Below are 56,044 nucleotides of genomic sequence, written 5' to 3'. Positions count from 1 at the left end.
GCGGTCAATGGCGCCGATATGGTCTTCATGCGCATGGGTGACGATCAGGCCCAGCAGCCGGTCACGGATGGGGGCCAGGAAGGTGGGGTCGGGAACGATGGCGTCCACGCCCTCATGCCCTTCATCGGGGAAGCTGATGCCGGCATCCACCAGCAGCCAGGCCCCATCATGGCCATAAAGGGTCCAGTTCATGCCGATGCGGCCCAAACCACCCAGGGGCACAACCAGCACTTCGCCACGGCCGGGAACCGGCCAGCGCGAACCGAAATCAGTATATCGGTTTAAGGGAATAACCTTGGACGTGGTGGTCCCAACATCTTCCCGATGGTCCGCCACGGACCCGACGGGGGCGTTGGCGGTTTGGTCCGCATATGCGGAGCCTAGCAAATCTTTATTCATAGGTGGCTTAGGTATGCGGGACCGTCGGCGAACTGTCAATCAACCAAACGGTCCCGCATCCCTGCCCCGCCATGGGGGCGGGTATGATATCAATCTCCATCAGGTGCCGGGCGGGCGCATCCGCGCCCTTGGCTTACGCCGCACGTGCGGCGGGCCGGCAGTCGCCGGCCTCCAACCCGCCTGAAGCGAAACATTCAGGCGGGTTGGCATCACGCCGCGGAGGAGGCGACCGACCAGCTGACACCGAACGGGTCGCGCAGTTGGCCATACCGGTCACCCCAGAACTGCCGTTCCAGCGGCATGGCCACTTCTGCGCCCGCCGCCACCGCCCGGTTCCACCAGCCATCCACATCCTCGGCGACATGGATATGCAGGGTGAAGCTCTGCGGCGGCTGCAATGGATGGCCATATTCGGGGAAGGCATCGCACAACAATAAAGAGCCGCCATTGATGTAGAGATGGCAATGCATCAAGCGCTTGCCATCCTGGGCCGGCATCCGCGCCACCTCTTCGGCCGCGAAGGCCTGCTTGTAGAAATCGGCCGCCGCGCTGGCATCACTGACCACGATATGCGGCACCACGCCCCCATATACGGGCGGGTTCTGCGGGGTTTTATCCTGCTCGCTCATCGATCCATCCTCCGGCTACGCCCCCTTCCCTTCGGGAGGCGTTCCAAGGACGGCAGACATCCTATCGGGCCGACAGGGTGCCGCAAATATTTTCAGGAAGTCGCCAACTGATCCAGATATTGCCGAATTTGCGCCGCCTCTGCCGGGGTACGGGCGCGGGCGATGGCGCGGTCGAAGGCGGTCCGCGCCTCCCCCCGCCGTTCAAGCTGCATCAGAAAGGCGCCCCGCACCCCGTGATAATGGAAATAACTGTCCAGCCTTTCAGCCAGCGGGTCGATCAGGTCCAAAGCCGCCGCCGGCCCCGCCACCTTGGACAGGGCCACCGCCCGGTTCAGCGTCACCACCGGCGACGGCTGGATCTGTTCCAGCCCGCGGTACAGCAATTCGATCTGCGGCCAGTCGGTTTCCGGCGGGCTGGCGGCACTGGCATGAAGGGCGGCGATGGCCGCCTGAAACTGATAGGGGCCGCGCCGGCGATGGCGCACCGCCTTGTCGATCAGGGCCGTTCCCTCGGTGATCATGGTGCGGTTCCATAAAAACCTGTCCTGTGCCTCCAGCAGGATGATACCGCCATCGGCATCGAACCGCGCCTTCTGGCGGGCATGTTGCAGCAGCATCAGCGACAGCAGCCCCATGATCTCCGGCTCGGCCGGGAACAGGCGCAGCAGCAGCCGGGTCAGGCGGATGGCCTCAGCACATAGCGGCGCCCGGTCGCGCAGTTGCTCCCCGCTGGCCGAATAGCCCTCGTTGAACAGCAGGTAGAGCATGGCGGCCACACTCTCCAACCGCTCCGCCCGTTCCAGCGGCCCCGGCGTCTCAAAGGGAGCATCGCCGGCGCCGATGCGCCCCTTGGCGCGGGTGATGCGCTGTTCCATGGCGCTGTCACTCACCAAGAAGGCACGGGCGATCTGGCTGACCGACAGGCCGCAGACAATGCGCAGCGCCAAGGCAATCTGCTGCGTGGCCGGCAAATCCGGGTGGCAGCAGATGAACAGCAGGCGCAGCACATCATCCCGGTAATCGGCATTGTCCAGCCGGTCGGCCAGCGGCGTTTCCGCATCCTCCAACTCGGACAGCAGTGCTTCATCCGGCAAAGGCTGCTGGCGGGCCTGGCGCCGCACATGATCCAGCGTGACATTGCGGCCCACCATGATCAGCCAGGCCACCGGGTCGCGCGGCGGGCCGTTACGCGGCCAGTGCCCCAATGCCCGCAGGCACGCCTCCTGAAACGCTTCCTCCGCCTTTTCCAGATCGCGGAAATAGCGCAGCAGGGCGCCCACCACCTGCGGCCGGGCACAGACCAGGGTGCGGTCGATCCAGGCGGGATCGGGTGGTTCGGCATTCATGACCCGGCAACCGCCCCCGGCATGAACAGCGACAGCGGCCGCAGCTCATAGCAACCGTTGGTGCCGCTGGCGCGGGCCAGTTCCTGGGCGGTTTCCACCGCCTCTTCCAGCCCCTCACAATCGACAATATAGACGCCCAGCAACTGTTCCTTGGTCTCCGCGAACGGACCGTCCAGCACCAGCGCCTCCCGGCCCTTGCGCACCGTGGTGGCCGCCGTGGTCGGCAGCAAGCGGAAGACGGGGCCCAGCCGCCCGGCCTGGGCCAGTTTCTCCGTCACCACGGAGAGCTTGCCGATGACGGCATCGTCCTCCTCTTTGCTCCAGGAGCCGACCACATCCTCATTATCGTAGCAAAGAATGGCGTACAGCACGGCGCAGCCTCCCTCGTTCTTGTCGCTTCCAAGGACGCTGGATTATGCCGGATGCCGACAGCAGGTTGCGGGATTTTTTACGGCGCCCCTCGCGATGGATAGGCTCATGAATTGCGCAGTCGTGAAGCAGAATTTGAGTGGCGGGAGAATTCCAACGTGATGCCGTATGTAAACAGCCCCTAGGTAGATCGGAAACGTCATGATAAAAAGATGCCAGACCAATTCCAATGGGTCTGGTGTCTTGAACGATTGGGTAAGGCCAGGTTGGAGAGCCTTATGAGTGATGCTGTGGCGGATCGCCCTTCGCGCCCCGACATGCCGTCGGGTGACCGGCTTTATCAGGATCTGGCGCGCCGCCTGATCACGGAATTGGCCTCTGGTCGTTATACCGTGGGCAGCCGGCTGCCGGCAGAACGCGAACTGTCCTTGCAGTACAATGTCTCCCGCCCCACGGTGCGCGAAGCGATGATCGCCCTGGAAGTGCAGGGCTTTGTTGAGGTGCGTGTCGGCTCCGGCGCCTATGTCAGACGCCTGCCCGGCAAAAACGATATGACCGGCTTCAACATCAGCGCCTTCGAATTGTCGGAGGCGCGGCTGCTGTTCGAAGGCGAGGCGGCGGCCCTTGCCGCCACGCAGATCCGCGATGATGAACTGGCCGACCTCGCCCATCTGATTGGGGAAATTCAGCGAGAAAACAACAATCCCTCCGGCACGGAGAAGGCGGATCGCGCCTTTCATGTTGCCATCGCGCGGGCGACACGGAATTCCGCAATCCTGGAGACTGTGGAACGGCTGTGGGAACTGCGCTCCCTGTCGCCGGAAAGCGCCCTGCTGCACCAAAAGGCGCGCAGCGCCAATATCAAGCCTGTCGTTGATGAACATGCCGCCATCTATGACGCGCTTTGCGCGCGCGACCCGGCGGCGGCGCGCACCGCCATGCGCGCGCATCTGACCGCCGTGCTGGACAGCCTGCTGTTCGCCACCGAGGAAAAGGCCATTGAAGAGGCGCGCAATGCCGCGCGCAAGAAGCGCGAACGCTATACCAAACTTGCTGGATAAAGGGCCCCGATCCGCCCAGAGCCCCCTACCCGTCAATGCAAAAGGCGGCCTGACCAGTTTATACCAAGAGCCATGGATCATGACTCTTGGTATCCATATGCTCCCTCAGACCCCGGGCGCTGCCTCCGGCAGCGTGGCTTACGCGCCCATGAGGGTGCTAAGCCGGCCGTCGCCGGCCTCCAAGGGTCATGTCCCATGCCCCTTGGTATCAGGCCGCCTTTCCCTTTATTTCCGCACCACCTCCACCGCCGAGACGATGGCCTGACCCTTGATCGGGACGAACTGCAAAGTGAGGTTGCCACCCTTGACCTTGACGGTGAAATCCCGCTGCACCAGGGTCAGCGGTGCCCCGGCGCTGGCGGCAATATCCAGGGCGCGGAGCTTTTTTTCCCCATTGGCGATGACATCGAACTGCCGTTCCCCCGCTGCGGCGGCAGGCTCAATAAAGGACAAGGTCACCTGATAGGTGCCATCCTGCACTGGCAGGCGATAGGTGAAATCCCCTTCCCGATAGCTGGAGATCAATGCTGTATCGCTGGTGCCGTTCACCGGTTTGCGGGGTGGCGGCGGGCCGTAACCGCTGGGGGGCTGCACATTGCGGGCCGTCCCGCCGGTGAAGAAAGTATCGGAGCCAAAGTGGCCGGCGCTGGCCTCTGCGGCGACCAGCGCACCGCTATCGATACGGAAGCTGCCGGCAGAACCGCTCGCCAGGGTCCAGAGGACACTGTCCGTGACCGCCCCTTCCGTGAACAGCCCGGTGGCGGTCACCTCATTATTCCCTTCATCCAGGGGCACATTTTCCCAGATGCAAATCTTCTGGGGGCAGTCCTTGCGCAACCCCAGGCTTCGCCCGTTCAACAGCAGCTCGGTGGCGGGGGCGTTGCTGTAGACCCGGATAGGGGTGACCGGATAGGCCCGGTCGACATAGCGGCGGCCGGTGATATGGACGGTGGGGGCCGGGTTCCAGTTGGCCTTGTAGAAGAAATAGGCGTCCTTTCTGATCTTGCGATCATAGGTCACCAGACCCTTGGTATTGATATCCTCCGCGTCACCTTCCCGGCGCACCAGCGTGGCGAAGTCAAAGGCGTTCCAGATCCAGCTGGCCCACAAATCCTCGCGCGGCCCCAGCACCGACCAAGCCTGTTCATGGATATAGCTCATGAATTCTTCGGGCTGGTCACGGCCGCGCGCATCCACCGGCCCGCCCAGCGGGTCATCCGTGTGGATCGTCACCGCGCCGCCGGCACCATATTCGCTGAGGGAAAGCGGCTGATTGGGCCGCGCTGCACGCAGCGCATCCAGATTGGGCCCAAGATCGGCCGGTTTACCGTAATACCAGCCGAAATAGCGGTTGGCGCCGGCCAGCTCCACCTCTTCCGACACCAGCGGGATATAGGCGTCACCGAACATGCCGCCTTCGCAGCAGGTGGCCAGCACCGTGGGGCGGCTGGGATCGGTGGCCGTGCTCAACACCCGCAATTCCCGCAGCAACGGGGCCGGATCGGAACCGGGCGTGATCCCGATGAAGGGGGCTACCGGGGTGGTGCCGAAATCCACCTCGTTGGCGATGCCCCAGGTGACGACGGCGGCATGGTTCTGGTTCTGCCGGATCAATTCCTGCAATTGCTGGCGCACATTGGCCAGCAACCCATCCGTCGCCACCTTGCCGCCGGGCGGTGCCCAGGCCGATACCAGCGGGATTTCATCCCACAGGATCAGCCCGTAGCGGTCGGCTAGTTCATGGATGGTGGGGCCGTGTTGGTAATGGGTCAGCCGGATGGTGTTGGCCCCCATCTCCCGGATGATGGCGATATCGGCGGCGATGTCCTGCTCATCCATCGCCCAGCCCTTGCCCTCCAGATCCTGATGCAGGCCGACGCCATGCAGGCGCACCGGCTTGCCATTCAGGATCAGGCCCCGGGCCGGGTCGAACCGCACCTCACGGATACCGAATTTCTGGGTCACCCGGTCCAGCAGCTGACCGCGTGCATCCTGGAATTCGACCACCAGATCATAGAGATAGGGATCGGCGGTGCCTTGCCACAGCCGGGCATTCGTCACGGATAGCGGCTGGTCCAGGCTGGCCGTGCCGCCGGGGGCCAAACTGGCCGTCTGCGTTCCTTCCGCCGCGACGCGGCCATCGGCATCCACCAGCTTGGTGACGATTGTGACCTTGGCCTTGCGGGCGCCGCTGTTGCGCGCCTGGATAGCGACCTGCACCTGGGCGCTGGTCCCGTCCAGCGCCTTGGTCGTGGCATAGATGCCAGGGCCGCCATGATCAAGCATGTCGGCATGGATATCGCTGGTCGCCACCAGGGCGACATTGCGATAGATGCCGCCATGCACGAAGAAATCACCGGCCAGCGGGAAAATATCGGCCGTCGCCGCACCCGGCACCGGCTTACTGTTATCCGCCTTCACGACCAGCAGGTTCGGCTGGCCCGGCTTCAGCGCCGCCGTGGCATCCAGGCGGAAACGGGAGAAACCGCCATCATGCTTTCCCAGATACTGGCCATTCAGCCAGATATCGGCCCGGCGGCTGACTGCATCGAACTGCAGCCAGGCGCGCTTGCCCTTGAAGTCCGCTGACGGGGTGAAGGACAGGCGATACCAGCCGGTACCCTGGGTCTTTTCCAGATTATCCGGCTTATTGATCCGGTCCGGCGAGGGCATCTTGTAATAGCCGACCCGGTTCCAGGTATGTGGAACGGCAACGGTGGACCAGCCCCCATCGGGGAAATCCACCTTTTCCGCGCCGGTCGCATTCCCCAGGCGGAACCGCCAGCCCTCCTTCAGCGCCATGGTGATCCGTGGGTCCGCCTTGCCGGCCGTTTCGGCCCAGGCCACACCGGGGAAAGTCCCCAGTGCGACGATGGCGGCGAAGGTTGTGGCGAGCAGTGTGTGCTTCATCGGGAGCCTTCGAGCTGAGTGTGACTGCTGATGACAGGGTTCATACCTACCCGCCTAAAGGTTGACTTTAGGCGGGTAGGAGGCCGGCGACCGCCGGCCCGCGGGCACGTGCCCGCGCAAGCCAAGGGCGCGGATGCGCCCGCCCGGCGCCTGAGGGAACGCGAAATCTCCCTGGATCGGTCACGATCAAGGGAGATTGGTATCACATCAATATTTGATCGAGAAACGGGCCCCCAGATAACGGCTGGCATCGCGCGCCCGGCGTCCGCGCAGGTCAATCGCCGGGGACGGGTTCGGATAGGGATTGGCGATCAGGCCGTTGGTCAGATCATTGACGCTGGAGAAATAATGCTTGTCGAACAGGTTGCGGGCAAACAGCGTCAACCGGTAGCGACCTTCGGCCTTATCCTCAAAGGCGATGCTGAGATTGGTGATGCCGTAGGAATCTTGCACCGTATTGGGATTGCCCCGCAGATCGAAATTCACCTCGCTCTGCCAAGCGTAATTGACATTAACCGTGCTGGTAAAGGGCAGTTCCCCCAGCGGCAGTTCCCAATCCGCCCCGACATTGAACTTCCATTTCGGGGAATTGGCCAAGGTGTGGCCGGCCAGATCCTGGGCGCGGCCACCCGTTGACCGCAGGGTGCAGCCCTGCGCCGCCGTCTGCCCGAAATAGCATTCCGCCGTGGGGAAGGAACGGATGACTGCATCAACATAGGCAACACTGCCATTCAGGGTCAGGCTGTCCGTGGCCAGCCACGATCCCTCTGCCTCCACCCCTTTGGTGCGCAGCTTGCCGACATTGGCCAGGAACAGGCTGCCCCCGAACTCCGCCACCTGCGACTGGGCCTGGAAGTTATTATAATCAGTCAGGAAGCCGGTCAGGTTCAACCGGGCGCGACGATTAAGGAAACTGCCTTTCATGCCCAGTTCGTAGCTGTTCGCGGTTTCCGGCTGTACCGGGTTGCGCGCCGGGTTGTCCGGCCGGGTGAAGGAAGTGGTCAGGTCGAAGGCCTGCCCCTTATAGCCACGGGAATAGGTGGCGAACCCCATCACATCGTCGGCAAATTCCTGCTGAATGCCGGCCTTGCCGGTCACAACGCTGTCATCGGAGGAACCGCTGGTCTTGAAGGGCGGGTTGCCACCAGCATTAAGGTAGCGGTCATAGGTGAAGCTGATATCCTCCCGGCTCCAGCGCAGGCCGGCGATCAGCTTGGTGCCTTGGGCGATGGCATAATCGGCCTGACCAAAAATCGCGTAGGTCTTGGACCCGGTCTCCCCGCGCCAATCGCCCGGCTGGGCCGGGCCGGTGCGGGTGAAACGGCGGGTGAAGCTGTTATCGGCATAGTAAAGGCCGGCAACATATTGCAGGTCGGACTGGCTGGTGGTTGCCAGACGCAGTTCATTGCTGAACGTGTCCCCCCGGAAGAAACCAAACTGGGTCAGACCGTTGGGCAAGCCGAACAGGGGACCGCTGGCCCCGTCGAAATCCGCCAGATCATTGGCGGAATAATGGCTGCGGGCGGTAATATTGGTCAGCACATGCTCATCCAGATACAGGTTGAGCTTGAGATTGCCGCCATAATCCTTCGCGTCTGAAACCGGGTCCGGATCGACACGGGCATCGAAATTATTGGGGCCGGGCGTGATCCCCACCAATTGAGAATTGGTGGTGACACCAAACAGATTGCGGATGCCGGGCGTCTTGCGGATCGAAACAAACTCGCAGCAATCCGCCTCGGTCTTAGAATAATAAGCGGACAGGGCAGCATCGAACTTGTCCGACGGCTGCCAGAGCAGCTTGCCCCGGTAATTCTCCGTGTCGCGGCCATTGATCATCCGACCGTTGGTCACATTCTTGATATTGCCATCATAGCGGCCGATGGCAGCGCTGAGCCGGAAACTCAATTCATCGCTGATCGGGCCGGACAGGCCGGCGGCATAGCGCTGCTCATCATCATCGGTCACCGTCACTTCGGCAGAGCCGCTGAACGTGTCGGTCGGCGCCTTGGTGGTGATGTTGATGACGCCGGCCGAGGCGGACTTGCCGAACAGCGTGCTCTGCGGGCCGCGCAGCACCTCAATCCGTTCAATATCCTGCAGGTCGTTGAAGCCCTGGCCGGACAGGCCCACGGCCACATCGTCGATCACCACCAGCACGGCGGCTTCCACACCGACAGAGAAGGCCGACGTACCGACGCCACGCAGAACGACAGAGTTATTGTTCTGGTCGCCCCCTTGCGTAACGGTCAGGCTGGGGGAAAGCTGGGTCAGATCCTGCAATCTGCTGCCGCCGACATTGGCCAGGGCATCGCCGCCGATGACGCTCATGGCCACAGGCACGTCCTGCGCGCTCTGCTGCCGCTTCTGCGCGGTAACGACAATCTCTTCCAGCGCATAGTCAGCATTGTCGGCTGTGCCTTGGGCGATGGCCGGTGCTGCCAGACACATCAAGGTCACGGCAGAGCACATCATGGAACGCGTCATCATTCACTCCCTGAAAGTTTATTTTTGATCTGGAACGGACAGATACAGGCCGCCTTGGGTGAGATACGATCCGGTCCACACAGGCCCCCACCCAGCCACTGGATTTACCGGATCGGTAAACTGGCATTACCAATAATGCTCAATCTTGGCGGCCGTCAAGCACAGGTATATCGGCCAGACCGGCCATGCCAGTGGCAAGCTCCATAGGGGTAAGCCCCACCAGTTTCTTTCAAAACAATTCACTAACCCCAGATTTCTGTCTGATCGCACCAGGCGGAGAGGGGCTCTATCGGTTTGGCCGATACAAGGTATCGCTAAATAAATTCGGCCACCTGCAGGGCAGGCGCAGCATAACCCAGGGGAATTTGCCGTCGGCTTACCCAGGAACAATGGATTCAGAGAAACTATTTTGGCCTTACCAATTTTCTTGATTTTTGGTGTTCGAACGGTCATCAATCCAGCGTGACCATCCGGGTGAATGGCAAAGGCACTTTGAGAGAGGCGGCCCCGGCACGCGAGCCAGTGGCGCGGGGCCTGTGCAGAGGATTTCCAGAATGTTCATGAAGCAGACGATGCGTTGGTTCGGCCCCAAGGATCCGGTTCGCCTGGTCGATATCCGCCAGTCGGGGGCCGCCGGCATTGTGACCGCCCTCCATGAAGTGCCCAATGGAGAGGTCTGGACGCTGGACGATATCCAGGCCCGTAAACGCATGATCGAAGCCGCCGGCCTGTCATGGGATGTGGTGGAAAGCGTGCCGGTGCATGAGGGGATCAAGACCCGGTCCGCGAACTGGGCACAATTGATCGATGCTTATTGCCAGACTTTGCGGAACCTCGGCGCCAGCGGCATTCGAGTTGTCACCTATAATTTCATGCCGCTGCTGGATTGGACGCGGACAGACCTTTCCTATGCCATGCCGGATGGTGCCCGTGCCCTGCGGTTCGATTGGGACGCCGTCGCCGCCTATGATCAGTTCATCCTGAAGCGACCGGGCGCGGAAGGGGATTATACCGCTGCGGTCAGCCAGCGCGCCGCAACCTTGTTTGCCGCCATGAGCGAGGAAGAACGTCTGACGCTGGAGCGCAATATCATTGCCGGCCTGCCGGGCAGCGAGGAAAGCTTCAGTTCCGCCCAGTTCCTGGCCGCCATCCAGACCTATGCCGATATCGATGCTGATCAGCTGCGGCGCAACCACCTGCAATTCCTGGAAGCCGTGTGCCCGGCAGCGGAACAGAGCGGTGTGCAGCTTGTCGTCCACCCGGATGACCCGCCCTTCCCCATTTTTGGCCTGCCGCGCGTGGTCAGCACGGAGGCCGATGTGACCAACCTGTTCCAGCAGGTGCCCAGCCTCGCCAACGGTCTCTGCTTCTGCGCCGGTTCCTTTGGCGTCCGGGCCGATAATGACCTGCCGGGCATGATCCGGCGGCTGGGCGACCGAATCGGCTTTGTGCATCTGCGGTCGGTCCAGCGCGAAGGGGATGGCAAATCCTTCCATGAAGCAGCCCATCTGGAAGGCGATGCCAGCATGGCGGACATTGTTGCCGCCATCTGCGACATTTCCGATGCGCAGGGGCGGCCTATTCCCATGCGGCCCGACCATGGTCACCAGATGCTGGATGATCTGCACCGCGTCACCAACCCCGGCTATTCGCTGCTGGGCCGGATGCGCGGTCTAGCGGAACTGCGCGGACTGGAACGCGGCATCCGCTTCCAGCGCGGCCATTCCCGCTAGAATCTTCTGACATCCGGCATGAGGTGGGATTCCCACCAACCGCTCATATTCTGATCCAGGGCTACCAAGTGGAAGCCGGTAGCCTTGGATTGATTCGTTTTGCGCTACGGATAATGGAAAGGTGTTTCTCCTGGACCACCACCGCGCAGCGCATGGCGCTACGATGATTGTCACCAAGCCTTAGAGGTCACCTAAGAATTTTCAATCACTTTTCAATATCTTAACCGTCCTTCCCGCGAAGGCGGGAACCCATATAACATCGCGGGTTTTGGATTGCCGCCTTCGCGGGAATGACGGTAGAAAAAGGGGAAGGCTTCGAAAGGCGGGATAATTTTCCGGACAGACACTTAGCGGGGTGCGGAAAAGCCATTTCGCTGCTACGGCTGGTTTTCCCGTCAATTTCTTATTAAGAAATCGCAAGATATCACCAGTTTCTCGCCTCCTCCTTTCCTAATCTTACTAGAAAGCCTCGCGACGCGAACGCCTTTTTCCGCATCCTGTTAGAACGGGATTTCATCGTCCAGATCGGCGGCCGGGCTGGGCCGGCTGGCACCACCGCCTCCACCGCTGCGCGGGGCGGAACCACCGCGGCTGCCGCCGCCATAGCCACCACCACCGCCGCCACGATCCTCGTAGCCACCGCCGTAACCGCCACCACTGCCGCCGCCAAAGTCGCCGCCACGGTCATCATAACCGCCGCCGCCAGCAGCGGCCCCCATGCCGCCGCCTTCACGGCCATCCAGCAGGGTCAGTTCACCACGGAACTGGCGCAGCACCACTTCCGTCGTGTACCGTTCCTGCCCCTGCTGGTCCTGCCACTTGCGGGTTTCCAGCTGGCCTTCGACATAGACCTTGCTGCCCTTGCGCAGATAGCGCTCGGCGATGCCAGTCAGGTTCTCATTGAAAATGACGACGCTGTGCCACTGGGTCCGTTCCTGACGTTCGCCGGTGGCGCGGTCTTTCCAGCTCTCCGACGTGGCGATGCGCAGGGTACAGACCTTGCCGCCATTCTGCAGGGAACGGACCTCCGGGTCTTTACCGAGATTGCCGATCAGGATGACCTTGTTGACGCTGCCCGCCATGTGTCGCTCTTTCGCAAAAAAACTAAATGCAGCCCCAGGCACAGCGCCAGGACCGTTTCGCCGACACTACACGCCAAGCCCCGACGGCTTCAATCATTCTTCCATCAGACGAAGGATGCCGGACGGCGATGAGTTAAACAGAAAACAGCGAACAATACAAGAACATTGCAATGCGATACGGAACGGGGCATTCTGTTGCCCATCGTATGCCACCCGCCAGAGCGGAGGTTCCAGCCATGGCCGGCACATCCCCCTCCCCCATCTTCCCGGACGTGGAAAGCGCCCTGCTTGTTGCTGCCCTGGCCCTGCCGGAGGTGGCGGAGGATTTTCCCTGGGGGGAACGGGTTTTGAAGGTGCGGGGCAAGATTTTTCTGTTCCTGAACCAGTATGATGGCGCGCTGCGCCTGTCGATGAAACTGCCCTTCTCCCGCGATTTCGCGTTGGAGCGGGCGGAGGCGCGCCCCACCGGCTATGGGCTGGGCAAGGCCGGCTGGGTCACCTTCATCTATGGTGACGGCACGGCACCGGATGCCGACCACCTAATCCATTGGATGAAGGAAAGTTACCGCGCCGTGGCGCCGAAGAAGCTGGCGACCCAACTCAGCGTCTCTGCCTAGCTGCATCGCGGTGGCTGCACCTTGGCAAGCCGGCCAACTTCCTTATCTTCTCCGCCTGACCTTGATCGTTGCCCGGCACGCCACGGGCCTGGAGCCAGACTGACCGCCATGAACAAATATATCTCCGTCCGTGGTGCCCGCGAGCATAACCTGAAGAATGTCGATGTGGATCTGCCGCGCGACAGTCTGGTGGTCATTACCGGCCTGTCCGGTTCCGGCAAATCCTCGCTGGCCTTCGATACAATCTATGCCGAGGGGCAGCGGCGTTATGTGGAAAGCCTGTCGGCCTATGCGCGCCAGTTCCTGGAACTGATGCAGAAGCCGGATGTCGACAGCATCGAAGGGCTGTCGCCCGCCATCTCCATCGAACAGAAGACCACCAGCCGCAATCCCCGTTCCACCGTCGGCACGGTGACGGAGATTTATGATTATATGCGCCTGCTTTATGCGCGCATCGGCATCCCCTATTCCCCGGTTACCGGCCTGCCCATCGAAAGCCAGACGGTCAGCCAGATGGTAGACCGTATCCTGACCATGCCGGAGGGCACGCGGCTTTACCTGCTGGCCCCCATCGCGCGCGGCAAGAAGGGGGAGTTCAAGAAGGAACTGGCGGAGCTGCGCAAGCGCGGTTTCCAGCGCGTCAAGATCGATGGCGAGCTGATGGAGATCGAAGACGCGCCGGCGCTGGACAAGAAGCTGAAGCACGATATCGAAGTGGTGGTTGACCGGTTGAAGGTGCAGGCCGATCTGGGCAACCGCTTGGCCGATTCCATTGAAACCGGGCTGGAACTGTCCGACGGGCTGATCTTCGCCGAAAATGCGGATAGCGGCGAACGCACGGTGTTTTCCGCCAAATTCGCCTGCCCGGTCAGCGGATTCACCATTGAAGAGGTGGAGCCGCGCCTGTTCAGCTTTAATAACCCGTTCGGTGCCTGCCCGGCCTGTGATGGGCTGGGATCGAAACATTATTTCGATCCCATGCTGGTGGTGCCAGACGAACGGTTGAGCCTGCGGGAAGGCGCCATCGCCCCCTGGGCCGGTTCCACCTCGCAATATTACCTGCAGACCCTGGAAAGCATCTGCCGCCATTTCAACAGCACCGTCGACCTGCCCTGGGAGAAGCTGCCGAAGGAGGTGCGGGACACGGTGCTGTTCGGGTCGGGGAAAAGCCCGATCACCATGCGCTATGATGACGGTATGCGCGCCTATGAGACCAAGAAGCCGTTCGAGGGCGTGGTCAATAATCTGGAACGCCGCTGGAAGGAAACCGAAAGCGCCCTGGTGCGGGAAGAACTGGGCAAGTACCAGTCTTCCCAGCCCTGCGAGGTCTGTAGCGGCGCCCGCCTGAAGCCGGAAGCGCTGGCCGTGAAGGTACGCGGCCAGAACATCGCCGAAATCACCCGCCTGTCCATCCGCAAGGCAGGGGAATGGTTTGGCGAACTGGATGCGCACCTGACGCAGAAGGAACGCGATATCGCCACCCGCATCCTGAAGGAAATCAACGAACGGCTGGGCTTCCTCAATAATGTCGGGCTGGAATATCTGGCGCTCGACCGCGCGTCCGGTACCTTGTCAGGCGGGGAGAGCCAGCGAATCCGGCTGGCGTCGCAGATCGGTTCCGGCCTGACCGGCGTGCTGTATGTGCTGGACGAACCCTCCATCGGCCTGCACCAGCGCGATAATGACCGGCTGCTGGCCACGCTGAAGCGCCTGCGCGATATTGGCAATACCGTCATCGTCGTCGAGCATGATGAGGATGCCATCCGTGAGGCCGATTATCTGGTGGATATGGGGCCGGGGGCCGGCGTGCATGGCGGCACCGTCATTGCCCAGGGCAGCCCGGCGGAGGTGATGCAGCACCCGACCAGCCTGACCGCGCAATATCTTTCCGGCCGCCGTCAGATTGAGGTGCCGGCGGTGCGCCGTCCCGGTCATCCGGGCCAGTTCCTGGAGGTGGTGGGCTGCCGCACCAACAATCTGCGCGATGTCACCGCCCGCATCCCGCTGGGCACCTTCACCTGTGTCAGCGGCGTCTCGGGCGGTGGCAAATCCACGCTCGTCATTGAAACGCTTTACAAGGCGCTGGCAAAGAAGCTGATGGGTGCGCGCGAGCATCCGGGCGACCATGATGCCATCCATGGGTTGGAAAATGTCGACAAGGTGATCGATATCGACCAGTCACCCATCGGCCGCACCCCGCGTTCCAACCCAGCAACCTATACAGGCTGCTTTACCCCCATCCGCGACTGGTATGCCGGCTTACCGGAATCGAAGGCGCGCGGCTATGGGCCGGGGCGTTTCAGCTTCAACGTCAAGGGCGGGCGGTGTGAGGCCTGTCAGGGCGATGGTGTCATCAAGATCGAGATGCATTTTCTGCCCGACGTCTATGTCACCTGCGATGTCTGCCACGGCAAGCGCTATAACCGCGAAACCCTGGAAGTGCTCTACAAGGGCAAGAGCATCGCCGACACGCTGGATATGACGGTGGAGGAAGGGGCGGAGTTCTTCCGCGCCGTGCCATCGATCCGTGACAAGCTGGAAACGCTGGATCGGGTGGGGCTGGGCTATGTGAAGATCGGCCAGCCGGCCACCACCCTGTCAGGGGGTGAAGCGCAGCGCGTGAAGCTGGCCAAGGAACTGGCCCGCCGCTCCACCGGCCGCACCATCTATATCCTGGATGAGCCGACCACCGGCCTGCATTTCGAGGATGTGCGCAAGCTGCTGGAGGTGCTGCACACGCTGGTGGACCAGGGCAACACGGTGCTGGTGATCGAGCATAATCTGGAGGTCATCAAGACCGCCGACTGGATCATCGATATGGGGCCGGAGGGTGGGTCCGGCGGCGGCCAGGTGGTGGCCGCCGGCACACCGGAACAGGTAGCCCAGTCGGGCACCAGCCATACCGGCCATTATCTTGCCCCCTACCTGAAGGCCAAGACCCAGGCCGCCAAAGCCCCGGCGACCAAGGGGCGCAAGAAGGCGGCGGTATAAAGCCTGCGCGTGTCACCACTGCAAAGAAAAACCCTGCGCCATTGCTGGTGCGGGGTTTTTCTAAACTGCTGACCTTCGGGGCCGAGAACCGGCCCCCCAGGGACAGCGCCTGCTATCAGGCGCCCTTGGTACCCAGCTTCGAGAGCGTGGTCTGCAGCTCTTCAATGCTTTCCTTGACGCGCTTGGACAGCACTTCAGCGGCTTCGGTATTGGACTTGGCCACCAGCTCCGACAGCTCCTTCATATTGGCAATCGCCTTTTCGAAGGAGCCCTTCACCAGTTCGGCCTGCTTGGCCACCTTGTCTTCCGGCGTGCCGGCGGAAACCAGTTCCTTAATCAGCACAGAGGCTTCTTCGAAGGACTGGCGCAGAATTTCAGCCTGACGACGGGCAATCGTCTGATAGCCTTCAACCGCCAACTGGTTGGCGGCAACCACCGCTTCCACATTGCGGCGCTGGGTGGCCAGCAGACCTTCAAAGTCCGGCGACAGCAGCTTCACGTCGCTGAAACCCTTCTGGAAGTCGGCGAAGCCCTTCTGAAAATCGGCAAAGCCCTTCTGCATATCCGTGAAACGGGAAGCATCGAAGAACTTGGACGGGTCGAAGAACTTGGACGGGTCGAAATCCAGGAACGGATTCTTGATCGGGCTGGCCATACGTCGAGTCCCCCAGGGGCTGTTCATCCATGGCACAGATTGGTGCCATTGGTGGTTATAAACTGGTTCTCGCCGCTATTGCATTGCAGCAAAACCGTGGATAACTATCGCATTTGCCCGTTTTTTCGTCAACTTTTTTGTTGCGCCGCACAAAATCACAATAAAATCAATTCGCTGGATGTTTCGATCCGATAGACGAGCGTAACGCGAGGGGCAAACTGTTCCACAGCTCATGCGCGCGTTTCAAATGGCGATCAAGGGCCGCCATGGTTGTGGACTTGTCCGGGCTCTCATCCTCCAGCCAAACCCGCAGGGTCGCCAGCCAGACGGTGGCAAGCCCGCGTCGCTGCAACGCCCCTGCCACACCGCCGCGCCCCAGCCCGGCCGCTTCCAGCATCCATCCCATGGAACGAAGCAGGCCGGGGGCCAAGGCGGGGGCGGCCAGGATGGCAACCCCATTGCGGGCCAGCACACGCAATCCCGGCCGAAACGGCTCCAGCACATCGATCCGGCGCATCAACACGTCGAACAGCCGGTCATGCGGCGGATCGTCCGGATCGGGAACCGGTTGCGCCAGCACCAGCTCATCGGCATGGCGGTCCAGGGCGGCCAGCAAATGCAGCCGGCTGGGGAACAGGCGATAAAACCGGTCAAGCGGCAGCCCCGCCTGATCCGCCATCGCCTTCAAACTGGTCTCCCGCCAGCCCTGGCGGGCAATCAGTTCCATCGCCGCCGCCAGGGCGGCCTGACGATCATCCCTGGTCGATACCGTCTGCGTGCCATTCGCGGTCTCGTCCGACATGTCGCGTTCCCCTCTCCACCACGTCAATACTCCGGGCCTGACGGCACAGGCCGCTTCCCCTATCAATATGGAAATGGTCCTGATGCCGGGAATTGAAAGCCGGCCCCGGACTGGTGGGGAAAATTTCACGCCACACCCGCCAAGGGCATAGCGACCACCCCATCGGATGAGGCAGAAAACCCACCGGGCGGCCCCATGGCGCACCCCGTCATACAGCCTTGTTGCGCTGCACTCCACGACGGGGAAACGAAAGCGATCCTTGCAAGGGGCAGACGGTCCTAAACTTTTGCACATGGCCATCGGGGGTGGCGCTACGGACCCTCAGCCGCAAATGTCAAGCCATTCAATTGCAGATGTGACAGCCGCGTGATAGCTTGACTTCCGGATACGCATTAAAAATCAAAGACATAAGTTTATTGCCCAATTTTTGGGCAAAGAGGGGAAAGCCGCAGCTTCGCTAGGGTCGCACAGGAAAGCCCGGCACTTCCCCCCAGACTTATCCACAGATTCCGTGGAAGAATTCTCTGAACTGGGAAAAGCCGCAGCAAGCTGCCGCTCTCCTCTTCGTCAAGTGTGAAACGGCGCTGCCACATATCTCTTTCGGGCAGCGCCGAACGGGGAGATGCTGGCATCGACAGCAGCAAGATTGACCAAGACGGGCTTATGCGCCACATGCTGGGCCATGAGCGACCCATCCGACCAAAATCCGCTCGGCAGTTCCGCCGACGCCCAGCCGGTACCCAGCCGGCCGAAACGCACCGTGGCCGATCTCAACCGGGGTGTTGAGACGATCAAGGGCTATTTGCGCACCCTGCCCGACCGTCCCGGCGTCTATCGGATGCTGAATGATCATGGCGATGCGCTTTATGTCGGCAAGGCACGCAGCCTGAAACGGCGCGTGACCAATTATACGATGCCGGTCAAGCTGCCAATCCGGCTGCAACGGATGATCGCCGAGACGACGCAGATGGAGTTCGTCACCACCCATACGGAGGTGGAGGCGCTGCTGCTGGAATCGAATCTCATCAAGAAATTGATGCCGCGCTACAATGTGTTGCTGCGCGACGACAAGACCTTTCCACATATCCTGATCAAAGGCGACCATGCCTTCCCGCAATTGACCAAGCATCGCGGCACCCGCAGCGAGCCCGGCCATTATTATGGCCCCTTCGCCTCTGCGGGGGCCGTCAATCGGGTGCTGACGGCGTTACAGCGGGCTTTCCAGCTCCGCACCTGCGCCGATACGGTATTTTCCACCCGCACCCGGCCGTGCCTGCAATATCAGATCAAGCGCTGCACCGCGCCTTGCGTGGAGAAGGTCAGTCCGCCCGAATATGCCGATCAGGTGAATGAGGCGCGCGCCTTCCTGGAGGGTAAGAGCCGGGATATCCAGGCCGATCTTGCCCAGGCCATGCAGGAAGCGGCCGAGAATCTAGAATTCGAACGGGCGGCCAAACTGCGTGACCGTATCCGGGCGCTGACCGCCATCCAGGCCCATCAGGATATCAATATCGAGGGTGTGGATGATGCCGATATCATCGCCGCCCATCAGGATGGCGGCTTGACCTGCATCCAGGTATTTTTCTTTCGCGGCGGGCGCAACTATGGCAACCGCGCCTATTTCCCCAGCCATGACAAGGCGCAGGAGATTGACGAGGTTCTGGCCGCCTTCATCGCCCAGTTCTATGACAACAAGGCCGCCCCCGGCCTGGTGCTGGTCAGCCACGAGCTGACCGAGCATGACCTGTTGCAGGAGGCCCTGTCGGTGCGGGCGGGGCACAAGGTGGACCTGCACCTGCCCAAGCGCGGCGACAAGAAGCGGCTGATCGACCATGCCGTGACCAATGCGCGGGAAGCGCATGGCCGCCGGCTGGCCGAAAGCGGCAGCCAGACCAAGCTGCTGGCCGGGGTGGCGGAAGTGTTTGGCCTGAGCGAGCCGCCCAAACGGATCGAGATTTACGATAACAGCCATATCCAGGGCACCAACGCCATCGGCGCCATGGTGGTGGCGGGGCCGGACGGCTTCATCAAGAACGCCTATCGCAAGTTCAACATCAAGGTGCCCGGAGCCGCCGGCGATGATTACGCCATGATGCGGGAGGTGCTGACCCGGCGGTTCGAGCGCGTCATCAAGGAAGATCCCGAACGCGCCGGTGAGAATTGGCCCGATCTGGTGCTGATCGATGGTGGCGAAGGACAATTGGCTGTGGTGGCGGAAGTGTTCGCCGAACTGGGAATCGAGGATGTCTGTCTGGCCGCCATCGCCAAGGGACCGGACCGCGACGCCGGGCGGGAACGGTTTTTCATGCAAGGCCGCCCCCCCTTCGGCCTGGATCATAAGAGCCCGGTTCTTTATTACCTGCAGCGGCTGCGCGATGAGGCGCACCGTTTCGCCATCGGCACCCACCGCGCCCGGCGGGAGAAGGCGATCAGCGCCTCACCGCTGGACGAGGTGCCGGGAATCGGCCCCCGCCGCAAGAAGGCCTTGCTGCTGCATTTCGGTTCCGCCCGCGCCGTTTCCCGCGCCGGGCTGACCGATTTGGAGGCGGTGGAGGGCATCAACCGAACTGTCGCTAAAATCATCTATGATCATTTCCATCCCGAGGGCTAGGATGCGGCCCGCCTCCCCTGCCCGACCCGCCGGCAAAGAACACCCATCACAATGCTGACCAGCCTGCCGAATATCCTCACCCTGTCGCGCATCGCCATCATTCCCGTTGTGGTGGCCTTGTTCTTCTTTCCCGGCCCCTGGCCGGCCTGGGTGGCGGCCGGGCTGTTCGCGGCCGCCTGCATCACCGACTGGTTTGATGGCTATCTGGCCCGCGCCTGGCAGGAAGAAAGCTTGATCGGCAAGTTCCTGGACCCAATCGCCGACAAGCTGCTGGTGGCGGCCGTGCTGATCATGCTGGTGGCCAACCAGCATATTGCCGGGCTGGCCGTGCTGCCGGCCGTGGTCATCCTGCTGCGTGAAGTGATGGTCTCGGGCTTGCGCGAATTCCTGGCGGGCTTGCGCGTCGGCGTACCGGTCAGCCGGCTTGCCAAATGGAAGACAGGTATCCAGATGCTGGCCATCGGCTGGCTGATCGTCGGGGATCATGGGCCGGCCGCCTGGCCGGTGACCTTCATCGGGGAAGTCGGGCTGTGGATAGCCGCCGCCCTGACCCTGTTGACCGGGTGGGATTATCTGCGCGCGGGCCTGCGCCACATGCTGGCCCCGCAAGGGGGGAAGAACGAATGATCAAGCTGCTTTATTTCGCCTGGCTGCGCAGCAAGATCGGGCTGGCCGAAGAGGAACTGGCCCTGCCCCCCGGCATCCGCGATGTTGCCGGGCTGATTGCCCATCTGCAGACGCGCGGCGGCGGTTATGCCGATGCCCTGTCCAATCTGGCCGTGGTCAAGGTGGCGGTGAACCAGGAATATGTGCCCTTCAGCCATCCGGTGGTGCCGGGTGACGAGGTGGCCTTGTTCCCGCCGGTGACGGGGGGCTGATGGCTGTCCGGGTCCAGCAGGCGGATTTCGATATCGGGGCGGAACTGACCGCCCTGACCCAGGGCAATCCCGGCATTGGCGGGGTCTGCTGCTTCACCGGGCTGGTGCGCGACCTGCACCCGCAGGCGGGCGAACAGGCCGGCACCGTGCGCGCCCTGACCCTGGAACATTATCCCGGCATGACCGAACGCCAGCTGGCCGCCATCGAGGCGGAGGCGCGGGCGCGCTGGCCGCTGGAAGCCTGCCTGATCATCCATCGTTATGGCCGGATGGAGCCGGGGGAAAAGATCGTGCTGGTCGCCTGCGCCAGCGCGCACAGGGAAGCCGCCTTCGATGCCTGCCGGTTCCTGATGGACTGGCTGAAAAGCAAGGCCCCCTTCTGGAAGCTGGAAGAGACAGGCCGCGGCACGCGCTGGGTCGACAGCCGCCACAGCGATGAGGAAGCGGCCCGCCGCTGGGACCAGCCGGCGGGTTGAACAGTCAATAAACAGTGTCGGTTGCGGATAATTGTCCACCACGCGCCCGCTTCACTGTTTCGTCCCAATATAACGCCTATTCTGACAATCAGATGAAGGGATGAAGACGGCAACCGACGGTGTCGCCGACATACGCCCTCACGCCATAAAATCTCAACATGTTGATATAGAATGAAATTTTTTCATCGCTCCTTTTCCAGTCAGGCATCGTGGAAACCTACCCCCATACAACTGATTAAAAAATAGGCAAATTGCCAAGACCCGCAGGGAACCGCCAAACAGCGGAGTTACCAGGGGTTTAATCACATACTTATCCACAGAATCTGGGGATTGGTCCCAGGGGTGAATGCATCCTGCCTGTGCGGCAACGCACTTCCACCGAACCGTTCTGTTGACTAGGTTTCACCCCATCCGGCCGGTTCACAGAACCGGGCTGGCATCTTCCATCCCAGAGGGATCCGGTAATGAGCATCGAACTTCATGTCTGGCCGACGCCCAACGGCTACAAGGTTTCCATCGCCCTGGAGGAAATGGGCCTGCCCTACACCGTGCACCCGGTGAATATCGGGGCCGGCGACCAGTTCAAGCCTGATTTCCTGAAGATCGCCCCCAATAACCGGATGCCGGCCATCGTCGATCCCGACGGGCCGGGCGGCAAGCCGCTCAGCCTGTTTGAATCCGGCGCCATCCTGATCTATCTGGCCGAAAAGACCGGGCAGTTCCGCCCCAACGACAGCGCCGAATGGTTCAGCCATCTGCAATGGCTGATGTGGCAGATGGGCGGCGTCGGCCCGATGTTCGGCCAAGCCGGGCATTTCATCCTCTATGCGGCGGAAAAGGTGCCCTATGGCATCGAGCGCTATCGCAACGAGGCCAAGCGCCTGTTGAAGGTGGCCAATACGCGCTTGACGGAAACGCAATATCTGGGCAGCGATGCCTATGGTATCGCCGACATGGCGACCTTCCCCTGGATTCGCAATGCCGGGAAATATGATATCGATCTGGCTGAATTCCCCCAGGTAAAGCGCTGGTTCGACAGCATCGCCGCCCGCCCCGCCGTGCAGCGCGGTCTGGCCCTGCTGGCTGACAAGGTCCGCCCCGCCGGCCAGCCGATGAGCGACGAGGAGCGGGCCAATCTCTATGGCCGCAAGCCCTGAGCCGGTTTGTCTGGTTTCATCATAAGGAAGCGGGATTAATCCCCGGCCCCACGCGTTATCCCAGCATGTCCACCGCTTCGGCATCCGCTTGCCCCAGGGATGCCGAAGCAGTGGACGGATGGGGCAGGCCCGCCGACGCGTGGCGGGGGGCCTGTGACAATCCCGCCCGGATGCCCCTCCGGGCGGGAATATCCGGGGCCGTGTGAATGAAGGCGGTGGGATGAGCGGGGATGGTTTCGCCAAGGGGCTGGAAAGCCACCTGGGGTCGTTGCAGCGCTATGCGCTGCTGCTGACCCGCAACCGGGTGGAGGCCGAGGATCTGGTGCAGGATTGCCTGACCAAGGCCATCGCCTCGTCCGGACAATGGCAACCGGGGACCGATCTGCGGGCCTGGCTGTTCCGCATCCTTTATACCTGCCATGTCAGCGACCGGCGGAAATGGCAGGTGCGCGCCCGCTATGCCGAACAGGCCACCGTGCCGGACAGTATAGACGCCAATCAAATGATCCAGGTGGAAACCCGGCAGGTGCTGACGGCCCTGGATGAATTGCCGGAACCCCAGCGCGAAGCGATTCTGGTGATCGCCCTGGATGATGTGAAATATGAGGAGGCGGCCCGGCGGCTGGGTGTGCCGCTGGGCACCTTCATGTCGCGCCTGGCCCGTGGGCGCGAGGCGCTGCGGCGCCGGATGGAAGCGGGCGGGGAAGTTACCAAACTGCGTCTGGTCAAGGGGGGGCGCGATGCGTGACAATGGGGATGAACTGGACCTGCACGCCTTTCTGGATGGGCAGCTGGACCCGCGCCAGGAAGCCCTGGTGCTGGCCCGGCTGGATGCTGATCCCGATCTGCGGGCACGGATGCAGGCCATGGCGGAACAGGATCTGCTGGTGAAAATCGCCGCCGCAGAGGGGGCCTTGCCCGTGGCCAACATGCGGCCGATGCACCAGCGCCTGTTACAGGGGATGCGCCGCCATGCCATCTGGCGGCGCACCGGGCGGATGGCGGCGGCCATCGGCCTGTTCATCCTGGGCTGGGGGGCCCGGGATGCCAGCGACCATTGGCTGCAGACCCCCTTGCCGGGCTATGCACGGGAAGCGCTGGCCAACCATGAGGTCTTTGCCGAGAACGGGCCGGCCAGCGTGGAAGCGGCGGGCAGCAGCCAGGATGATCTCCGCCGCCTGTTGGCCAGCCAGCTGGGCATGGCCATGGAACCGCCGCAACTGCAATCCATCGGCCTGCGGCTGATCGGCGCCCGGCGAACCATCACCGATGACGGTCCAGGCAGTCAGCTGATTTATGAGGATGGGCAAGGGCACCGCATCACCCTGCTGGTCGCCCCCAGCGAGGATGAACCGGATGCCGAAACCCTGGCGCTGACAGAGGCGCAGGGCTATGTGATCGGCTTCTGGCGCGGCCAACATTTCGGCTATGCCCTGATCGGGCGGGAGCCGGAAGGCCGCCTATTACAGGTGGCCGCCGCCCTGGGCGTGCCGCGGGAATAGAAGTCCTTCTCCGGGGACTGCGGCCCCCGGAGAAGGCACCAATCAATAACCCATCTTCAGGGCCATGCGGAAATCGCGGCCCGGCTGGGGCAGACGATCCTTCAGGAAGGAGGTGGAGAGCCGCACTTCCTCGTTGGTGATATTGCGCACCTCGAACAGCATGGTCACGTCGCGATCCGCGATCGGGTGCCAGTCGAGCGAGGCGTTGAACAGGGTATAGCCATCGGTCGGCAGTTCAAAGGCGCTGGTCTTGTTCTGGCTGTCGGCCCAGACCATCTCCACCCGGGTGGAGAAGCTGGACTGGGCATATTCCAGACCGGTCTTGAAGGTCAGCGGCGGGATACGCGGCAGGTCGGTCTTGGTGGTGGTATCCTCGGCCCGCACGTAATCCAGGCCGGCATCCAGGGTCACGCGCTGATCCTGCTGGCGGAACAAGTCCGTCGCCGCTTCCAGTTCAAAGCCCCAGAAGCGGGCATCGGTGGCGCTGAAGGCCGCCACGGGCACGCCGTCCCGCTGCTCCCCCGTGTAGCGTTCATAGATATATTTGTCGTAATCGGTCAGGAACAGGTTGGCCGACCCGGTGATGGGGCCGCCGGTCTTTTTCAGGGTCAGTTCCCCGCCAAGCCCGGTTTCCTTGCCCAGCGTGCGGTCACCCAGCTCATAGGTGCCGGTGGCCAGATGCGCCCCATCGGAGAGCAGCTCTTCGGCATTCGGCGCCCGCTCGCTGCGGGACAGGCTGATGCCCGCCAGCCAGCCATCCCCCAGCTTGTAGGAGGCGCCGGCCGACAGGCTGACCATGGTGAAATCACGGTCGTAATTGATGCTGTCAGCCTTGATATTCTGCTGTTCCAGCCGCAGGCCGCCTTCCAGCGCCCAGGGGCCGAAATCCAGCCGCTGCACGGTGAAGCCGCCCACCTGCACGGTCTTGCTGGGGGGCAGGAAGGCTTCTTCGCCGATGGCCTGGAAATCGCGCTGGCTGGCCTGCACGCCCACCGCACCCGACAGGGCGCCATATTGGTGCTGCACCAGCTCCAGCCGCCCTTCCCAGCCCTTGTTCAGGAACTGCGTACCGGGCGCACCATCCTCCAGCTCGGTATGTTTGTAATCGGCCCAGCCGAAGCGGACGCGCGTGGTGTCGAACACCAGGAAGGGCTGGTTCACCTCCCCCATCAGATCAACGCGGGTCTGGCCCAGATCGATCCGGACCGGACCTTCATCCTCACCGCCATCGCCCCCACCGGCATCGGGGGGAACGCCATAGTTGGATTCCAGACGGCTGACACTGGCCCCCAGGAAGCCCCAATCCGCCACATAGGAGAGGCCACCTGTGGCCCCCTTCTGCGTCAGGCTGCTGTTGGGTACCTTATGGCCGTCTTGCCCTTCCGCATCGGTTTGTCCCTGCGCCACCTCCTGCGCCCGCAGACGTGCCGATTCCAGGGTGCCGGGGAATTTGTAATTGTCGGTCTGGCGCCAGAACCCGTCGACATGCACCACCAGCGGGCTATCCAGCTTGGCATCCATGCCGGCCGCCAGGGAGCGTTCATGGGCATTGCTGCCCACGCCGATGCGGGCAAACCCATCCACACCATCCTTGGGGGCGGCGATGGGGATGCGGCCATCCAGCACATTGATGACACCGCCCACGGCGTTGCTGCCATACATCAGCGTGGCGGGGCCACGCACCACCTCCACCCGCTTGGCCGTCGCCAGATCCAGGGCCGGCGCATGGTCGGGGCTGGTGGTGCTGGCATCGATGCTGCCGATACCGCCGGACAGGATGCGGATACGGTCGCCGCCCTGGCCACGGATGATGGGGCGGGACGCGCCCTGGCCGAAGCCGGTCTGGCTCATGCCCGGCAGATTGGCAAGGGCCGCGCCGAGCGTAGTGGAAAGCGAGCGTTCCAGCGCCTCCCCCGAGAGCACAGAGGTGCCTTGCAGCACGTCAAACTGGCGGGCACCCAGGGGCGAGGCGGTGACGACGATCTCTTCCACATCATCATGGGAATGCGGGTTGGCCGCCGCGACCTGAACATCCTGCGCCATCGCCGGCAGGGCGGATGCCATCAGCCCACCCATCAGGGCCGCCGCCAGCCAAACCTTCGCCTTTTCCTCGCGCATCACGATTCTCTCAAATTACGTTATAACGTAACTCCTGATAGGCGCGTGATGGCGAACGGGTCAAGTATCGCAAATGGGTACTGTTGTCGCAGGGTCGGCGAATGGTTGGGATGCGCCCTTATTAATCGTGCCGGGCCTGGGTGAAGATGGCACCTTCCAGATCGGCACCATCCAGCTTGGCGCCCCGCAGGTCCGCACCGGTGAAATCGGCACCGCGCGCCACGGCACCGCGCAGATCGGCATTGCGCAGGTCGGCCTGTTGCAGATGCGCCCCGGAAAGCCGGGCCGGCCAGCGCCGGTCGGACATTTCAGCGCTCACCAGCGGCGACAGGTTGACCCCCTGCATCTGCGCACGGTTGAGATGCGCGCGTTCCAGATTGGCGCCGCGCAGGTCGGCCTGGCTTAATTCCGCCTCCCGCAGGTCGGCACATTCCAGGTCGGCCATCACCAGAACGGCATTGGACAGCAGCGCCCGCCGCGCCAGCACAAAGCCCAGCCGGGCTGCTGTCAGATTACTGCCGCGCAGGTCGTGCCCGGCCAGATCGCGCCCATTGAAATCCCCCCGCAGGCCACTGCGGCCGGCATTGGCAATCCATTCGGCATGGCGGGTCAGCAATTGCCCCACCGGTTCCCCCTCATCGGCGGCACCGGGCAGCAGCGCGCCGCCCCGACGCAAATCCGCCAGCGCGCCACTGTCCAGAATGGCGCCCCGGAAATTGGTCCCGTCGGCCAGGGCGCCGCGCAGCAGCGCGTCGGTCAGCACGGCCCCGGCGAAATCCGCTTCCTGAAGCTTGGCATCCTGCAGGTTGGCACCTTCCAGCAGGGCGCCCTTGAAATTCGCCCCGCGCAGATCAGCGCCCCGCAGATCGACATGGCGCAGATTGGCGTCGGTGAAATCCGCCTTCAGGGTGATGGCACCATTCATTTTGGCGCCGGAAAAATCAGCGGAATTGGCGATGACGGCGGCCAGATTGGCAATGCGCCCGTCAAAGGCCTGTGGCAGCGGCTTACCGCCGCGATAGACCGCCAGCACCGCCTCCCGCACATCGGCATCGCGCAGCTTGGCGCGGCTGAGATCGGCCCCCCGCATGGTGACCCCGCGCAGGTCCGCCTTGCTGAGGTCGGCCTGCTGAAGGTTGGACAGGCGCAGATCGGCGGCAAACAGGTTGGCCCCGGTCAGCCGCGTCTTCACCAACTGTGCCTGATCAAAGCGGGAACCGGTCAATTCAGCCGCCCGCAGGTCGGCACCGGAGAGATTGACAGCGCGCAGATCGCAGAGCACGAAAATGGCCCGCTGTCCGCCCAGCCTGCCTTCCATCAGCTTGGTATGGCGCCGCAGCGCCTCCATCAGCTCCTCCGGGGAGGGCCGGCGCCAGGTCATCGCCTCTGCTTTGGGCTGGGCCTCTTCTGCCATGCCGCTGCATTCTCCGGGATAGGGCCCGCCGATGCGCCGATGGCGCGGAACCAGGATGCTGAAACATCCGAAGTAGATATGATGAAAGTACGGGCTTGCCGGCCCAGGGTCAACGTGACGTCTGCGTCAACTGACGAACTTCCGGGCGTTGGCCACCATGGTGGAATACATGGTGCGGATGAAGTCGGTGGGGCGCAAGCGACCGAAGGGGATATTCTCCGATGCGTAGGTCACCAGCGCATCGGGCGGGGTGATCGGCACCACCTCCAGCCCCGCCTTGCGCAGCCCGTCCACCACCGCCTTGGCCTGCTTGATATAATCTTCGTTGAAGAAGCTCTTATCCGCATTCTTGATGGATTTGGCGATGATCTCCACGATCGGTTCCGACACGCGAATGCCCCCTTTTGGTTAACAGCCACACCCTGGCATTCAGCCGGAAATACCGGCGCGGCGCAACTCCGGCCCCAGCTTGCCGGCCAGGAACAGAAAGAACATGCGGAAATCGGCGATCAGTGACCAGAGCGGATAGGTGAAAGTGGCCGGCCGGTTATGCTCAATGGCAGCATGGGCCGCCCAGGCAAAGGCATAACCGGCCAGCAGCGCTGCCAACAGCAGCCTTGCATCCAGCAACAGGACCGCCGCCGCCAGACAGGCCAGCGCCAGGGCGCTGCCCACGTAATGCAAGGCCCGCGTGCGGGGCCGGCTATGCTCCCGCAAATAGAACGGCCAGAACTCGGCAAAGGTGCGATACTGGCGCTGTGCCATGGTTGCATTCCTCCCGCAACATGGGCGCACGTGTCATTTTCTTGCCATGCGGGCGCCCTTTCAATAAGTCAGAATAGCGTTTGAAGCTGTCGCAATGGCAGCTTCTTTCGTCATATCCTTTCAACATCATCATCTGAGGACCGGGAAAATGGGTTACAAGGTCGCCGTCGTTGGCGCTACGGGCAATGTCGGCCGTGAGATGCTGCAGACGCTTGCCGACCGGAACTTCCCGGTCTCCGAAGTGGTGGCCCTGGCATCGGAACGCTCCACCGGGCAGCAGGTCTCCTTCGGCGAAGATCAGGTGCTGAAGGTGCAGGATCTGGCCAAGTTCGATTTCAGCGGCACGGATTTCGTGCTGTCCTCCCCCGGCGCCAAGGTATCGGCCCAATTCGCCCCCCGGGCCGCCGCCGCCGGTGCCTGCGTGATCGACAATACCAGCCATTTCCGCATGGACCCGGACGTGCCGCTGGTGGTGCCGGAAGTGAACCCGCACCATTTGGCCGGCTGGCGCAAGAAGGGCATCATCGCCAACCCCAATTGCTCCACCATCCAGATGGTGGTGGCGCTGAAGCCGCTGCATGATCTGGCCAAGATCAAGCGCGTCGTCGTGTCCACCTACCAGTCGGTTTCCGGCGGCGGCAAGGAAGCGATGGACGAGCTGTTCACCCAGACCCGCGCCATCTATGTCAACGATCCGGTGGAAAAGAAGAAGTTCACCAAGCAGATCGCCTTCAACGTCATCCCCCATATCGACAGCTTCATCGATGATGGGATGACGAAGGAAGAATGGAAGATGGTGGTGGAGACGAAGAAGATCCTCGACCCCGCCATCAAGGTTACCGCCACCGCCGTGCGCGTGCCGGTGTTCATCGGCCATTCTGAATCGGTCAATATCGAGTTCGAGAACCCGATCACCGCTGATGAGGCTCGCCGCGCCCTGCGCGCCGCGCCTGGCATCTCCGTCGTCGATCACCGCGTTGACGAGGGCTATGTCACCCCTGTCGAAATTGCCGGCGAGGACAATGTCTATATCAGCCGTATCCGCGAGGATGCGACGGTTGAAAATGGCCTGAACCTGTGGATCGTGGCCGACAATCTGCGCAAGGGCGCCGCCCTGAACGCCGTGCAGATCGCCGAAGTGATGATCCGCGACGGCCATATCGGCCCGGCTGACTGATCGGCCTTTCAAAGCCCGACAAAAAAGCCCCGGAGAGTTCGCTCTCCGGGGCTTTTTTGGTTCCAATGGAACGAAATATTCACGCCCCGCGCTTGGGCGCCCATTCAGTCAGGAATGCCTTGATCTTGGCGCTGTCATGGCCCTTGCCCTGCTCCTTGGGCAGTTCCAGCAGGGACGTATCCTGGCTCTGTAACAGCTTGCCACTGCTATCCAGCACATACAGGTGCGGATATCCGGCCGCCTTGGGATATTGCGACAGGAAGGCTTCGTTCTGGTTCACCTTCTTGTCGTAATGCACCTTCAGCACCACGAAATTGGCGTCGCGCAACTGGCGCAGATCGGCTTCCTGTTCAAACTTGGCGTCCAGCAGCTTGCACCAGATGCACCAGTCGCCGCCGACATCGATCAGCACCCGCTTGTTTTCCGCCTTGGCCGCCGCCAGCGCCTGTTTCAGGTCGGCCGCTGGGTCGCGCGCGGGATCAAAGCTGTGCGACCAGATGGGGGCCGCGTCATGCGCCAGGGCGGGTGTGGTGGACAGCAAGGCGAAAGCCAGCGGGGCAGCCAGAACAAGGCGGGACAGGCGCATCATCACATCCTGGTTGAGAGCAACATAAGGCGGAGAGGAGCGATCAACCCTTCAGGCTAACCGTCAGATCGCAGGTGCTGGAGCCCAGGCCCCGGTTGAAGAAACGGATCACCATGCCGCCGGCATCCCGCACCGTCAGCGTTTCCGTCTGTCCTGCCCCCAGCGACAATTGGCGGCCGGTGGCTGCCAGCGTGCTTTCGGAGATGGAATATTCCAGGGTACAGCGCTTATTGCCATCATTTTGGAAGACGACATCGCCCGGCCCCGGAATCTTGAATTCGAAGCTTTTGCCCTTGGCGAAATCCACCTTGCCCTGGCAGGGCGTGTCACGCTGCACCTCGCACCCGAACTCCCCCTGCGGCTGGCTGTTGCGCACCGCCGCCGGCTGGGCCTGGGCGGCAAGGGGAAGCGACAGCAGCGCCACAACAAGGCCGGAAAGCGGCAAAGGACGGATGAAGGGCATGGAAAAAACTCCTGGTCCCGCGATTGATCCCTGAAATAGACCGGCCGGCGCGGGCACGGCAAGGCCCTGTCGTGATTAACACGCGGGGCCCCAGCCCCCTCAGTCTATACGCACCGGGGTAAAATAGTCCGACGGGCGGACAAGTTCATCCTGGGCGGCGATGATCTGCAGTTCCCGCTGCCCGCTCTGCATCGTGCGCCGGAACACGGCATAGATGGCGGAGGCCGCATGGCCCAGGGCGGCAGCGCCATCGCCGCCGCTTTCCAGGAATTTGGCCAGGAACAGGGCCGCCACACAATCCCCCGCGCCATTGGGCAGCGGGTCCAGCGCCAAACGCGGGGTGGAGACCAGATAGGCCCCGTCCGGCCCATCCAGCAGCATTTCAATCCGGTCATCCGGCGCATCCAGCCGGGTCAGGCTGGTCACCATCACCCAACGCGGCCCCAGGGCCCGCGCGGTACGCGTGGCGCTAAGGGCTGAGGCCAGATCGCCCACCTTCAGCCCGGTCAGATATTCCAGCTCAAACTGGTTGGGGGTGATGATGTCGGCCAGGGCCAGCGCCTGATCACGGAAAAATTCCGGAATGCCGGGACGGACGAAGAAGCCCCGCCCGACATCACCCATCACCGGGTCGCAACAATAAATGGCGGCTGGATTACCCTGCTTCACCCGCTTGACCGCCGCCAGCACCACCTCCCCCAGCGCCGCATCACCCAGATAGCCGGTCAGCGCCGCCGCCGCCCCATCCAGGGCGCCGCGAGTCTCGATCCCCCGTAAAACATCGGCGATATGCTCGGGCGGAAAGACCATGCCGGTCCAGGCGCCATAGCCGGTATGGTTGGAAAACTGCACCGTATTGACGGCAATGGCATCAAAGCCCAGCCGTTCCAGGGGGAAAACCGCCGCCCGGTTGCCAACATGGCCAAAGGCGACATGGGACTGAATGGTCAGAATGGTCTTCATCGGGGCATCCGGGGCCGTGGCAGCACCAATCAGCTACGCCCAACCGGCGGCCGGCGGCAATCGGAAATCGCGGGGCGGGGATGTTGGATCGACTGTGCTCCCAATCACTTCCAAATTTATACGTAAGCGCAAGCAATAAGGTCTTATCTTCGTGTTATGCCGTCACATAGTCTTTCGGCAGCCACCCCTTCCCCTGAGTGTCACCCCATGCGCAGCATCAAAGACGCAAAAATTAAAACGCGAGTATTAATCGGTTTTGCCACCGTCCTGGCCTTGATGACCCTGCTGACCGGTATCGGTATGCAGAAAGTGGCACTGATTGATGAGGGGCTGACCCAGATCAACGAGGTGAATGGCGTCAAGCAGCGCTATGCCATCAATTTCCGCGGCAGCGTGCATGACCGCGCCATCGCCTTGCGCGACGTAGTGCTGGTAAAGCCTGACCTGCTGGACACCGTGGTGGCGGATATCCGCCGCCTGGAAGGCTTCTACACCGAAGCAGCTCGCAACATGGATACGCTGTTCGCTCAGAATCCTGATGATGTCCGGCCGGAAGAACGGGCCATCCTGGCCCGGATCAAGCAGATTGAGACCGAGACCCTGCCCCTAATCAACAAGGTAATTGACCTGCGTAAGGCGGGCGACACCGCAACAGCCCAGGAACTGATCCTGACCGATATCCGGCCACGGATGAATGATTGGTTGAAGACCATCAACCAGTTCATTGATTTTCAGGAAAAAGAAAGCAGCCTGATCGGTGCGGAAACCCGCGCCCAGGCCAGCGGCTTCTCCACCTTGATGCTGATCGTTGCCGGTATCTGTCTGCTGATCGGCGGGGCCTTTGCCTGGTGGACCGTGCAGTCCATTCTACCCTTGCGCGCCCTGACCGACTCCATGCTGCGGCTGGCCAATGGCGATCTCAAGACACACATCCCGGTCGCCACGGCACAGAACGAGGTGGGGGAGATCACCGGCGCCGTTGAAGTGTTCAAGCGCAATGCCATAGAGGCCGACCGGCTGCGCCGCGAACGGGCGGAAAATGAGGAACAGGCCCGCAAAGCCCGCAAGGCGGAGATGGAAGCCCTGGCCCAGCGTTTTGAAAACGACGTTCAGGCCGTGGTGACCGCCGTGGGCAGTTCTGCCACCCAGATCGGGCAGGCTGCCGATGCCCTGCGCTCCAACGCCGTCGCCAATCAGAAGCGCATTGACGTCACCCAGCAATCCACCAGCCTTGCCAATGAGGAAGTGGAATCGGTGGCCACCGCCGCCGAGCAGTTGGCCGCCTCCATCCGTGAAATCAGCCGCCAGATCAGCGACAGCGGCGCCCGCACCCGCCGCGCCGCTGAACAGGCCATCCTGACCAATGGCATTGTTGATGGCTTGGCGGAAAAGGCCCAGCGCATCGGGGAGGTGTTGGACCTGATCGCCGAAATTGCCAGCCAGACCAATCTACTGGCGCTCAACGCCACCATTGAGGCGGCGCGCGCCGGAGAGGCTGGGAAGGGCTTTGCCGTCGTGGCGTCGGAGGTGAAGAATCTGGCCGGGCAGACCGAACGTGCCACCGGTGATATTGCCCAGCGCATCGCCGAAATCCGCAACGCCACCGAACAGGCCGTCACCGCCATCAAGGATATCAGCCGCACGGTGGCAGAGGTGGACGAAATCGGCGGCTCCATCGCCGCTGCGGTGGAACAGCAGAATGCCGCCACGGCGGAAATCGCCCGCAGTGCCCAGAACGCCGCAGAGGGCATGACCACCGTGTCTGAAACCGTGGCCGATGTCCGCCAGGGGGCCGTGCAGGCAGGGGAAGCCGCCGCCCAGCTGACCGATGCCTCCGGTCAATTGTCTGAACGGGCCGGCGCACTGGCCACCCAGGTAGACCGTTTCCTGGCATCGGTGCGCAGCGCCTGACGCCACCGCTGCGCGGTTTGGCCTGAAGGGGCGGGATGGACGGCGGCAGCCTGCTTGGCTAGGCTGCGGTCCATCCCGCCCCTTCTGTTTTTCAGGACACGAGAAGATGACCACCCGCCCCCGCCGCTCCGCCCTTTATATGCCCGGTGCCAATCCCCGTGCGCTGGAAAAGGCCCGGACCCTGGGGGCAGACGTATTGCTGCTGGACCTGGAAGATTCGGTGGCCCCTGACGCCAAGGAACTGGCCCGCGCCCAGGTCGTGGCCGCCATTGCCGCCGGCGGTTACGGTCACCGGGAACTGGTGATCCGCAGCAACGGGCTGGACACGCCCTGGGGCCATGCCGATCTGGTGGCCGCCGCCACCAGCGGCGCCGATGCTGTGCTGATCCCCAAGGTGGACAGCGCGGAGGGGGTGCGCATGGCCGACCGCGTGTTGCGTGCGGCCGGCGCACCGGAGAGCCTGCGCCTGTGGGTGATGATGGAAACCCCGCGCGCCATGCTGGCCGCCGCCGACATTGCCGGCGCCTGCCCCCGGCTGGAATGTCTGGTGATGGGCACCTCTGACCTGACCAAGGATCTGGGCGCGCTGAACACGCAAGACCGGCTGCCGATGATCACCGGCCTGGGCCTGACCCTGCTGGCCGCCCGTGCCTTTGGGCTGGCCGTGCTGGATGGGGTGCATGTCGATCTGGAGGATGAGGCCGGTTTTGCCGCCGCCTGCCGCCAGGGCCGCGAACTGGGTTTTGATGGCAAGACCCTGATCCATCCCAAGCAACTGGCTGCCGCCAACAGCGCCTTTGCACCAACGACGGATGAACTGACCCGCGCCCGCCGCATCATCGCCGCCCATGCCGAGGCGGTGGCGGCGGGCAAGGGTGTTACCCTGGTGGATGGCAAGCTGGTGGAAGCCCTGCATGTGGAAACCGCCCGCCGCACCGTCGCCCTGGGCGAGGCGGTGGCGGCGCGCGGCTGACCCGTCAGCCCTGGCGGTAATAACGATAATTGTACAGCGGGGTGAAACCCAGCCGGCGATAGAGTGCAAGCGCCGGCTGGTTACCCACCCCCACCTGCAGATAGGCTTTGGCGGCCCCCTGCCCCGCCGCCTCGGCATAAAGCGCGCGAATCAAGCGGCCGGCATGGCCTCGGCCGCGCGCCTGCGGCTGGGTGGCGATCTTGTAGAGCCCCACCCAGCCCCGGTCGATCACCCCCAGCCCGGCGGCCACCGGCCGCCCGTCGCTCCACAGCGTCAGATAGCGGGTGGGTGCGGCAATGCCGGCCAGGATGGATCGCAGCGCCGGCATCTCCGCCTCCGCGATCGGGACCATGCTGCGATAGGCTGCCAGCCATGCGTCATCAGCATTGTTCTGTATGCGAACCGAGGGATCGGGCACGCAGCCGGCGGGTATTTCCGCTACCATCACATGGCTTTCATCATCGGCCAAATAGCCTTTATCCAGCAAAGCGGCTGTAAAACCGGGGGGGCAAAGCGGGGTTTCCCGGAAGGTCGGCCGCAACCCACGGCGGCGATATTCCCGCTCCACCAGGGGGATAAGATCGTGCGGAATCTCCTGCTGCTGTGCCACGGCATTGGTGGAATTGGCCCTTCCCGTATGGCCCGCGGCGAACCGCAGCACCCACCCGGCATGGTGCAGCTGCTGCGGCGCCGGCCAGGCGGAAAGGCAAAGATCTTCCAGCGATTGTATCCGGCCGATATCCAGTTCCATAATAAGCGGCTTCCCTGACAGACTATTTGCGAACTATTCGCAACTTAAGCAATCATCTTACAATAAAGCTGATCAAACCTGCACCGCATCGCACCAAAATAGGGGGTGGGGAGCGTTGACGCAGGCAAGGCTTCGGCGTAATTGAACCCCCAGCATTTCTTGTGACAATTCCCGCTGCCGGTTTTCGATCCGGCGGGTGTCGTCGCCGGCAGGCGCGGCACGGATGCATCCCGGTTCAGCACCTAAGGACGCCTGAGAGATGACCGATACGCCTGCGGCCAAGCGGCAACGTCCGCTGTCCCCCCACCTTCAGGTCTACCGGCTACCCCTGCCGGCGTTGACCTCCATTACCCACCGCATCACCGGTATCGGCCTGTGCGCCGGCACCTTGCTGCTGGTCTGGTGGCTGGTTGCCGCCGCCGTCGGGCCGGAAGCCTATGCCACGGCAGCAGGCTTCATTGCCTCGCCCATCGGGTTGATCCTGATGTTCGGCTGGTCGGCCGCCCTTTGGTACCATTTCTTTAATGGGCTGCGCCATCTGGCCTGGGATTTCAGCGCCAAGATGCTGTCCCTGCAACAATCCTACAGCAGCGCGAACCTGGTGATCGGCGCCTCCATCGGTGCGACGATCGTGACCTGGGTTCTGGTCTTCGCGCTCTGATCCGGGGGTAAGAGAGATATGGCCAATCCCACCAACAGCTTCCGCACCCCGCTCGGCCGCGCGCGCGGCCTGGGTTCTGCCAAGCTTGGCGCCCAGCACTGGCTGGCCTACCGCATCGCGTCGGCCGGCCTGGCCGTGCTGACCGTGCTGTTCGTCGCCCTGGTCCTGGGTCTGATCGGCGCTTCCTATGAAGAAGTGGTTGCCACCTTCAAGAAGCCCTATCCGGTCATCCTGACCATCCTGTTCCTGGGTGCGACATTCCATCATGCCGCCTACGGTTTGCAGGAAGTCTTCGAGGACTATCTCCATGGCAAGCTGAGCAAGCTGGCGGCCATCGGCCTGACCAAGGCTGCGGCGCTGGTTCTGTTCCTGCTCGCCTCTTTCGCCGTCCTCAAGATCGCTTTCGGAGCCTGATAAAATGGCGACCGCCTACAAGATCATCGATCACGAATATGATGTCGTCGTTGTCGGCGCCGGTGGCGCCGGCCTGCGCGCCACTTTCGGCATGGCCGAAAAGGGCCTGAAGACGGCCTGTATCACAAAGGTGTTCCCCACCCGCTCCCACACCGTGGCGGCACAGGGCGGCATCTCGGCAGCGCTGGGCAATATGGGCCCGGATGACTGGCGCTACCACATGTACGACACCGTGAAGGGGTCGGACTGGTTGGGCGACCAGGACGCCATTGAATATATGGTGCGCGAGGCCATCCCCGCCATCATCGAGCTGGAACACCAGGGCGTTCCTTTCAGCCGCACGGCGGAAGGCAAGATCTATCAGCGCGCCTTCGGTGGCATGACCACCGAATATGGCAAGGGCCAGGCCTACCGCACCTGCGCCGCCGCTGACCGTACCGGCCACGCCATGCTGCATACGCTGTATCAGCAGAGCCTGCGCCACAATGCCGAATTCTTCGTCGAATATTTCGCCCTCGACCTGATCATGGACGAGGAAGGCGCCTGCCGGGGCGTGCTGGCCTGGAACCTGGACGATGGCACCATCCATCGCTTCCGTGGCCACCAGACCGTGCTGGCCACCGGCGGCTATGGCCGCGCCTATTTCTCCGCCACGTCGGCCCATACCTGCACCGGTGACGGCGGCGGCATGGTGCTGCGCGCCGGCCTGCCCTTGCAGGACATGGAATTCGTGCAGTTCCACCCGACCGGCATCTACGGCTCCGGCTGTCTGATCACCGAGGGTGCGCGCGGTGAAGGCGGCTATCTGACCAATTCCGAGGGTGAGCGCTTCATGGAGCGCTATGCCCCCTCGGCCAAGGATCTTGCCAGCCGCGACGTGGTCAGCCGCTCCATGACCATCGAAATCCGCGAAGGCCGTGGCGTGGGTGAGCATAAGGACCACATCCACCTGCATCTGGAACATCTGGCCCCGGAAGTCATCCATGCCCGCCTGCCGGGCATCGCCGAAAGCGCCCGCATCTTCGCCGGCGTGGATGTGACCAAGGAACCGATCCCGGTGCTGCCGACCGTGCATTACAACATGGGCGGCATCCCCACCAATTATCATGGTCAGGTGATCCGCCCGACCGCCGACAACCCGGACCAGATCGTACCGGGCCTGATGGCGATCGGTGAGGCTGCCTGCGTGTCCGTGCATGGGGCCAACCGTCTGGGCTCCAACTCCCTGCTCGATCTGGTAGTGTTTGGGCGTGCGGCGGCCATCAAGGCCAACGAAATCGTCGAGAAGGGTGCCCCGCACAAGACCCTGCCCAAGGATAATGCCGACAAGGCGCTGTCCCGTCTGGACAAGGCCCGATATGCCAAGGGCGGCACCCGTGTTGCCCATCTGCGCTTGGAAATGCAGAAGATCATGCAGAATAACTGCGCCGTCTTCCGCACCGGCGAGGTGCTGGATGAAGGCGTGGAGAAGATGAAGGCCGTGTGGGCCAAGCGCCCGGACGTGGCCGTCAGCGACAATTCACTGATCTGGAACAGCGATCTGGTGGAAGCGCTGGAACTGGACAATCTGATGTACCAGGCCGTCGCCACCATCAATTCCGGCGCCAACCGCACCGAATCCCGTGGCGCCCATGCCCGCGAGGATTACAGCGAGCGTGACGACGTCAACTGGATGAAGCACACGACCGTCTGGGTGGATGAGACGGGTAAGCCGACCATCGGCGACCGCCCCGTGCACCTCTACACTTTGACCAACGAGGTTGAGGTGTTCCCGCCGAAGAAGCGCGTGTACTGATCCCGCGACGTTTGAGAAGGCCTTCGACCCATGGCTGAATTTTCCCTCCCCGCCAATTCCAAGGTCAAGCCCGGCAAGACGATTCGCTCTGCCGGCCCTGACGCCAAGCGCACGCGCAAGTTCCGTATCTATCGCTACGATCCGGACTCGGGTGAGAACCCGCGTGAGGACACGTATGAGATCGATCTGGACAAGTGCGGTCCGATGATCCTGGACGCGCTGATCCACATCAAGAACGATGTGGACAGCACGCTGACCTTCCGTCGCTCCTGCCGTGAGGGCATTTGCGGTTCCTGCGCCATGAATATTGACGGGCGCAACACGCTGGCCTGTCTGAAGGCGATCGGCGATGTGAAGGGCGACGTCAAGATCTACCCGCTGCCGCATCAGCCGGTGGTGAAGGATCTGGTGCCGGACCTGAACCAGAACTATGCCCAGCTCGCTTCCATCAAGCCCTGGCTGCAGACGCAATCGACGGCCCCCTCGCGCGAACGGCTGCAAAGCCCGGAAGAGCGGGAGAAGCTGGATGGTCTGTATGAATGCATCCTGTGCTTCTGCTGCACCACCTCCTGCCCCAGCTATTGGTGGAATGGCGACCGTTACCTGGGCCCGGCGGTTCTGCTGCAGGCCTATCGCTTCATCGCCGACAGCCGCGATGAAATGACCGGTGAGCGTCTGGATGCGCTGGAAGACCCGTTCCGTCTCTATCGCTGCCACACGATCATGAACTGCACCCAGACCTGCCCCAAGGGTCTGAACCCGGCCAAGGCCATCGCCGAAATCAAGAAGATGATGGCCGAACGCGCCGCGTAAGCGGGGCATCGGTTGATGTGACAGAAAAGGCCGCCGGATCGCTCCGGCGGCTTTTTTTCATGTGAATGAGGCTTACTCCGGTACCACCTGGGTCAGTGCGCCGCCATCCACCGTGCAGCGCAGGGAACGGCGCTGTGGTGGTTCGAAATTATCTTTGCGCAGTGCCAGGGTGAAACGCTGCACCACGATCTGGGTGCTGCCGCTGCTGCTGAGTTCCGGCAAATCATAGGCGACGCGATAACGGTCGCCATAGGTGCGCTCCACCTCCCGCCGGCACTGGTCGGTGGCCGTGCGGGGATAGGCATAGCGCCCCGGCTCCACGCCATCGTCATTGACATTGATAGAGCAGGCTGACAACAGCCCCGCCCCCGTGATGACGATCGCCCCCAGCAGAAGGCCGCGCGACATGCTTACCATAAGAACCCCCGGTTTAAACTGACCAGGGGAAGATGCGACGGCGCAGAATGGAACGGCAATGGCCGTAACCGCGCCGTAACCTTTTGTTCTAATGGCGCAATGCAGGGCCTTCCCGGTAACCGGATTGTATCAGCCGGCCTTGTCGCCCTTCTCCTCCGCCGGCGGGTTCAACTGATGCTTCATGATCACCGGCACCTGCAACATGCTGAACAGGATCGAAATCGGCATGATGCCGAATACCTTGAAATTGACCCAGGTATCGGTATCGAAGCTGCGCCAGACAATCTCATTCGCCACGGCCAGGAACAGGAAGAACCAGGCCCAGCGGATGGTCAGGATACGCCACCCCTCTTCTTTCAGCTCCAGCGCCGCACCCAGCACCACCTTCAACAGGTTGCGCTTCAGGAACAGGCCGACGAACAGGGTGCAGGAGAGCAGCAGATTGACCACGGTGGGTTTGATCTTGATGAACAGATCATTGTCCAACCATAGGGTCAGCCCACCAAAAACCAGCACGAAGACACAGCCGACCAGCGGCATCACCGGCAGCCTGCGTTCCAGCAGCCAGTTGACGATCAGTGCCACCGTGATGGCAGCCATGAAAACGCCAGTGCCGACCATCAGGCCGGCCTTGGCGTTGAACAGGAAGAACAGGCCCAGCGGCCCGGCTTCCAGCAAAAGGCGAAGCAACGGGTTCATGGGGCCATGCATTTACAGGCTGCTGCGACAGCTTGCCAGCCTGCTCTTATCACGATGCGGAGAAAGTTCGCTTTCCCCCGGCGCGCAGGCGGGTTAAATGCGGGGTATCCCAATGACCCCAGCGGGGGAGACAGCGCATGATCCGCGCCTACCGCACGATCGACGGCCGCAATGAAGCAATGGATGGAATGCCATCCACCGAGATATTGCGCCATGCCTGCTGGGTTGACCTGAACGCGCCCGGCCCGGCCGAGCGTCAGCTGGTGGAACAGACCTTCGGCATGGAACTGCCGACGCGGGAGGAAATGCGGGAGATCGAGCTGTCCAGCCGGGTCTATCGCGACGAAGGCGGCGCCTTCATGACCGCCACCGTACTCTGCCGCGCCGATGCGCCGGTGCCGGAGACGATGGACATCACCTTCGTGCTGACCGGCAATACGCTGATCACCCTGCGCTTTGACGATCCCAAGCCCTTTTACGGCTTTCACCACCAGATCAGCCGACAAGGGCTGAAGCTGGAAAACGGCCCCTCCACCCTGCTCTATCTGCTGGATGCCATTCTGGACCGGATCGCTGACGTGCTGGAAGGCGCGGGGCGGGATGTCAATGCCGTGGCACGGGAACTGCTGATCGAGGGGCACCAGGGTGCCTTGGGATCGGACATGCAGCACCAGCTGCTGAAACGGATCGCCCGCGCCCATGACCTGACCGCCAAGGCGCGGGAAAGTCTGGTGACGCTGACCCGCATCATCGCCTTTGGCGGCACGGTGAAGGAAATCGCCGCCGACAAGGGATTGCGCGCCCGGCTGAAGACATTGGGCCAGGATGCCCAATCGCTGGCCGATTATACGGCCTTCCTGTCCAGCAATATCGCCTTTCAGCTGGATGCACTGCTGGGGGTGGTGGGCATCGAACAGAATAATATCGTCAAGATTTTCTCTGTGGCCGCTGTGGTCTTCCTGCCGCCGACGCTGGTGGCCAGCATCTATGGCATGAATTTCCACAGTATGCCGGAACTGGACTGGCCCTATGGCTATCCGCTGGCCCTGATGCTGATGGTGGTCTCCGTCATCGTCCCCTATCTCTTCTTCAAAAGCAGAGGCTGGCTGTAGGCCCTGCCCCTCTGGCACTGCTTCCTTCAGCGCGCCGGACAGCTGTCCAGAGGGTGTATAAGCGCTGCCATTCGTCCGACCCGCAGTGCAACGGCTAGGCCGATCGGGCGATGGCACAAGTGGAATGGAAATCCCCGCGTAAAGCCGCAAAATGTCCCCGATTTTCAAATGGCCCGAGCCCTTGGCTTGCCGGCCCCTTCTGGGACGCCATCATGGACGCGCATTCCCGTCAGCTCCTCTATCACCTGCCCTATCTGCGCCGATACGCAAGGGCACTGACCGCCGACGCGGTGCGGGGGGACGATCTGGTGGCGGAGGCGCTGCCCATCGCGCTTGCCGATCCCGGCACTTTTGGCCTGGAAACACCCAGTCGGCTGAAACTCTACGGCCTGTTGAACGGGCTCTGCGATGCCGATGCGCCACAGCCCGCCGACCTTGGCGGGCGCCATCCGATGGAAATGGCCCTGGCCGGCCTGCCAGAGCTGGAACGCCGGCTGTTCCTGCTGGTCAGCCTGGAAGAACTGACCGTATCAGAGGCCGGCAGCGTGCTGGGCCTGGATATGGCCGGTGCGGAAGCGGCCATGACCCGCGCCCAGACAGGCCTGGGCAGTGCGCTGACCGCCCGCATCATGATCGTGGAAGATGATGCCATCATCGCCTTCGATCTGGAGGAGACGGTGCAGCGCATGGGCCATATTGTCTGCGGCACCGCTGCCAATACCCAGATGGCCCTGACCACGGCAGCCGAACAGCAGCCGACCCTGGCGCTGATGGATCTACGGCTGGCCGGTGGAGATAGCGGCATCACCACCGCCCAGATTCTGCGACGCCAGAGCGCCCTGCCCATCATCTTTGTCACCGCGTTTGGGGATGAGCTGAGTCGGCGGGGGCTGGACCATCTGGGACCGGTGATCCGCAAGCCGTTCAGCCGAAACGACATCGAACGCGCCATCACCCAGGCCGTTTTCACCCCCAGCGGGGAGTTCCGCAGCAACACCCTGACCAAGGCAGCGGCAAAATCCCCCTGATCACCTGCCGCCTGTTGAGGCGGTGCAACAGAAAGGACCGACAAGGGGATGATGAACAGGTTTCTGTTGCGCAACGATTCCGAGGGGTCCAAAGATAGGCCCAGGTGGAAGGCTCGCGCAGGCGCGGGCCGGATGATGGTCTGATCGATGAATCGTCGGGATTTGCTTCGTTTTGCCCTGGCTGTGCCGGCCCTTGCCCCGTTCATCTCCGTGACCGTGCGGGCGGGTGCGGCGTCGCCGCAGGATGGTACGCGCGCACCGGGAAAGCGGCCGCGGGGGCCGCGCCTGTTGATGATCGATCCCGGTCATGGCGGCCGCGATCCCGGCGCCGTCGGGGTGCATGGCACCTACGAAAAGGATGTGGTGCTGGACATCGCCAAAGAGGTCACCCGGCTAGTGGGGCGCAATGGCGGCATCAATGTCAAGCTGACCCGCGAGGATGATAGTTTCATCGACCTGCGGGAGCGGATGGAGCTGGGGCGCCGCGCTGGGGCCGACCTGTTCCTGTCCATCCATGCCGACAGCGCCCCCAACCGCAAGGCGCGGGGGCTTTCCGCCTATACCCTGTCGGAGAAGGCCAGCGATGATTTCGCCGCCGCCATCGCCAAGCAGGAGAATTTTGCCGGTGGCCTGGGGGTGGATGTGGGCGATCTGGACAAGAATGTCGCCGCCATCTTGGTCGATCTCGCCGCCCGTCACACGCGCACGGCCGCACTTCACGCCAAGCAAACCATCGTCACCGGTGCCGGCAAGGATATCCAGCTGCTGGATAATCCCATGCGGGCGGCGAATTTCGCCGTGCTGAAGGCACCGGACGTGCCATCCCTGCTGATCGAGACGGGTTTTCTGTCCAATGCCCAGGATGAAAAATTGCTGCGTGACCCGGCGGCGCGCAAACGCATCGCCGGCATCCTGGCGCGGGAGCTGACGAGGGTGATGACAGCCTCACCCTTTGCCTGAACCGGGTACGGCAGGACCGGATGTTCCGGCCTGCAGCCCGCGAATGACCATATTTCACCCGTAAGATGCCGACCGTGACTGACAGAAACACACGCAACGGCCGGCAGGAGGCAGAAACGATGTTGATCGGGCGCCTGATGGCGCAGATGGGCGGAAAGGTGGCAGACACCACCGCCCCTTCCCTTTCCCGGCGGTTTTCCCGCACCCTGGCGCTGGCGGGTCTGGCGGCGACACTGGCGCTGGCCGGCTGTGCCTCCGGCGGTGGCGGTTCCGGCAAGACCGGCCCGGCCGACCCGGTGCTGGCCCATGCGGTGGAGGCCCAATGGGCCACCGTCAACGGCCTGAATGACCGGCTGGATGTGACGGTGCGCGATGGCCGCGCCCTGCTGACCGGCCGTGCCGCCACCGCCGATGAGCGGGTGGAGGCGGTGCGCCTGGCCTGGCAGGTCAATGGCGTGAAGGAAGTGATCAACGAGATCGGCATTGGTGACGAGTCGAGCCTGTCCGACAAGGCGACCGACGCCTGGATCACGGCGCAGCTTCGTACCAAGCTGCTGACCGACAGCGACATCACATCGGGTAATTACACGATCGAAACGATCAATCAGACCATTCACCTGATGGGCCGCGCGCGCTCGCAGGTAGAGTTGGACCGTGTGCGTGACTATGCCCGTAATATCGCTCGGGTCCGCCAGGTGGTGAGCCATGTCGTTGTGCCTTACTGAAAGCTGGGCATTGCCGGCCCTGCGGCCGGTGACGGGCCGGGGCGGTATGCTTGCCGTCTGGTCGGCGGTGCGCGCGCCTTTCTGGCTGGTGGCGCTGGCCCTGCTGTCGCTGCTGCTGCTGCTGGCCCCGGCAGCGCGGGCGCAGGCCGACCAGAACGCGGTGGCCAACCGCCAGTTCGTGCTGGCGATGCAGGCCATTCAGCGCGCCGACCAGACCTATAATGCCGATGAACAGACCAAGCTGCTGCTGGAGGCGGATCGGCTGCTGACCGATATCATCACCCGCCTGCCGGAAAGCGCGCTGGCGGTGCAGTTGGTCACCAACCAGTTCATCGGTGATTTCGATTATGCCCAGTTCAAGACCAAGCTGCGCAGCCTGGTCTGCAGCGATCCGAAATCCAGCCGTTGCCTGCTGCACCGGATTGAGGGGTTGATTCCGCCGGTGGAATATCCCATCGCCACCCCGCGCTGGGACTGGCTGTCCTTCGCGGTGGCGAATTACCACATTGGCGACAAGGAACGGGTGCGCCCCATCGTGGCCCCCTTTCTCCAGGCCATGCGCAATGGCAGTGCCTCTAGCGATATCAGCCAGGATCTGTTTGTTGGCCGCACCCTGGCTTTGACGGGGGAAATCGACCTCGCCCTGCAGATCACGCGCGGCTTCGCCGATTGCTCCACCCGCATCTATAACCTGTCCGACATTGTGGAATCGCTGGTCTGGCAGGGCAATATGGGCACTGCCACCCAGGTGGCGGAAGAGGCGGTGGAGTTCGCCCGTACCCAGGGTTGCGCCTGGGAACTGGGGCTGGTCGCCCAATCCCTGTTGCGGGTGGGGCTGGAGGCGCGGGCGCGCACCCTGTTCCTGAACACGGTGGAAGAACAGTTCAGCCGTTTCAAGGATAAGCGGGGCAATTGCTGCCCGCCGGAACTGGCCGTGGCCGCCGGCGATCTGGGCGATGCCAATCTGGCCCTGGGCCTGTTGCGCACCGTGCAGGAAGAAAGCCCCTGGGTGATTCCGCAGGTGCTGGGCAAGCTGGAGGCGCGGGGCGAAAAGGCCCTGACCCTGACCTATGCCGACCAGTTGCAGGATATGGACCTGAAGGCGGAAACCTATGTCGAGCTGATCGGCGGTGCGCTGCGCGCCAAGGATCGCAGCCAGGCCGATCTGTTGTCGGCCCGGCTGGACAAGGTGGTTAATGATATGCGCAGCCCCGTGGTGCTGGTGCAACGCGCGCGGGCCGATAAGCTGATGTACAGCGATCAACGCTGGCGCGGCAGTTTCCAGACCGCGCTGAGCGAGGCGGAACGCGGGGCCGGGCAGCGGCGCGACTTGGCCGTGCCCTTCCTGGCCGCCCTGGTGCAGATCGAAACCGGCCGCCCGATGCTGGAATAGCAGCGCCGACATCCCGTCCGGGTTTCGCGACGGGATGTAGGATCACAAGGCGCGGGCCGGGTCTTCCACCCGATGCAGACGCCCCATCGCCGCCAGCGCCACCCGCAGAGTCAAGGCCTTGCGGCGGGCGGCCGGCAGGGGGCGGGCCACGGCAGGCCGCACGATTTCTGCCCCGAAGGCATCGGCAACGATCAAGCCGCATTCAGCCGGGATGAGTTCCTGCGGAAAACCCGGTGCAACCGCGAAATAGAAATAATCGCAGAATTCCAGATAATCCTGCCATTTCTGATCGGTCTTGAAGTCCGTCGGGCTGCTTTTCACCTCGACGATACTGACCTCCCCCTTCTCCGACAGGCACAGCAGATCGGCCCGGCGGCCATTGGCCAGGCAAAATTCCACCATGCCCTGGATACCGTGATCGGCCAGGTAACGGCGCACACCCCGGGTAATCGCCGCCGCCGGGTCAGAGGCGGGGCGGGGCAATGTGGGCGTCACCAGGGCCGCGGCACCTGTCGGGATGTTCATGGGTGTGGCATTCATGGGTACATACCATGAACATATTTCACCCATGACGCAAGGGCCCTGCTGATCCCAATAGCGGAACCACCGGGATCAGCAGGGGAAACCCGATCAGGCGCGAACGGTGAGGATAGACTGGCCGACAATGCTGGAGGGGCGAACATTGGGCCGCAGGCCCGCCTGTTCCAACCGGTAACGGACCCCTTCCACCACGTCCGTCGGACGGGTCAGGCTGACACGCGGCTCCCGATGACCCAGGGCCCGGCAGCGGGCCACAGCAGTCAGGATTTGTTCCGCCAGCGCATCGGCCCCGTAATGCGGGGATTGTTGCGGCGGCGGTAGAGCCGTGGAAAAGTTTTTTTCGAGAATATCGGTGGAGAGAACGGCCGCCACCATGCCTGTCGCCGGATTGGGGGCTCCGGTAGCCACTGCGGGATACATGCAAGGTCCCTGGGTTCGAAATAGCCAACGACTTCGCCGTCAGCAAAACGAATATAGGGGCAGACCTTGTTAAAATAGTGTCAATTAACCATTGCATATTTGCGCATCAAAAATGCGCCTAGAGCATGGGCAAACTGCTTGCTGCTCAGACATCCAAAGATCGGTTTTACCACCCGATTCCCCTGTCCCCGAACCGATGTTTCGGGCACCTCCCGTGCCGGCAAGGGCTTCAAAGGCGTCCAAATGGCTGTGACATTACGCCTGCGATATAAAGTTTGGGGCGGAAATGCCCCGCAACGTTATTGAACGATTAAACCATTCCCGGCTACGCTCAGGATGACAAAGGGGGCGGCCTGTGCCTCTCCAGCGAACCGGTATTTTATAAGGTGACGCGCGTGGAACTGGTGCGGTGGTGGCGGCAGCCAAAGTCGATCCCGATGGTCCTTTTGTCTGTACTGCTGGCAGGATCGGCCCTGGCGCAAACGGCGCCCAGCCCCGTCGAAAACACCATGGCCCGTTATCTGACCGGCCGCGTGGCCCAGAATGCCGGCGATTGGGCGGCGGCGGCGCGCAATCTGGGAACCGTGCTGCGCGACGATCCGGAAAATGCCGGCCTGCTGCGCCGGACCTTCCTGCTTAATCTGGGTGAAGGCAATTATACGGAGGCCGTCGCACTGGCACGCCGCGCCCGGGAACAGGAAAGCCAGAGCTATATTGCCAGCCTGATGGTCATTGCCGATGATCTGAAACAGGGCAAGGCGGCCGATGCCGCCGCCCGGCTGGAGACGCTGCCTTCTGACGGGCTCTCACAATTCGTCACCCCGTTGCTGGGTGCCTGGGTCGATGTGGCCAGGGGCGACAAGGAAGCGGGGCTGAAACGGCTGCGCGCCCTGAATGCCAATGATGGCTTTGCCATCATGCAGCAGCTGCAAATCGCCCTGATCGAGGATTTACGCGACAATCGGGAAGCCGCCGCCCTGCATTATACGGCCGCGACGGAGCGCGGAGCGCCGTTGCGCCTGACCATGCTGATTGGCAATTTCCATGAAAGAGCCGGCAACAAGGAAGCGGCACGCCGCATCTATCAGCGTTACCAACGGGAAAATCCCGGCACACTAGCGGTGGATGAGGCGCTGGCCCGGTTGGACAAGGGGGCGCCGGCCCCTGCCCGGCTGGTAGCCAACGCCAGCGATGGGCTGGGGGAGGCGCTGTTTGAAATGTCGGCCGCCCTCTACCAGGAAAACGCCCAGGAAATGGCCCTGCTCTATGGCCGCCTGTCCCTGTTCCTGGACCCAGGCCAGCCTTTGATGCGACTGACCCTGGGCGATACGCTGGCCGCGCGGCAGCGTTATGCTGACGCATTGACGGAATTCGCCGCTGTAAAGGGTTCCAGCGGTCTGACCTGGGCATCCCGCCTGCGTCAGGCCGAAATGCTACGCCAGTTGGGCCGCCGGGATGAAGCTATCAAGCTGCTGACCGCCATGGCGGCGGAGAAGCCGACGCGGGTGGATGCGCTGCTGCAACTGGGCGACATGCATCGCATGGCGCGCGAACCGAAGCCGGCGCTCACTGCCTATGAACAGGCGGTATCCCGCATCGCCAAACCCGCCGCCGCTGACTGGGCGGTTTTCTATGCCAGGGGCATGGTGTTGGATACGCTGGGGGACTGGAAGCGGGCGGAAACGGATCTGAAAACCGCCCTCAGCCTCAGCCCGGAACAGGCCAGCGTGTTGAATTATCTGGGCTATTCCTATATCGACCGCGGCATCGCCATGGATGAGGGACGGGGGCTGATCGAAAAGGCCCTGGCGCTGCGCCCGCATGACGGCTTCATCATGGATAGTTTGGGGTGGGCCAAGTTCAAACAGGGTGACTTCCACGGCGCCGTGGAACTGCTGGAACAGGCCGTTGAGCTGGAGCCGATGGACCCGTCGATCAGCGATCATCTGGGCGATGTCTATTGGGCGCTGGGCCGCAAGCAGGAAGCCCGGTTCCAATGGACCCGCGCCGCGCAGCAGGCCGATAATGAGGGGCTGCGCAAATCCGCCCAGATCAAGCTGAAGGACGGGCTCGCCACGCCGATTACGGCTGCCGCACCGAACTGATTTCAGTCAGGACAGGGCCGGAAGGGATTGGGGTGGACACCGCATTGCCCCCTCCCGGCCCTGTCACCCCAGCCCGGATGGGCCGGACCGGGGATGTCGGTCAGCGACGATAGGGCTCGTCATAGCCGAAAGCACGGGCGTAGCGGTCATAGCGGGCCACCGGACGGTTGCTCAACACCAGGGCCGCCACGAAATAGGCGATCAGTGTCGGGCCGGTCAGGAAGATCAGGCCCAGGATGGCGATCAGCCGCACCGCCCAGCTTTTCAGTCCCAGCCAGTCGGACAGGCCGGCGCAGACGCCGCAGACCATGCCATTCGCGCTGTTCTTATAGAGCTTGCTGCTGCGGATATTATGCGCATAGCGGTCAAAGCGGTTCACGTTGCTCTCCATCTCTCGGCGTCAAATCTTTAAGGAAAGGCGGGATCAGGCGCGGTCAGCGCGTTCCGCCAGACGTTTCTTCAGGGCGGCCAGTTCCTCATCCACCTTGCCCTGGCTTTCCAGGGCAGCGATTTCGGCGGAGAGGTCGCGGGGGCGCCCCTGGCTCAGCGTTTCGCCCTTGGCCTCAACCCAGTCGATCTCCCGATCGATCTCGGCACAGCGGGCCATGGCCTCATCCAGCCTTCCGTCATACAGGGTGGTGCGGGCCCGCAGCCGATCGACAGCGCCGCGATAGCGGGCGGCCAGGGTGCGGCGGCGGGCATGGGCCTCGGCCAGCTTCCCCTCCAACTGCCGCGCATCCTCGGTCATGCGGGCAATGGCATCGGTCAGTGCCTGCAACTCAGCCTCGGCCGGGGCGGCGGCGCGGCGGATTTCCTCCCGCGCGGCCAGGGCCGCCCTGGCCAGATCTTCCCGCCCGTGGGTCAAGGCGGTTTCGGCCTTGCGCTCCCATTCCAGCATCTCGAACTCGGCCGCCCGCCAGCTTTCCGACAGGCCCTTGCGCTCGGCAATCATGCGGACGGTGCCGCAGCGCAGCTCGGACAATGTGTCCTCCATCTCCCGGATCGCCTGGTTCAACGCGATCTCCGGGTCTTCCGCCCGATCCAGCAGGCTGGACAGGTTGGCATTGATCACATCGCCGATACGGTCGATCAGGCCCATGATGGGGGCTCCTTCAGGCGGGAAAACGGGGTGCTGGCAGGGGCGTTGATCAGAGCAGGCTGTTAATGATCAGCATCACCACCAGGGCGATGGTCATGACAGGCACCATTTCAATCAGCGCCTGACGGTCGGCCTTGTCATTGGCCTGGGTGAAGCGGCGGGAAGCGGTCATCGTGGTCATGGTCGGTGTCCTTCATCTGGATTTCGTTGGCCGTATTGGCCATGCCAGCTTAAAAGCAACCGCCGTGCCAAGTTTGAAAATGGCGGAATTCCGCCATTTCTCTGACAGCCCCTTGGTACCAGATAGCGAAAAACACCACCAGATCGCAAAATATTCTATTCACGATGGTGAAATTCACCACCACGCCAGAATGCGCTGAAATTTTCCCGTCGCGGCCAGGTTCTGGCCGATTGACCGGGGCCCCGGAACCGGCTAGGCAAAGCCCTACGATGGCTGTCTATACAGAAATATCCGATGAGGATGTGCGCACGTTCGTTGCCCAGTATGATTTGGGCGATGTGATTTCGTGCAAGGGCATCGCCGAAGGGGTGGAGAATTCCAACTTCCTTCTGGTGACTGATCGCGGCCCTTTCATCCTGACCTTGTATGAAAAGCGGGTGAACCCGGCCGATCTGCCCTTTTTCCTGGGCTTGATGGACCATCTGGCCGCGCGCGGCCTGTCCTGCCCGCAGCCGGTGGCCGGGCGTGATGGGGTGGCCCTGCGGGATTTGTGCAGCCGCCCGGCGGTGATTGTCACCTTCCTGGCCGGCATGTGGCCGCGCCGTATCCAGCCCGAACATTGCGCCCAGCTGGGCGAGGGCATGGCCCGCCTGCATCTGGCCGGTGATGGCTTTGGCCTGACGCGCCGCAACGCCCTGTCGGTGGATGGTTGGCGCCCGCTGTTCGAGGCCAGCCGCGCCCGCGCGGATGAGGTGAAGCCCGGTCTGGCCGATATTCTGGCCACCGAACTGGACATGCTGGAGGCCAGCTGGCCGCGTGACGGGCTGCCCGCCGGCATCATCCATGCCGATCTGTTCCCCGATAATGTGTTCTTCAAGGATAGGGCGCTGTCGGGCCTGATCGATTTCTATTTCGCCTGCAATGACCTGCTGGCCTATGACGTGGCCATTTGCCTGAATGCTTGGTGCTTTGAGGCCGACGGCGCCTTCAACGTTACCAAGGCCCGGCTGCTACTGGATGGCTATACTAAGGTACGCCCACTGACCACGGCGGAGCGTGACGCCCTGCCGCTGCTGGCGCGCGGCAGCGCCATGCGCTTCCTGCTGACCCGGCTTTATGACTGGCTGAACACCCCAGCCGGCGCGCTGGTAAAGCGCAAAGACCCGCTGGAATATCTGCACAAGCTGCGCTTCCACCAGCAAATCCGGACGCTGAACGATTATGGCCTCTGAGCCGGCAACGGAAAGCGAGTCGGAAGAGGATGTCGTGGACATTTTCACCGACGGCGCCTGCAGCGGCAATCCCGGTCCCGGCGGCTGGGGGGCAATCTTGCGCTGGCGGGGCGTGGAAAAGGAACTGAAGGGCGGGGAGCCCGATACCACCAACAACCGGATGGAATTGATGGCCGCGATCAGCGGTCTGGAGGCGTTGAAGCGCCCCCTGCCCATTCGGCTGCATACGGACAGCCAATATGTGAAGAACGGCATCACCACCTGGATTCACGGCTGGAAGCGCAATGGCTGGCGCACGGCAGCCAAGGATCCGGTGAAGAATGCCGATCTGTGGCAAAGGCTGGATGCCGCCGTTGCCCGCCATCAGGTGGAATTCCACTGGGTCAAAGGCCATGCCGGCCATCCGGAAAATGAACGCGCCGACCAGTTGGCGCGTGATGGCCTGCGCGAAGCGCGCGAGAAAACCTAGCCCACCATTAGAAGTGGAATTGCGCCCTTATGGCGAATTGATGTAAAGTGTGAGCAATTCCATCCTTAACAGCGGCGGCGAAGAGTGAACCGTTTTTTGAACGGGTTAGATAATCTATCGTATCGTCTCCGACGTCGCTGCTTTGTCATCAAGGGGCGGTCATACAATGCCTGCGTTTCGGAAGAATGTTGGCAGGCGTTGGAAGATATATGCAGCTATGAAGGTATTTCATTACAACAACTTGTCGAACAGGTCTTGAGCCAGGGGGGGCAGCGCAGCCTTTCCGTTGAGCTGGATTTATTTGCACTCGCTTATTTTCAGGCAGCCTGCGAGCCCACCAGCCTGCATAAAATGGTACCGGCGAATTTATTGCCCTGTTAGGCGAGCAGGCTGTTAAAACAGCGTCAATTGATCCCTTCAGCATCTGACGCGCCATGACAGCCCCACAAGCGACCGCCCTGCGCCTGATCGCCATCGACGATCTGACCCTGGATCAGGCCCGCCAGGACCATGAAGCCCTGGTGACGGAAATCCGCCACCACCGGGAACTTTACTATACAAAGGACGCCCCCGCCCTGTCGGATGCCGACTATGACCGGCTGGAACAGCGGTTGGGCCTGCTGGAAGCGCGCTTCCCGGAACTGATGACGGCCGACAGCCCGACCCAGACCGTGGGTGCCGCCCCCGGCGGCGGCTTTGGCAAGGTGAAGCACAAGGTGGCGATGCTCAGCCTCGCCAATGCGTTCGAGGATGAGGATGTGACTGATTTTGTCGGCCGCATCCGCCGCTTCCTCAATCTGGCCGATGATGCGCCGGTTCGCTTTGTTGCAGAGCCCAAGATCGACGGGCTGTCGCTGTCCCTGCGGTACGAACAGGGGCGGCTGGTGCAGGCCGCCACGCGCGGCGACGGGGCGGAGGGGGAAGACGTTACCGCCAATGTCCGCACCATCCAGGATATCCCCCACCAGCTGCGCGGCGATGCGCCGGCGGTGGTGGAAGTGCGGGGCGAGGTCTATATGACCCGCGCCGAGTTCCTGGAACTGAACAGCACCCAGGCGGAAAAGGGGGAGAAGATTTTCGCCAACCCGCGCAATGCCGCCGCCGGCAGCCTGCGCCAGCTGGATGCGAAAATCACTGCCACCCGGCCCTTGCGCTTTTTCGCCTATGCCTGGGGCGAATTGTCGGAACCGCTGGGCAAGACCCAGTGGGAAAGCCGGCAGCGGCTGGCGGCGTTCGGCTTTACCCTGTCCACGCCGTCGCGCTGCTGCACCGATGCGGGCGAATTGCTGGATTATTACCGGGAGATCGGCACCCAGCGCCCCACGCTGCCGTTTGATATCGATGGGGTCGTCTATAAGGTCGATGATCTGGCGCTGCAGGAACGGCTGGGCTTCATCTCCCGCTCCCCGCGCTGGGCGACGGCGCATAAATACCCGGCCGAACAGGCCATGACCCGGCTGAAGGAGATCACCATCCAGGTCGGCCGCACCGGGGCGCTGACCCCGGTGGCGGAGCTGGAGCCGGTCAATGTCGGCGGCGTGGTGGTCAGCCGTGCCACCCTGCATAACAAGGATGAGATCGAGCGCAAGGATGTCCGCGTTGGCGATATGGTGATCGTCCAGCGCGCCGGCGATGTGATACCGCAGATCGTGGGTTTTGTGCCCGATAAACGCCCGGAAGACGCCCTGCCCTTCGCCTTCCCCGACCATTGCCCCGAATGCGGATCGCTGGCCGTGCGGGAGGAAGGGGAGGTTGTCACCCGCTGTACCGGCGGCTTGATCTGCCCGGCGCAGGCGGTGGAACGGCTGCGCCATTTCGTCTCCCGCAACGCCTTCGATATTGAAGGCTTGGGCATTGAACGTATCCAGCTGTTCTTTGAACAGGGCCGCATCCGCCAGCCGGCCGACATTTTCACCCTGGAAGCCAAGGAGGCCACGCGGCTGGACAAGCTGGTCAGCATGACCGGCTTTGGCAAGAAGTCGGTGGAAAAGCTGTTTCAGGCCATCGAGGCGCGGCGCAGCATCGCCCTGGACCGTTTCATCTTCGCGCTCGGCATTCGCCAGATCGGAGAGGCGACGGCCAAGCTGCTGGCCCGTTCTTACCGCACCGTGGAGAACTGGCAGGCCCGCATGGTGCAGGCCGCATCCGAACGGGCGGAGAAGCGGGAGGAGAAGAAGGCCGAACTGGTGGGGGAGGCCTATGCGGAGCTGTGCGCGATTGAACAGATCGGCATGAGTGTGGCCGACGATCTGACCGATTTCTTCCGCGAACAGCATAATCTGGACGCCTTGGCCGCCCTGCTGGAACAGGTGAAGCCGGCGGAATATGTGCCGCCTGTGGTGGCCAGCACCTCCCCTGTCGCCGGCAAGACCGTGGTGTTCACCGGCACGCTGACCACCATGGGCCGATCAGAGGCCAAAGCCAAGGCGGAATCCCTGGGCGCCAAGGTGGCCGGCTCCGTCAGCGCGAAGACCGATTATCTGATCGCCGGCGCCGATGCCGGGTCCAAGGCAGCCAAGGCGCAGGAACTGGGCGTCACCATTCTGTCGGAAGAGGAGTGGAAGGCGCTGATCGGCGGGTAACCACCCACCGGGGTGTAGCGAAAATGGCGAAGCTGTGGCGCCCTGCCCCACAGCTTCGCCAGTCTGGCGACGTCACTTTTCGCAAATTCCAGCTTTTCCGCCATTGGCACGGCCATTGCTATTCCCCGCTGGAAACAAGCCAGCCGGGGGATGCTGAAAAATGTCGCCAAGGAAATTACTGCTCGCCACCGCCCTTTGCCTGTTGCCCTTGCCGGCCTTTGCCTTTGGTCCGCAGGGCTATGATGCCCGTGCCGTGAAGATTGACGGGGTTTATGGCAAGCTGGATGTCGCGGTAGCCAATACAGACAAGGTGACGGTGGAAGTAACCGGCCCGGAAAAACGGCTGGCGGAAGTGACCGTGAATGCCAGCGGTGGCACACTGGTGATTGAACAAAAGAACAGCCGAAATGGCCGGGACTGGCGGGGCGAGGCGGACCAGATTCAGGTGACCATCCGCCTGCCCGCCGGGACGGGGCTGGAGATTGAGGATTTCATCGGCGACGGCAAGGTCGGCGATTTTCGCGGCCCGCTGGAAGTGGATGATATTGTCAGCGGCAGCCTGACAATCGGTCATGTCACCACGGCCAAACTGTCGGTTTCCGGGTCCGGCAAGATCAAGGTTGGCGATATTGACCGCACGCTGGAAGTGGAAATCAACGGCAGCGGATCGGTGGCCACCGGCAGCACCCAGGGGGAGGTGAAGCTGGAAATCAATGGCAGTGGTGATATCGATATCGCCCGCGTCAATGGCCCTGTCGCCGCCAGCGTGAATGGCAGCGGCGATATCCATCTGCGCGCCGGCACCGCCGACCCGCTGGCCGCTTCGATTGCCGGCTCCGGTCAGGTGACGTTGGATGGGGTGGCCCGCAATCAGGCCATCAATAATCACGGTTCCGGTTCGGTGAAGGTAACGGGCCGCGCCAGCTGAGCAGCACCCGAAAGCCTTACTTTCATAAAATGATCCTGATGGGGAATATGATGCGCTGTTTCCGCGCGACGCTTTTGGCCGCCCTGTTTGCCGGTATGGCCAGCCTGCCCGCCGCCGCCGCGACCCTTGATCCGCAAACCCTGCCCGGTGATCAACTGGTGTTGCGCAATGTTATGGGCACTGTGACAGTCGAAACCAACGGCGCGCCAGGCCAGATCGAAATCCGCATCTCCGGCAAGGATGAGCAGGAAATCCGCAAGATCGAGCTGTTACGGGAAAAAGGGGATGTGGTTATTTCCCGTCCAGCCTATGCGAAAAAGGAAGGTTTTTCCTGGAAACTGGAGTCGGAAGATATCCAGATCCACATCACCATGCCGCGCCAGGGCACTGTAACAGTGGAAGATATGATCGGTGCGCTGAACCTGGGCGATCTGGATGGGCCGCTGAACGCCACCATCAAGACCGCAGCGGATATCAAGACCGGCAATCTAAAACAGGCTGATCTGACGGTGGCCGGCGCGGCCAGCATCAAGACTGGCAGCATCGCCGGCCCTTTGACCAGCGTGGTCAGTGGCGCGGCGGATATGGATTTCAAATCTGTCAGCCAGGGGGCCAAGTTCACCATCACCGGCTTCGGCAATGTCAATGCCGACCGGGTGGATGGGCCGGTGGATATCAAGGTCAGCGGCGTGGGCGATGTCGATATCCATGATGGGAATACCGACATGCTGCGTGTCACCATTTCCGGCCTGGGTGGGGTGGAGTTCAAGGGCAAGGTGCGCGATCAGCAGATCAACCGCTCCGGCCTTGCCTCCGTCACCATCAATGGCAAATCGGTGGAGTAAACCGCCGCACCGGATCAAGCCGGGCGGCGGAACACCACAAATTTCGACATGGCGAAGTTAAACACCAATCCCGAGACACTGCCGGCGGCGACGCCGGCATAGGGCAACAGGCCGCCCAGCATATCCGCCAGGCCCAATGCTGTCAGAATACCCGGGCCCACCCGCAGCACCAGCACATAGACCCCGTAATTCACCACCGCCCCCACGGCATTGGCCGCCAGGAACTTGGCCCATTGCCGCAGAGCCGCCCGCCGACTGACCCCGACAAAGGTGAAGCGGCGGTTGAGGTACCAAGTGAAGGTGGCCGCCATCAGATAGGAGAAGACGCGGCCACCATAAGGGTCCAGCCCCAGCAGATGCAGGGCGACAGCCAGGGCTGCCATATCCACGAACAGGCCGCCGACGCCGATCAGGGCGAAGGTCAGCAGCTCACGCGAAATGCTGCGGGACATGATACGGGGTTACGGCTTCAGGAAGCCGCTGTCGAAATCCGGTGCCGGAATTTCCAGATAGCGCAGCCGCTTCATCTCCCGCCGGCCCCGCGTCACCGTATCCAGGATCAAGCCGCAGGTGAGCGACAGGAAGGACAGCAGGCCCAGCCCGGTGGCCAGCACGGCCGTGGGGAAACGTGGCACCAGCCCGGTTTCATAATAGGTGATGAACAGCGGTACCGCCGTGATGATGGAAATCAGCGCCAGCAGCAGGGCGACGATGCCGAAGGACTGCATCGGCCGTTCCTCCTTGATCAGCTTGCCGATCATCCAGAGAATGCGGAAACCGTCGCGGAAAGTGGAAAGCTT

The 56,044-nt window shown here is 62.6% G+C and carries 56 protein-coding genes (2 of these 56 only partly in view); 30 read left to right on the top strand and 26 right to left on the bottom strand.

Annotated elements, in window-relative coordinates; genetic code table 11:
• The 4 genes from CHB97_RS04680 to CHB97_RS04665 form a co-directional block, all read right to left on the bottom strand.
• A protein-coding gene (locus CHB97_RS04680; RefSeq protein WP_160105561.1) for a ribonuclease J crosses the window boundary here: on the bottom strand, nt 1-231 show its 5' portion. It extends 1,140 nt beyond the left edge of the window; the window shows 231 of its 1,371 coding nt (coding positions 1-231); it begins with the start codon at nt 229-231; the stop codon falls past the left edge of the window.
• Nucleotides 232-608: 377 nt separating this feature from the next.
• On the bottom strand, nt 609-1,028 hold the full coding sequence (locus CHB97_RS04675; RefSeq protein ID WP_089286722.1) for a glyoxalase/bleomycin resistance/extradiol dioxygenase family protein: 420 nt from the start codon (nt 1,026-1,028) through the stop codon (nt 609-611).
• Nucleotides 1,029-1,120: 92 nt separating this feature from the next.
• On the bottom strand, nt 1,121-2,374 hold the full coding sequence (locus tag CHB97_RS04670) for an RNA polymerase sigma factor (protein WP_089286721.1): 1,254 nt from the start codon (nt 2,372-2,374) through the stop codon (nt 1,121-1,123).
• Nucleotides 2,371-2,745 carry a YciI family protein gene (locus CHB97_RS04665; protein ID WP_089286720.1) on the bottom strand — a complete coding sequence of 125 codons (375 nt, stop codon included), beginning with the start codon at nt 2,743-2,745 and terminating at the stop codon, nt 2,371-2,373. Before CHB97_RS04665 ends, CHB97_RS04670 begins: the two co-directional genes overlap by 4 nt.
• A 276-nt stretch (nt 2,746-3,021) precedes the next feature.
• Here CHB97_RS04665 and CHB97_RS04660 point away from each other — a divergent pair, with 276 nt between their 5' ends.
• A complete protein-coding gene (locus CHB97_RS04660) occupies nt 3,022-3,804 on the top strand; it encodes a FadR/GntR family transcriptional regulator (RefSeq protein ID WP_089286719.1) in 783 nt (260 codons plus the stop codon).
• A 225-nt stretch (nt 3,805-4,029) separates the two neighbouring features.
• Here CHB97_RS04660 and CHB97_RS04655 read toward each other — a convergent pair whose 3' ends face one another.
• Together CHB97_RS04655 and CHB97_RS04650 are read right to left on the bottom strand one after the other, a co-directional pair.
• Nucleotides 4,030-6,714, bottom strand: coding sequence for a glycoside hydrolase family 2 TIM barrel-domain containing protein (locus CHB97_RS04655; RefSeq protein WP_089286718.1), 2,685 nt, complete (start codon nt 6,712-6,714; stop codon nt 4,030-4,032).
• Between the two features lie 207 nt (nt 6,715-6,921).
• On the bottom strand, nt 6,922-9,204 hold the full coding sequence (locus CHB97_RS04650; RefSeq protein ID WP_089286717.1) for a TonB-dependent receptor: 2,283 nt from the start codon (nt 9,202-9,204) through the stop codon (nt 6,922-6,924).
• Between the two features lie 557 nt (nt 9,205-9,761).
• Here CHB97_RS04650 and uxuA point away from each other — a divergent pair.
• Complete coding sequence (gene uxuA / locus CHB97_RS04645) at nt 9,762-10,934, top strand: mannonate dehydratase (protein WP_200819796.1); 1,173 nt, start codon at nt 9,762-9,764, stop codon at nt 10,932-10,934.
• A 500-nt stretch (nt 10,935-11,434) separates the two neighbouring features.
• On the opposite strand, the gene ssb is transcribed toward uxuA, so the two are convergent.
• Nucleotides 11,435-12,016, bottom strand: coding sequence for a single-stranded DNA-binding protein (gene ssb, locus CHB97_RS04640; protein ID WP_089286715.1), 582 nt, complete (start codon nt 12,014-12,016; stop codon nt 11,435-11,437).
• 236 nt (nt 12,017-12,252) lie between these two features.
• Here ssb and CHB97_RS04635 point away from each other — a divergent pair, with 236 nt between their 5' ends.
• Nucleotides 12,253-12,633, top strand: coding sequence for an MmcQ/YjbR family DNA-binding protein (locus CHB97_RS04635; RefSeq protein WP_160105559.1), 381 nt, complete (start codon nt 12,253-12,255; stop codon nt 12,631-12,633).
• A gap of 108 nt (nt 12,634-12,741) precedes the next feature.
• Entirely contained in the window at nt 12,742-15,624 is a 2,883-nt protein-coding gene (uvrA, locus tag CHB97_RS04630) for an excinuclease ABC subunit UvrA (protein ID WP_089286713.1), read from the top strand.
• Between the two features lie 115 nt (nt 15,625-15,739).
• Here uvrA and CHB97_RS04625 read toward each other — a convergent pair whose 3' ends face one another.
• Together CHB97_RS04625 and CHB97_RS04620 are read right to left on the bottom strand one after the other, a co-directional pair.
• Nucleotides 15,740-16,279: a phasin family protein gene (locus CHB97_RS04625; protein ID WP_089286712.1), complete on the bottom strand. Its 540-nt coding sequence runs from the start codon at nt 16,277-16,279 to the stop codon at nt 15,740-15,742.
• Between the two features lie 166 nt (nt 16,280-16,445).
• A complete protein-coding gene (locus tag CHB97_RS04620) occupies nt 16,446-17,081 on the bottom strand; it encodes a TetR family transcriptional regulator (protein WP_160105557.1) in 636 nt (211 codons plus the stop codon).
• A 682-nt stretch (nt 17,082-17,763) separates the two neighbouring features.
• On the opposite strand from CHB97_RS04620, the gene uvrC reads away from it, so the two are divergent.
• From uvrC to CHB97_RS04585, 7 genes are all read left to right on the top strand, one after another.
• Entirely contained in the window at nt 17,764-19,692 is a 1,929-nt protein-coding gene (gene uvrC / locus CHB97_RS04615; protein ID WP_089286710.1) for an excinuclease ABC subunit UvrC, read from the top strand.
• A gap of 51 nt (nt 19,693-19,743) precedes the next feature.
• Complete coding sequence (gene pgsA, locus CHB97_RS04610) at nt 19,744-20,319, top strand: CDP-diacylglycerol--glycerol-3-phosphate 3-phosphatidyltransferase (RefSeq protein ID WP_089286709.1); 576 nt, start codon at nt 19,744-19,746, stop codon at nt 20,317-20,319.
• Nucleotides 20,319-20,570: a molybdopterin converting factor subunit 1 gene (gene moaD, locus CHB97_RS04605; protein ID WP_089286908.1), complete on the top strand. Its 252-nt coding sequence runs from the start codon at nt 20,319-20,321 to the stop codon at nt 20,568-20,570. The genes pgsA and moaD overlap by 1 nt, the downstream gene beginning before the upstream one ends.
• Nucleotides 20,570-21,046 carry a molybdenum cofactor biosynthesis protein MoaE gene (locus CHB97_RS04600; RefSeq protein ID WP_089286708.1) on the top strand — a complete coding sequence of 159 codons (477 nt, stop codon included), beginning with the start codon at nt 20,570-20,572 and terminating at the stop codon, nt 21,044-21,046. The genes moaD and CHB97_RS04600 overlap by 1 nt, the downstream gene beginning before the upstream one ends.
• A gap of 464 nt (nt 21,047-21,510) precedes the next feature.
• Nucleotides 21,511-22,203, top strand: coding sequence for a glutathione S-transferase N-terminal domain-containing protein (locus CHB97_RS04595; protein WP_089286707.1), 693 nt, complete (start codon nt 21,511-21,513; stop codon nt 22,201-22,203).
• Between the two features lie 220 nt (nt 22,204-22,423).
• Nucleotides 22,424-22,951 carry a sigma-70 family RNA polymerase sigma factor gene (locus tag CHB97_RS04590; protein WP_089286706.1) on the top strand — a complete coding sequence of 176 codons (528 nt, stop codon included), beginning with the start codon at nt 22,424-22,426 and terminating at the stop codon, nt 22,949-22,951.
• Nucleotides 22,944-23,705, top strand: coding sequence for an anti-sigma factor (locus CHB97_RS04585; protein WP_089286705.1), 762 nt, complete (start codon nt 22,944-22,946; stop codon nt 23,703-23,705). The genes CHB97_RS04590 and CHB97_RS04585 overlap by 8 nt, the downstream gene beginning before the upstream one ends.
• A gap of 42 nt (nt 23,706-23,747) precedes the next feature.
• Here CHB97_RS04585 and CHB97_RS04580 read toward each other — a convergent pair whose 3' ends face one another.
• From CHB97_RS04580 to CHB97_RS04565, 4 genes are all read right to left on the bottom strand, one after another.
• On the bottom strand, nt 23,748-25,823 hold the full coding sequence (locus tag CHB97_RS04580; RefSeq protein WP_089286704.1) for a TonB-dependent receptor: 2,076 nt from the start codon (nt 25,821-25,823) through the stop codon (nt 23,748-23,750).
• 121 nt (nt 25,824-25,944) lie between these two features.
• On the bottom strand, nt 25,945-27,237 hold the full coding sequence (locus tag CHB97_RS04575) for a pentapeptide repeat-containing protein (protein ID WP_089286703.1): 1,293 nt from the start codon (nt 27,235-27,237) through the stop codon (nt 25,945-25,947).
• A 126-nt stretch (nt 27,238-27,363) separates the two neighbouring features.
• The gene (locus tag CHB97_RS04570; protein WP_089286702.1) at nt 27,364-27,627 is read right to left on the bottom strand and encodes a hypothetical protein; all 264 of its coding nucleotides are present in this window, start codon (nt 27,625-27,627) and stop codon (nt 27,364-27,366) included.
• Nucleotides 27,628-27,666: 39 nt separating this feature from the next.
• Nucleotides 27,667-28,002, bottom strand: coding sequence for a DUF962 domain-containing protein (locus tag CHB97_RS04565; RefSeq protein ID WP_089286701.1), 336 nt, complete (start codon nt 28,000-28,002; stop codon nt 27,667-27,669).
• A gap of 148 nt (nt 28,003-28,150) precedes the next feature.
• Here CHB97_RS04565 and CHB97_RS04560 point away from each other — a divergent pair, with 148 nt between their 5' ends.
• A complete protein-coding gene (locus CHB97_RS04560) occupies nt 28,151-29,179 on the top strand; it encodes an aspartate-semialdehyde dehydrogenase (RefSeq protein WP_089286700.1) in 1,029 nt (342 codons plus the stop codon).
• A gap of 79 nt (nt 29,180-29,258) precedes the next feature.
• Here the strand turns inward: CHB97_RS04560 and CHB97_RS04555 are convergent, their stop codons facing one another.
• From CHB97_RS04555 to pdxY, 3 genes are all read right to left on the bottom strand, one after another.
• Complete coding sequence (locus CHB97_RS04555) at nt 29,259-29,768, bottom strand: thioredoxin family protein (RefSeq protein WP_089286699.1); 510 nt, start codon at nt 29,766-29,768, stop codon at nt 29,259-29,261.
• A 40-nt stretch (nt 29,769-29,808) separates the two neighbouring features.
• Entirely contained in the window at nt 29,809-30,228 is a 420-nt protein-coding gene (locus CHB97_RS04550; protein ID WP_089286698.1) for a hypothetical protein, read from the bottom strand.
• A 99-nt stretch (nt 30,229-30,327) separates the two neighbouring features.
• Nucleotides 30,328-31,191 carry a pyridoxal kinase PdxY gene (gene pdxY / locus CHB97_RS04545; protein WP_089286697.1) on the bottom strand — a complete coding sequence of 288 codons (864 nt, stop codon included), beginning with the start codon at nt 31,189-31,191 and terminating at the stop codon, nt 30,328-30,330.
• A gap of 207 nt (nt 31,192-31,398) precedes the next feature.
• On the opposite strand from pdxY, the gene CHB97_RS04540 reads away from it, so the two are divergent.
• Together CHB97_RS04540 and CHB97_RS04535 are read left to right on the top strand one after the other, a co-directional pair.
• A complete protein-coding gene (locus CHB97_RS04540) occupies nt 31,399-33,102 on the top strand; it encodes a methyl-accepting chemotaxis protein (protein ID WP_089286696.1) in 1,704 nt (567 codons plus the stop codon).
• Nucleotides 33,103-33,208: 106 nt separating this feature from the next.
• Nucleotides 33,209-34,075, top strand: coding sequence for a CoA ester lyase (locus CHB97_RS04535; protein WP_089286695.1), 867 nt, complete (start codon nt 33,209-33,211; stop codon nt 34,073-34,075).
• A 4-nt stretch (nt 34,076-34,079) separates the two neighbouring features.
• Here the strand turns inward: CHB97_RS04535 and CHB97_RS04530 are convergent, their stop codons facing one another.
• A complete protein-coding gene (locus tag CHB97_RS04530; protein ID WP_089286694.1) occupies nt 34,080-34,826 on the bottom strand; it encodes a GNAT family N-acetyltransferase in 747 nt (248 codons plus the stop codon).
• A gap of 259 nt (nt 34,827-35,085) precedes the next feature.
• Here CHB97_RS04530 and sdhC point away from each other — a divergent pair, with 259 nt between their 5' ends.
• The 4 genes from sdhC to CHB97_RS04510 are packed head-to-tail and all read left to right on the top strand — an operon-like array spanning nt 35,086 to nt 38,509.
• Nucleotides 35,086-35,487 (top strand): succinate dehydrogenase, cytochrome b556 subunit, encoded by a 402-nt coding sequence (sdhC, locus tag CHB97_RS04525; RefSeq protein ID WP_089286693.1) that lies wholly within the window; start codon nt 35,086-35,088, stop codon nt 35,485-35,487.
• Between the two features lie 18 nt (nt 35,488-35,505).
• Complete coding sequence (gene sdhD / locus CHB97_RS04520; RefSeq protein WP_089286692.1) at nt 35,506-35,901, top strand: succinate dehydrogenase, hydrophobic membrane anchor protein; 396 nt, start codon at nt 35,506-35,508, stop codon at nt 35,899-35,901.
• Between the two features lie 4 nt (nt 35,902-35,905).
• A complete protein-coding gene (gene sdhA / locus CHB97_RS04515) occupies nt 35,906-37,696 on the top strand; it encodes a succinate dehydrogenase flavoprotein subunit (protein WP_089286691.1) in 1,791 nt (596 codons plus the stop codon).
• 30 nt (nt 37,697-37,726) lie between these two features.
• Entirely contained in the window at nt 37,727-38,509 is a 783-nt protein-coding gene (locus CHB97_RS04510) for a succinate dehydrogenase iron-sulfur subunit (RefSeq protein WP_089286690.1), read from the top strand.
• Between the two features lie 72 nt (nt 38,510-38,581).
• Here CHB97_RS04510 and CHB97_RS04505 read toward each other — a convergent pair whose 3' ends face one another.
• Together CHB97_RS04505 and CHB97_RS04500 are read right to left on the bottom strand one after the other, a co-directional pair.
• Nucleotides 38,582-38,917: a hypothetical protein gene (locus CHB97_RS04505; RefSeq protein ID WP_089286689.1), complete on the bottom strand. Its 336-nt coding sequence runs from the start codon at nt 38,915-38,917 to the stop codon at nt 38,582-38,584.
• Nucleotides 38,918-39,055: 138 nt separating this feature from the next.
• Nucleotides 39,056-39,625, bottom strand: coding sequence for a septation protein A (locus tag CHB97_RS04500; protein ID WP_089286688.1), 570 nt, complete (start codon nt 39,623-39,625; stop codon nt 39,056-39,058).
• Nucleotides 39,626-39,762: 137 nt separating this feature from the next.
• Here CHB97_RS04500 and CHB97_RS04495 point away from each other — a divergent pair, with 137 nt between their 5' ends.
• The 5 genes from CHB97_RS04495 to CHB97_RS04475 all read left to right on the top strand — a co-directional run bounded on the left by CHB97_RS04495 (nt 39,763) and on the right by CHB97_RS04475 (nt 44,843).
• The gene (locus CHB97_RS04495; RefSeq protein WP_089286687.1) at nt 39,763-40,737 is read left to right on the top strand and encodes a magnesium transporter CorA family protein; all 975 of its coding nucleotides are present in this window, start codon (nt 39,763-39,765) and stop codon (nt 40,735-40,737) included.
• A 212-nt stretch (nt 40,738-40,949) separates the two neighbouring features.
• Nucleotides 40,950-41,765: a PhyR family response regulator anti-anti-sigma factor gene (locus tag CHB97_RS04490; protein ID WP_089286686.1), complete on the top strand. Its 816-nt coding sequence runs from the start codon at nt 40,950-40,952 to the stop codon at nt 41,763-41,765.
• A 147-nt stretch (nt 41,766-41,912) separates the two neighbouring features.
• A complete protein-coding gene (locus CHB97_RS04485) occupies nt 41,913-42,725 on the top strand; it encodes an N-acetylmuramoyl-L-alanine amidase (protein ID WP_089286685.1) in 813 nt (270 codons plus the stop codon).
• Nucleotides 42,726-42,844: 119 nt separating this feature from the next.
• The gene (locus CHB97_RS04480; RefSeq protein ID WP_160105555.1) at nt 42,845-43,450 is read left to right on the top strand and encodes a BON domain-containing protein; all 606 of its coding nucleotides are present in this window, start codon (nt 42,845-42,847) and stop codon (nt 43,448-43,450) included.
• Nucleotides 43,431-44,843, top strand: coding sequence for a hypothetical protein (locus tag CHB97_RS04475; protein ID WP_244559381.1), 1,413 nt, complete (start codon nt 43,431-43,433; stop codon nt 44,841-44,843). Before CHB97_RS04480 ends, CHB97_RS04475 begins: the two co-directional genes overlap by 20 nt.
• 42 nt (nt 44,844-44,885) lie before the next feature.
• Here the strand turns inward: CHB97_RS04475 and CHB97_RS04470 are convergent, their stop codons facing one another.
• Together CHB97_RS04470 and CHB97_RS04465 are read right to left on the bottom strand one after the other, a co-directional pair.
• A complete protein-coding gene (locus tag CHB97_RS04470) occupies nt 44,886-45,368 on the bottom strand; it encodes an MmcB family DNA repair protein (protein WP_089286906.1) in 483 nt (160 codons plus the stop codon).
• Between the two features lie 105 nt (nt 45,369-45,473).
• Nucleotides 45,474-45,758 carry a hypothetical protein gene (locus CHB97_RS04465; RefSeq protein WP_089286683.1) on the bottom strand — a complete coding sequence of 95 codons (285 nt, stop codon included), beginning with the start codon at nt 45,756-45,758 and terminating at the stop codon, nt 45,474-45,476.
• A gap of 440 nt (nt 45,759-46,198) precedes the next feature.
• On the opposite strand from CHB97_RS04465, the gene CHB97_RS04460 reads away from it, so the two are divergent.
• Nucleotides 46,199-47,908, top strand: a complete 1,710-nt coding sequence (locus CHB97_RS04460) for a tetratricopeptide repeat protein (protein WP_160105553.1) — start codon at nt 46,199-46,201, stop codon at nt 47,906-47,908.
• A 100-nt stretch (nt 47,909-48,008) separates the two neighbouring features.
• Here CHB97_RS04460 and CHB97_RS04455 read toward each other — a convergent pair whose 3' ends face one another.
• From CHB97_RS04455 to CHB97_RS26960, 3 genes are read right to left on the bottom strand one after another with little or no spacing between them, the layout of a single operon-like run.
• Entirely contained in the window at nt 48,009-48,299 is a 291-nt protein-coding gene (locus CHB97_RS04455) for a PspC domain-containing protein (protein WP_089286681.1), read from the bottom strand.
• Between the two features lie 33 nt (nt 48,300-48,332).
• Nucleotides 48,333-49,007, bottom strand: a complete 675-nt coding sequence (locus CHB97_RS04450; protein WP_089286680.1) for a PspA/IM30 family protein — start codon at nt 49,005-49,007, stop codon at nt 48,333-48,335.
• A gap of 49 nt (nt 49,008-49,056) precedes the next feature.
• The gene (locus tag CHB97_RS26960; protein WP_256387115.1) at nt 49,057-49,188 is read right to left on the bottom strand and encodes a hypothetical protein; all 132 of its coding nucleotides are present in this window, start codon (nt 49,186-49,188) and stop codon (nt 49,057-49,059) included.
• Here CHB97_RS26960 and CHB97_RS25775 point away from each other — a divergent pair.
• The 6 genes from CHB97_RS25775 to CHB97_RS04420 all read left to right on the top strand — a co-directional run bounded on the left by CHB97_RS25775 (nt 49,181) and on the right by CHB97_RS04420 (nt 55,244).
• On the top strand, nt 49,181-49,387 hold the full coding sequence (locus tag CHB97_RS25775) for a hypothetical protein (protein ID WP_143270707.1): 207 nt from the start codon (nt 49,181-49,183) through the stop codon (nt 49,385-49,387). The two genes, CHB97_RS26960 and CHB97_RS25775, sit on opposite strands and share 8 nt — an antisense overlap.
• 70 nt (nt 49,388-49,457) lie before the next feature.
• Nucleotides 49,458-50,420 carry a homoserine kinase gene (locus CHB97_RS04445; RefSeq protein ID WP_089286679.1) on the top strand — a complete coding sequence of 321 codons (963 nt, stop codon included), beginning with the start codon at nt 49,458-49,460 and terminating at the stop codon, nt 50,418-50,420.
• Nucleotides 50,410-50,889, top strand: coding sequence for a ribonuclease HI (gene rnhA, locus CHB97_RS04440; RefSeq protein ID WP_089286678.1), 480 nt, complete (start codon nt 50,410-50,412; stop codon nt 50,887-50,889). The genes CHB97_RS04445 and rnhA overlap by 11 nt, the downstream gene beginning before the upstream one ends.
• Before the next feature lie 434 nt (nt 50,890-51,323).
• Nucleotides 51,324-53,471 carry an NAD-dependent DNA ligase LigA gene (gene ligA / locus CHB97_RS04430; RefSeq protein WP_089286676.1) on the top strand — a complete coding sequence of 716 codons (2,148 nt, stop codon included), beginning with the start codon at nt 51,324-51,326 and terminating at the stop codon, nt 53,469-53,471.
• Between the two features lie 160 nt (nt 53,472-53,631).
• Nucleotides 53,632-54,399 carry a GIN domain-containing protein gene (locus tag CHB97_RS04425; protein WP_089286675.1) on the top strand — a complete coding sequence of 256 codons (768 nt, stop codon included), beginning with the start codon at nt 53,632-53,634 and terminating at the stop codon, nt 54,397-54,399.
• A 47-nt stretch (nt 54,400-54,446) separates the two neighbouring features.
• Entirely contained in the window at nt 54,447-55,244 is a 798-nt protein-coding gene (locus tag CHB97_RS04420; protein WP_143270705.1) for a hypothetical protein, read from the top strand.
• A 14-nt stretch (nt 55,245-55,258) separates the two neighbouring features.
• On the opposite strand, the gene CHB97_RS04415 is transcribed toward CHB97_RS04420, so the two are convergent.
• Nucleotides 55,259-55,696, bottom strand: coding sequence for a GtrA family protein (locus CHB97_RS04415; protein WP_089286673.1), 438 nt, complete (start codon nt 55,694-55,696; stop codon nt 55,259-55,261).
• Nucleotides 55,697-55,705: 9 nt separating this feature from the next.
• Nucleotides 55,706-56,044 carry the 3' portion of a glycosyltransferase family 2 protein gene (locus CHB97_RS04410; RefSeq protein ID WP_089286672.1) on the bottom strand. Its footprint extends 627 nt past the window's final position, so only the last 339 of its 966 coding nucleotides appear in the window; its start codon lies off the right edge, out of view; it ends in the stop codon at nt 55,706-55,708.

The organism is Azospirillum sp. RU38E (genome assembly GCF_900188385.1).
Taxonomy (GTDB): domain Bacteria; phylum Pseudomonadota; class Alphaproteobacteria; order Azospirillales; family Azospirillaceae; genus Niveispirillum.
Note: the sequence above shows the minus strand (reverse complement) of the source record. Positions and strands in the feature narration are given on the sequence as shown.

Bases quoted from the DNA above. Each gene is read 5' to 3' on its own strand.
- CHB97_RS04495 (WP_089286687.1), top strand. From the start codon at position 39,763: ATGATCCGCGCCTACCGCACGATCGACGGCCGCAATGAAGCAATGGAT.
- uvrA (WP_089286713.1), top strand. From the start codon at position 12,742: ATGAACAAATATATCTCCGTCCGTGGTGCCCGCGAGCATAACCTGAAG.
- CHB97_RS04530 (WP_089286694.1), bottom strand. From the start codon at position 34,826: ATGGAACTGGATATCGGCCGGATACAATCGCTGGAAGATCTTTGCCTT.
- ssb (WP_089286715.1), bottom strand. From the start codon at position 12,016: ATGGCGGGCAGCGTCAACAAGGTCATCCTGATCGGCAATCTCGGTAAA.
- CHB97_RS04575 (WP_089286703.1), bottom strand. From the start codon at position 27,237: ATGGCAGAAGAGGCCCAGCCCAAAGCAGAGGCGATGACCTGGCGCCGG.
- CHB97_RS04660 (WP_089286719.1), top strand. From the start codon at position 3,022: ATGAGTGATGCTGTGGCGGATCGCCCTTCGCGCCCCGACATGCCGTCG.
- CHB97_RS04465 (WP_089286683.1), bottom strand. From the start codon at position 45,758: ATGGTGGCGGCCGTTCTCTCCACCGATATTCTCGAAAAAAACTTTTCC.
- uxuA (WP_200819796.1), top strand. From the start codon at position 9,762: ATGAAGCAGACGATGCGTTGGTTCGGCCCCAAGGATCCGGTTCGCCTG.
- CHB97_RS04675 (WP_089286722.1), bottom strand. From the start codon at position 1,028: ATGAGCGAGCAGGATAAAACCCCGCAGAACCCGCCCGTATATGGGGGC.
- CHB97_RS04420 (WP_143270705.1), top strand. From the start codon at position 54,447: ATGATGCGCTGTTTCCGCGCGACGCTTTTGGCCGCCCTGTTTGCCGGT.
- CHB97_RS04670 (WP_089286721.1), bottom strand. From the start codon at position 2,374: ATGAATGCCGAACCACCCGATCCCGCCTGGATCGACCGCACCCTGGTC.
- uvrC (WP_089286710.1), top strand. From the start codon at position 17,764: ATGAGCGACCCATCCGACCAAAATCCGCTCGGCAGTTCCGCCGACGCC.
- rnhA (WP_089286678.1), top strand. From the start codon at position 50,410: ATGGCCTCTGAGCCGGCAACGGAAAGCGAGTCGGAAGAGGATGTCGTG.
- CHB97_RS04620 (WP_160105557.1), bottom strand. From the start codon at position 17,081: ATGTCGGACGAGACCGCGAATGGCACGCAGACGGTATCGACCAGGGAT.
- sdhC (WP_089286693.1), top strand. From the start codon at position 35,086: ATGACCGATACGCCTGCGGCCAAGCGGCAACGTCCGCTGTCCCCCCAC.
- CHB97_RS04490 (WP_089286686.1), top strand. From the start codon at position 40,950: ATGGACGCGCATTCCCGTCAGCTCCTCTATCACCTGCCCTATCTGCGC.
- pgsA (WP_089286709.1), top strand. From the start codon at position 19,744: ATGCTGACCAGCCTGCCGAATATCCTCACCCTGTCGCGCATCGCCATC.
- CHB97_RS04560 (WP_089286700.1), top strand. From the start codon at position 28,151: ATGGGTTACAAGGTCGCCGTCGTTGGCGCTACGGGCAATGTCGGCCGT.
- CHB97_RS04510 (WP_089286690.1), top strand. From the start codon at position 37,727: ATGGCTGAATTTTCCCTCCCCGCCAATTCCAAGGTCAAGCCCGGCAAG.
- CHB97_RS04655 (WP_089286718.1), bottom strand. From the start codon at position 6,714: ATGAAGCACACACTGCTCGCCACAACCTTCGCCGCCATCGTCGCACTG.
- CHB97_RS04450 (WP_089286680.1), bottom strand. From the start codon at position 49,007: ATGGGCCTGATCGACCGTATCGGCGATGTGATCAATGCCAACCTGTCC.
- CHB97_RS04625 (WP_089286712.1), bottom strand. From the start codon at position 16,279: ATGGCCAGCCCGATCAAGAATCCGTTCCTGGATTTCGACCCGTCCAAG.
- ligA (WP_089286676.1), top strand. From the start codon at position 51,324: ATGACAGCCCCACAAGCGACCGCCCTGCGCCTGATCGCCATCGACGAT.
- CHB97_RS04475 (WP_244559381.1), top strand. From the start codon at position 43,431: ATGTCGTTGTGCCTTACTGAAAGCTGGGCATTGCCGGCCCTGCGGCCG.
- CHB97_RS04650 (WP_089286717.1), bottom strand. From the start codon at position 9,204: ATGATGACGCGTTCCATGATGTGCTCTGCCGTGACCTTGATGTGTCTG.
- CHB97_RS04535 (WP_089286695.1), top strand. From the start codon at position 33,209: ATGACCACCCGCCCCCGCCGCTCCGCCCTTTATATGCCCGGTGCCAAT.
- CHB97_RS04585 (WP_089286705.1), top strand. From the start codon at position 22,944: ATGCGTGACAATGGGGATGAACTGGACCTGCACGCCTTTCTGGATGGG.
- CHB97_RS04590 (WP_089286706.1), top strand. From the start codon at position 22,424: ATGAGCGGGGATGGTTTCGCCAAGGGGCTGGAAAGCCACCTGGGGTCG.
- CHB97_RS04480 (WP_160105555.1), top strand. From the start codon at position 42,845: ATGTTGATCGGGCGCCTGATGGCGCAGATGGGCGGAAAGGTGGCAGAC.
- CHB97_RS04505 (WP_089286689.1), bottom strand. From the start codon at position 38,917: ATGTCGCGCGGCCTTCTGCTGGGGGCGATCGTCATCACGGGGGCGGGG.
- sdhA (WP_089286691.1), top strand. From the start codon at position 35,906: ATGGCGACCGCCTACAAGATCATCGATCACGAATATGATGTCGTCGTT.
- CHB97_RS04455 (WP_089286681.1), bottom strand. From the start codon at position 48,299: ATGGAGAGCAACGTGAACCGCTTTGACCGCTATGCGCATAATATCCGC.
- CHB97_RS04600 (WP_089286708.1), top strand. From the start codon at position 20,570: ATGGCTGTCCGGGTCCAGCAGGCGGATTTCGATATCGGGGCGGAACTG.
- CHB97_RS04565 (WP_089286701.1), bottom strand. From the start codon at position 28,002: ATGGCACAGCGCCAGTATCGCACCTTTGCCGAGTTCTGGCCGTTCTAT.
- pdxY (WP_089286697.1), bottom strand. From the start codon at position 31,191: ATGAAGACCATTCTGACCATTCAGTCCCATGTCGCCTTTGGCCATGTT.
- CHB97_RS04540 (WP_089286696.1), top strand. From the start codon at position 31,399: ATGCGCAGCATCAAAGACGCAAAAATTAAAACGCGAGTATTAATCGGT.
- CHB97_RS26960 (WP_256387115.1), bottom strand. From the start codon at position 49,188: ATGACCACGATGACCGCTTCCCGCCGCTTCACCCAGGCCAATGACAAG.
- CHB97_RS04425 (WP_089286675.1), top strand. From the start codon at position 53,632: ATGTCGCCAAGGAAATTACTGCTCGCCACCGCCCTTTGCCTGTTGCCC.
- CHB97_RS04485 (WP_089286685.1), top strand. From the start codon at position 41,913: ATGAATCGTCGGGATTTGCTTCGTTTTGCCCTGGCTGTGCCGGCCCTT.
- sdhD (WP_089286692.1), top strand. From the start codon at position 35,506: ATGGCCAATCCCACCAACAGCTTCCGCACCCCGCTCGGCCGCGCGCGC.
- CHB97_RS04445 (WP_089286679.1), top strand. From the start codon at position 49,458: ATGGCTGTCTATACAGAAATATCCGATGAGGATGTGCGCACGTTCGTT.
- CHB97_RS04555 (WP_089286699.1), bottom strand. From the start codon at position 29,768: ATGATGCGCCTGTCCCGCCTTGTTCTGGCTGCCCCGCTGGCTTTCGCC.
- CHB97_RS04500 (WP_089286688.1), bottom strand. From the start codon at position 39,625: ATGAACCCGTTGCTTCGCCTTTTGCTGGAAGCCGGGCCGCTGGGCCTG.
- CHB97_RS04550 (WP_089286698.1), bottom strand. From the start codon at position 30,228: ATGCCCTTCATCCGTCCTTTGCCGCTTTCCGGCCTTGTTGTGGCGCTG.
- CHB97_RS04580 (WP_089286704.1), bottom strand. From the start codon at position 25,823: ATGCGCGAGGAAAAGGCGAAGGTTTGGCTGGCGGCGGCCCTGATGGGT.
- CHB97_RS04415 (WP_089286673.1), bottom strand. From the start codon at position 55,696: ATGTCCCGCAGCATTTCGCGTGAGCTGCTGACCTTCGCCCTGATCGGC.
- CHB97_RS04470 (WP_089286906.1), bottom strand. From the start codon at position 45,368: ATGAACATCCCGACAGGTGCCGCGGCCCTGGTGACGCCCACATTGCCC.
- CHB97_RS04635 (WP_160105559.1), top strand. From the start codon at position 12,253: ATGGCCGGCACATCCCCCTCCCCCATCTTCCCGGACGTGGAAAGCGCC.
- CHB97_RS04595 (WP_089286707.1), top strand. From the start codon at position 21,511: ATGAGCATCGAACTTCATGTCTGGCCGACGCCCAACGGCTACAAGGTT.